The sequence below is a fragment of the Terriglobales bacterium genome, from assembly GCA_035764005.1.
Lineage (GTDB): Bacteria > Acidobacteriota > Terriglobia > Terriglobales > Acidobacteriaceae > Gp1-AA112.
The window spans coordinates 57,672-115,342 of the sequence record DASTZZ010000055.1; the positions used below are offsets into that span (position 1 = coordinate 57,672).

General features: G+C 56.0%; 53 protein-coding genes (1 of these 53 only partly in view). 28 read left to right on the forward strand and 25 right to left on the reverse strand.

Annotated elements, in window-relative coordinates; genetic code table 11:
* Positions 1-12: 12 nt before the first annotated feature.
* The 3 genes from VFU50_08300 to VFU50_08310 form a co-directional block, all read right to left on the reverse strand.
* Positions 13-2,520, reverse strand: coding sequence for an ABC transporter permease (locus VFU50_08300; protein ID HEU5232845.1), 2,508 nt, complete (start codon positions 2,518-2,520; stop codon positions 13-15).
* A 188-nt stretch (positions 2,521-2,708) separates the two neighbouring features.
* Positions 2,709-3,113, reverse strand: a complete 405-nt coding sequence (locus VFU50_08305; GenBank protein HEU5232846.1) for a GxxExxY protein — start codon at positions 3,111-3,113, stop codon at positions 2,709-2,711.
* A gap of 48 nt (positions 3,114-3,161) precedes the next feature.
* The gene (locus VFU50_08310) at positions 3,162-4,724 is read right to left on the reverse strand and encodes a UbiD family decarboxylase (protein HEU5232847.1); all 1,563 of its coding nucleotides are present in this window, start codon (positions 4,722-4,724) and stop codon (positions 3,162-3,164) included.
* Between the two features lie 206 nt (positions 4,725-4,930).
* On the opposite strand from VFU50_08310, the gene VFU50_08315 reads away from it, so the two are divergent.
* A complete protein-coding gene (locus VFU50_08315; GenBank protein ID HEU5232848.1) occupies positions 4,931-6,016 on the forward strand; it encodes a hypothetical protein in 1,086 nt (361 codons plus the stop codon).
* A 334-nt stretch (positions 6,017-6,350) separates the two neighbouring features.
* Positions 6,351-6,536, forward strand: a complete 186-nt coding sequence (locus tag VFU50_08320) for a hypothetical protein (protein ID HEU5232849.1) — start codon at positions 6,351-6,353, stop codon at positions 6,534-6,536.
* Between the two features lie 36 nt (positions 6,537-6,572).
* Here VFU50_08320 and VFU50_08325 read toward each other — a convergent pair whose 3' ends face one another.
* The gene (locus tag VFU50_08325) at positions 6,573-8,057 is read right to left on the reverse strand and encodes a UDP-glucose/GDP-mannose dehydrogenase family protein (GenBank protein ID HEU5232850.1); all 1,485 of its coding nucleotides are present in this window, start codon (positions 8,055-8,057) and stop codon (positions 6,573-6,575) included.
* A gap of 153 nt (positions 8,058-8,210) precedes the next feature.
* Here VFU50_08325 and bshA point away from each other — a divergent pair, with 153 nt between their 5' ends.
* On the forward strand, positions 8,211-9,353 hold the full coding sequence (gene bshA / locus VFU50_08330) for an N-acetyl-alpha-D-glucosaminyl L-malate synthase BshA (protein HEU5232851.1): 1,143 nt from the start codon (positions 8,211-8,213) through the stop codon (positions 9,351-9,353).
* Here bshA and VFU50_08335 read toward each other — a convergent pair.
* The gene (locus VFU50_08335) at positions 9,323-10,714 is read right to left on the reverse strand and encodes a histidine kinase (protein ID HEU5232852.1); all 1,392 of its coding nucleotides are present in this window, start codon (positions 10,712-10,714) and stop codon (positions 9,323-9,325) included. The genes bshA and VFU50_08335 overlap by 31 nt on opposite strands.
* Before the next feature lie 40 nt (positions 10,715-10,754).
* Between VFU50_08335 and ribA the strand changes: the two genes are divergently transcribed.
* Both ribA and VFU50_08345 read left to right on the forward strand, forming a co-directional pair.
* Positions 10,755-11,387: a GTP cyclohydrolase II gene (gene ribA / locus VFU50_08340; protein ID HEU5232853.1), complete on the forward strand. Its 633-nt coding sequence runs from the start codon at positions 10,755-10,757 to the stop codon at positions 11,385-11,387.
* A gap of 47 nt (positions 11,388-11,434) precedes the next feature.
* Entirely contained in the window at positions 11,435-12,337 is a 903-nt protein-coding gene (locus VFU50_08345) for a halocarboxylic acid dehydrogenase DehI family protein (GenBank protein HEU5232854.1), read from the forward strand.
* 100 nt (positions 12,338-12,437) lie between these two features.
* Here the strand turns inward: VFU50_08345 and VFU50_08350 are convergent, their stop codons facing one another.
* The 4 genes from VFU50_08350 to VFU50_08365 form a co-directional block, all read right to left on the reverse strand.
* Positions 12,438-13,013, reverse strand: coding sequence for a hypothetical protein (locus tag VFU50_08350; protein ID HEU5232855.1), 576 nt, complete (start codon positions 13,011-13,013; stop codon positions 12,438-12,440).
* A 7-nt stretch (positions 13,014-13,020) separates the two neighbouring features.
* The gene (gene lpxD, locus VFU50_08355; GenBank protein ID HEU5232856.1) at positions 13,021-14,025 is read right to left on the reverse strand and encodes a UDP-3-O-(3-hydroxymyristoyl)glucosamine N-acyltransferase; all 1,005 of its coding nucleotides are present in this window, start codon (positions 14,023-14,025) and stop codon (positions 13,021-13,023) included.
* A complete protein-coding gene (locus VFU50_08360) occupies positions 14,022-14,930 on the reverse strand; it encodes a lysophospholipid acyltransferase family protein (GenBank protein ID HEU5232857.1) in 909 nt (302 codons plus the stop codon). Before VFU50_08360 ends, lpxD begins: the two co-directional genes overlap by 4 nt.
* Before the next feature lie 126 nt (positions 14,931-15,056).
* Positions 15,057-15,776, reverse strand: coding sequence for a lipid-binding SYLF domain-containing protein (locus VFU50_08365; GenBank protein HEU5232858.1), 720 nt, complete (start codon positions 15,774-15,776; stop codon positions 15,057-15,059).
* A gap of 296 nt (positions 15,777-16,072) precedes the next feature.
* Between VFU50_08365 and VFU50_08370 the strand changes: the two genes are divergently transcribed.
* The 3 genes from VFU50_08370 to VFU50_08380 all read left to right on the forward strand — a co-directional run bounded on the left by VFU50_08370 (position 16,073) and on the right by VFU50_08380 (position 20,517).
* On the forward strand, positions 16,073-17,503 hold the full coding sequence (locus VFU50_08370; GenBank protein ID HEU5232859.1) for a TonB family protein: 1,431 nt from the start codon (positions 16,073-16,075) through the stop codon (positions 17,501-17,503).
* 60 nt (positions 17,504-17,563) lie between these two features.
* On the forward strand, positions 17,564-18,433 hold the full coding sequence (locus VFU50_08375; protein HEU5232860.1) for a UbiA-like polyprenyltransferase: 870 nt from the start codon (positions 17,564-17,566) through the stop codon (positions 18,431-18,433).
* A 74-nt stretch (positions 18,434-18,507) separates the two neighbouring features.
* Positions 18,508-20,517 carry a hydantoinase/oxoprolinase family protein gene (locus VFU50_08380; GenBank protein ID HEU5232861.1) on the forward strand — a complete coding sequence of 670 codons (2,010 nt, stop codon included), beginning with the start codon at positions 18,508-18,510 and terminating at the stop codon, positions 20,515-20,517.
* Positions 20,518-20,545: 28 nt separating this feature from the next.
* Here the strand turns inward: VFU50_08380 and VFU50_08385 are convergent, their stop codons facing one another.
* Positions 20,546-20,761 (reverse strand): CsbD family protein, encoded by a 216-nt coding sequence (locus tag VFU50_08385; GenBank protein HEU5232862.1) that lies wholly within the window; start codon positions 20,759-20,761, stop codon positions 20,546-20,548.
* A 72-nt stretch (positions 20,762-20,833) separates the two neighbouring features.
* Positions 20,834-20,986, reverse strand: a complete 153-nt coding sequence (locus tag VFU50_08390) for a lmo0937 family membrane protein (GenBank protein ID HEU5232863.1) — start codon at positions 20,984-20,986, stop codon at positions 20,834-20,836.
* 301 nt (positions 20,987-21,287) lie between these two features.
* Between VFU50_08390 and pheA the strand changes: the two genes are divergently transcribed.
* The 4 genes from pheA to VFU50_08410 all read left to right on the forward strand — a co-directional run bounded on the left by pheA (position 21,288) and on the right by VFU50_08410 (position 27,421).
* On the forward strand, positions 21,288-22,094 hold the full coding sequence (gene pheA / locus VFU50_08395) for a prephenate dehydratase (protein ID HEU5232864.1): 807 nt from the start codon (positions 21,288-21,290) through the stop codon (positions 22,092-22,094).
* A 137-nt stretch (positions 22,095-22,231) separates the two neighbouring features.
* Complete coding sequence (lon, locus tag VFU50_08400) at positions 22,232-24,670, forward strand: endopeptidase La (protein HEU5232865.1); 2,439 nt, start codon at positions 22,232-22,234, stop codon at positions 24,668-24,670.
* Between the two features lie 411 nt (positions 24,671-25,081).
* On the forward strand, positions 25,082-26,113 hold the full coding sequence (aroF, locus tag VFU50_08405) for a 3-deoxy-7-phosphoheptulonate synthase (GenBank protein HEU5232866.1): 1,032 nt from the start codon (positions 25,082-25,084) through the stop codon (positions 26,111-26,113).
* Positions 26,114-26,344: 231 nt separating this feature from the next.
* Positions 26,345-27,421, forward strand: a complete 1,077-nt coding sequence (locus VFU50_08410; protein HEU5232867.1) for a hypothetical protein — start codon at positions 26,345-26,347, stop codon at positions 27,419-27,421.
* A 49-nt stretch (positions 27,422-27,470) separates the two neighbouring features.
* Here the strand turns inward: VFU50_08410 and VFU50_08415 are convergent, their stop codons facing one another.
* The 4 genes from VFU50_08415 to mazG form a co-directional block, all read right to left on the reverse strand.
* On the reverse strand, positions 27,471-27,707 hold the full coding sequence (locus VFU50_08415; GenBank protein ID HEU5232868.1) for a type II toxin-antitoxin system prevent-host-death family antitoxin: 237 nt from the start codon (positions 27,705-27,707) through the stop codon (positions 27,471-27,473).
* Positions 27,708-27,892: 185 nt separating this feature from the next.
* Entirely contained in the window at positions 27,893-29,023 is a 1,131-nt protein-coding gene (gene menC, locus VFU50_08420) for an o-succinylbenzoate synthase (GenBank protein HEU5232869.1), read from the reverse strand.
* Entirely contained in the window at positions 29,014-29,844 is an 831-nt protein-coding gene (locus VFU50_08425; protein HEU5232870.1) for a GNAT family N-acetyltransferase, read from the reverse strand. Before VFU50_08425 ends, menC begins: the two co-directional genes overlap by 10 nt.
* On the reverse strand, positions 29,841-30,713 hold the full coding sequence (mazG, locus tag VFU50_08430) for a nucleoside triphosphate pyrophosphohydrolase (GenBank protein ID HEU5232871.1): 873 nt from the start codon (positions 30,711-30,713) through the stop codon (positions 29,841-29,843). Before mazG ends, VFU50_08425 begins: the two co-directional genes overlap by 4 nt.
* Before the next feature lie 13 nt (positions 30,714-30,726).
* Between mazG and VFU50_08435 the strand changes: the two genes are divergently transcribed.
* From VFU50_08435 to VFU50_08450, 4 genes are all read left to right on the forward strand, one after another.
* On the forward strand, positions 30,727-31,203 hold the full coding sequence (locus tag VFU50_08435; protein HEU5232872.1) for a secondary thiamine-phosphate synthase enzyme YjbQ: 477 nt from the start codon (positions 30,727-30,729) through the stop codon (positions 31,201-31,203).
* Between the two features lie 53 nt (positions 31,204-31,256).
* Positions 31,257-31,781, forward strand: a complete 525-nt coding sequence (locus VFU50_08440; protein HEU5232873.1) for a hypothetical protein — start codon at positions 31,257-31,259, stop codon at positions 31,779-31,781.
* 84 nt (positions 31,782-31,865) lie between these two features.
* Positions 31,866-32,084 carry a type II toxin-antitoxin system prevent-host-death family antitoxin gene (locus VFU50_08445; GenBank protein ID HEU5232874.1) on the forward strand — a complete coding sequence of 73 codons (219 nt, stop codon included), beginning with the start codon at positions 31,866-31,868 and terminating at the stop codon, positions 32,082-32,084.
* Positions 32,071-32,433 carry a PIN domain-containing protein gene (locus tag VFU50_08450; GenBank protein ID HEU5232875.1) on the forward strand — a complete coding sequence of 121 codons (363 nt, stop codon included), beginning with the start codon at positions 32,071-32,073 and terminating at the stop codon, positions 32,431-32,433. Before VFU50_08445 ends, VFU50_08450 begins: the two co-directional genes overlap by 14 nt.
* 41 nt (positions 32,434-32,474) lie before the next feature.
* On the opposite strand, the gene VFU50_08455 is transcribed toward VFU50_08450, so the two are convergent.
* Positions 32,475-34,658 carry a glycosyl hydrolase 115 family protein gene (locus VFU50_08455; GenBank protein ID HEU5232876.1) on the reverse strand — a complete coding sequence of 728 codons (2,184 nt, stop codon included), beginning with the start codon at positions 34,656-34,658 and terminating at the stop codon, positions 32,475-32,477.
* Between the two features lie 460 nt (positions 34,659-35,118).
* On the opposite strand from VFU50_08455, the gene VFU50_08460 reads away from it, so the two are divergent.
* The 4 genes from VFU50_08460 (at position 35,119) to VFU50_08475 (ending at position 40,367) form a co-directional block, all read left to right on the forward strand.
* Positions 35,119-36,099, forward strand: a complete 981-nt coding sequence (locus VFU50_08460; protein ID HEU5232877.1) for an LD-carboxypeptidase — start codon at positions 35,119-35,121, stop codon at positions 36,097-36,099.
* Positions 36,096-37,505, forward strand: coding sequence for a UDP-N-acetylmuramate:L-alanyl-gamma-D-glutamyl-meso-diaminopimelate ligase (gene mpl, locus VFU50_08465; GenBank protein HEU5232878.1), 1,410 nt, complete (start codon positions 36,096-36,098; stop codon positions 37,503-37,505). The genes VFU50_08460 and mpl overlap by 4 nt, the downstream gene beginning before the upstream one ends.
* Before the next feature lie 259 nt (positions 37,506-37,764).
* Positions 37,765-39,633 carry a hypothetical protein gene (locus VFU50_08470; protein HEU5232879.1) on the forward strand — a complete coding sequence of 623 codons (1,869 nt, stop codon included), beginning with the start codon at positions 37,765-37,767 and terminating at the stop codon, positions 39,631-39,633.
* Positions 39,630-40,367 carry a lysophospholipid acyltransferase family protein gene (locus VFU50_08475; protein HEU5232880.1) on the forward strand — a complete coding sequence of 246 codons (738 nt, stop codon included), beginning with the start codon at positions 39,630-39,632 and terminating at the stop codon, positions 40,365-40,367. Before VFU50_08470 ends, VFU50_08475 begins: the two co-directional genes overlap by 4 nt.
* Here VFU50_08475 and VFU50_08480 read toward each other — a convergent pair.
* The 5 genes from VFU50_08480 to VFU50_08500 all read right to left on the reverse strand — a co-directional run bounded on the left by VFU50_08480 (position 40,323) and on the right by VFU50_08500 (position 43,425).
* Entirely contained in the window at positions 40,323-41,525 is a 1,203-nt protein-coding gene (locus tag VFU50_08480) for a saccharopine dehydrogenase C-terminal domain-containing protein (GenBank protein ID HEU5232881.1), read from the reverse strand. The two genes, VFU50_08475 and VFU50_08480, sit on opposite strands and share 45 nt — an antisense overlap.
* A 97-nt stretch (positions 41,526-41,622) precedes the next feature.
* Positions 41,623-41,787 carry a hypothetical protein gene (locus VFU50_08485; GenBank protein ID HEU5232882.1) on the reverse strand — a complete coding sequence of 55 codons (165 nt, stop codon included), beginning with the start codon at positions 41,785-41,787 and terminating at the stop codon, positions 41,623-41,625.
* Between the two features lie 47 nt (positions 41,788-41,834).
* Positions 41,835-42,260 (reverse strand): cupin domain-containing protein, encoded by a 426-nt coding sequence (locus VFU50_08490; GenBank protein HEU5232883.1) that lies wholly within the window; start codon positions 42,258-42,260, stop codon positions 41,835-41,837.
* 30 nt (positions 42,261-42,290) lie between these two features.
* Positions 42,291-42,893 (reverse strand): hypothetical protein, encoded by a 603-nt coding sequence (locus tag VFU50_08495; protein ID HEU5232884.1) that lies wholly within the window; start codon positions 42,891-42,893, stop codon positions 42,291-42,293.
* Between the two features lie 169 nt (positions 42,894-43,062).
* The gene (locus tag VFU50_08500; protein HEU5232885.1) at positions 43,063-43,425 is read right to left on the reverse strand and encodes a YidB family protein; all 363 of its coding nucleotides are present in this window, start codon (positions 43,423-43,425) and stop codon (positions 43,063-43,065) included.
* 92 nt (positions 43,426-43,517) lie between these two features.
* On the opposite strand from VFU50_08500, the gene purQ reads away from it, so the two are divergent.
* Both purQ and VFU50_08510 read left to right on the forward strand, forming a co-directional pair.
* A complete protein-coding gene (gene purQ / locus VFU50_08505) occupies positions 43,518-44,213 on the forward strand; it encodes a phosphoribosylformylglycinamidine synthase subunit PurQ (GenBank protein ID HEU5232886.1) in 696 nt (231 codons plus the stop codon).
* A 3-nt stretch (positions 44,214-44,216) separates the two neighbouring features.
* Positions 44,217-44,525, forward strand: coding sequence for a tetratricopeptide repeat protein (locus VFU50_08510; protein HEU5232887.1), 309 nt, complete (start codon positions 44,217-44,219; stop codon positions 44,523-44,525).
* 293 nt (positions 44,526-44,818) lie between these two features.
* Here VFU50_08510 and VFU50_08515 read toward each other — a convergent pair whose 3' ends face one another.
* The gene (locus VFU50_08515; GenBank protein HEU5232888.1) at positions 44,819-45,652 is read right to left on the reverse strand and encodes a hypothetical protein; all 834 of its coding nucleotides are present in this window, start codon (positions 45,650-45,652) and stop codon (positions 44,819-44,821) included.
* 80 nt (positions 45,653-45,732) lie between these two features.
* On the opposite strand from VFU50_08515, the gene VFU50_08520 reads away from it, so the two are divergent.
* From VFU50_08520 to VFU50_08545, 6 genes are all read left to right on the forward strand, one after another.
* Positions 45,733-45,942 (forward strand): hypothetical protein, encoded by a 210-nt coding sequence (locus tag VFU50_08520; GenBank protein HEU5232889.1) that lies wholly within the window; start codon positions 45,733-45,735, stop codon positions 45,940-45,942.
* A 12-nt stretch (positions 45,943-45,954) separates the two neighbouring features.
* Positions 45,955-46,251 carry a hypothetical protein gene (locus VFU50_08525; protein HEU5232890.1) on the forward strand — a complete coding sequence of 99 codons (297 nt, stop codon included), beginning with the start codon at positions 45,955-45,957 and terminating at the stop codon, positions 46,249-46,251.
* A 487-nt stretch (positions 46,252-46,738) separates the two neighbouring features.
* Positions 46,739-49,711 (forward strand): POTRA domain-containing protein, encoded by a 2,973-nt coding sequence (locus VFU50_08530; protein HEU5232891.1) that lies wholly within the window; start codon positions 46,739-46,741, stop codon positions 49,709-49,711.
* A gap of 67 nt (positions 49,712-49,778) precedes the next feature.
* Positions 49,779-53,813 carry a translocation/assembly module TamB domain-containing protein gene (locus tag VFU50_08535; protein HEU5232892.1) on the forward strand — a complete coding sequence of 1,345 codons (4,035 nt, stop codon included), beginning with the start codon at positions 49,779-49,781 and terminating at the stop codon, positions 53,811-53,813.
* Positions 53,814-54,126: 313 nt separating this feature from the next.
* Positions 54,127-55,698, forward strand: coding sequence for a hypothetical protein (locus VFU50_08540; protein ID HEU5232893.1), 1,572 nt, complete (start codon positions 54,127-54,129; stop codon positions 55,696-55,698).
* Positions 55,699-55,713: 15 nt separating this feature from the next.
* Entirely contained in the window at positions 55,714-56,046 is a 333-nt protein-coding gene (locus VFU50_08545; GenBank protein ID HEU5232894.1) for a redoxin domain-containing protein, read from the forward strand.
* A gap of 186 nt (positions 56,047-56,232) precedes the next feature.
* Here VFU50_08545 and VFU50_08550 read toward each other — a convergent pair whose 3' ends face one another.
* The 3 genes from VFU50_08550 to VFU50_08560 all read right to left on the reverse strand — a co-directional run.
* Positions 56,233-57,009, reverse strand: coding sequence for a lipid-binding SYLF domain-containing protein (locus tag VFU50_08550; protein HEU5232895.1), 777 nt, complete (start codon positions 57,007-57,009; stop codon positions 56,233-56,235).
* A gap of 201 nt (positions 57,010-57,210) precedes the next feature.
* Entirely contained in the window at positions 57,211-57,549 is a 339-nt protein-coding gene (locus VFU50_08555; protein ID HEU5232896.1) for a hypothetical protein, read from the reverse strand.
* A 41-nt stretch (positions 57,550-57,590) separates the two neighbouring features.
* Positions 57,591-57,671, reverse strand: partial view of a hypothetical protein gene (locus VFU50_08560; protein ID HEU5232897.1) — the 3' end only. 348 nt of this gene lie beyond the right edge of the window; 81 of the gene's 429 nt are visible here — the last part of the coding sequence; its start codon lies beyond the right edge, outside the window; it ends in the stop codon at positions 57,591-57,593.

Here is a 57,671-nt window from a genome sequence, read left to right on the forward strand (position 1 = left end):
TCCACGCAGATCCTACTCGTACCGCAACGCCTCAATGGGATCTACCTTCATCGCTCTTCGCGCCGGCACATAGCACGCCAGAAGCGCAATTCCGCGGAGCAAGACTGAGACGCCAAGGAAGGTGATTGGATCTGTAGGCTTCACGCCGAACAACATGCTCTCCATGAAGCGCGTGAGCGCCAGTGCGGCGACGAGTCCGATGCCGATCCCGATCAATGCCATGCGTGCGCCGTCGCCCAAGATCATGCGCAGCACATCGACGCGCTGCGCGCCCAAAGCCATGCGGACTCCGATTTCTTGTGTGCGCTGCCCGACGAGGTAAGACAACACGCCATAAATCCCCACACTGGCCAACAGCAGAGCAATCCCGGCGAAACACGCGAGCAGAGTCATGGTGAAGCGCTTTTGTCCGATCGAATGAGCAACGGTCTGCTCCAGAGATTCCGGCGCATAAACAACGAGATCCCGATTCGCAGCGAGCAACTGATGACGCATCTCTTCAAACGAGGGAATATTGGGGCGCGAAGTGCGGACGTAAACGTCAGAACCCAAGCCAATGCGTTTGAGCGCGAAATCGGGAGTTTGTGCATAGGACATATACAGCTGCGCGTGCAGAGGGCTGCGCGCATCGGAATCCAGCCCCCACTGGTTCACGTGTCCCACCACGCCTACGTTCTGCAGGTAGGGAATTTTGTTCGGATCGGAAGGATCGGTATTCAGATCGATGTAATGACCGATCGGGTCTTCATTCTTGAAATATTGCTCGGCAAAGGTCTCGTCGATTACCGCTACATAGGGCGCGTGCTCGTTATCGGCTTCGGTTAAGAACCTTCCCCGCTTCAGTGGAATTTGCATCGTCTGCAGATATCCGGGTTCGACGTCATACTCCAGCGTCATCGGGAGTTCACTGCGTTTCGGCATGGGTCTGCCTACGATCCAGAAGTTATCGTCGTCGTCGCCCGCCATAGGCTGTGCGCCGAGGCTGAACGAAACTGCCTTAACACCCGGCATGGCGGCGAGTTTGTCGTGAAGTTCTCGCTGCGCTGCCCGAATGGTGTCTGGCGATCCGCCTTTGAAGGAGGGCGGGCCTGAGAACGAGAAGGTCATGACGTTGTGCGGATTGAAGCCCGGGCTCAGGCCCCAAAGCACAAAGAGTGTTCGAATCATCAGCCCTGCGCCGACCAGCAGGACGAGAGCCATCGACATTTCAAAGACGACGAATACGGATTGCGTGCGGCTGCGTGCTGCAGCTAGAGAGCGTCCACTTTCTTTGAGCGTCGCCCCGACGTTCGAACGCGTAGTCCTCAGCGCTGGAGCAAGTCCAAAAGCGATGCCCGAGACGATAGAAACGATCAGCGTGAAAAGTAAGACTCGATGGTCGAGCCCAATATCTTCAGCGCGAGGCATGGTTCGCGGCATAGCTGCTAGTGCCGCCGAAGTTCCGAATTTCGCCAGCAGCAATCCCAATCCACCGCCAATGAGTGCCAGGAGAATGCTCTCGGTAAGAAGCTGACGAACGATGCGACCCTCGCCAGCGCCGAGGGCGATACGAATTGCGAATTCCCGATTCCGGACAGTCGAACGAGCCAGCAGCAGATTGGCTACGTTCACGCAGGCAATGAGGAGCACGAACATTACGGCGACTAGCAGCACAACCAGCACAGGCCGGATGTTGTGCCCGCCGGGCGTACCGTCGGCTCCGACGATCTCGTCCTCGAAGCGCACGAGATAGGCTTGCTTCGCACCATTCACATCGGGATAAGCCGCAGCCAATTCGCGTGAGACGCGAGCCATGTCCTGTTGTGCCTGTTCGAACGTGACCCCAGGCTTCATTCGACCGATCGCGTCGAGTCCCCAGCCTGCAGCACGGTTGTCGTGAAACTGATGCTCATTCCATTCCCCAACTGGAACGTACAGTTCGTTCGGCACTTCACCACGCTGAAAGTTCTGAATATGCAGGTGGAAGCTGGAAGGCACGACGCCGATGATTGTGCGCGCAGTGCCGTTCAAATCCATGCTCTTGCCGATGATGTTAGGATCGGAGCCGTACTTCCGCTTCCATAATCCTTCAGTGATCATGGCGGTGGGAGTAGCGCCGATGTGGTCCTCGTCAACGGAGAACGTCCGTCCCAGAATGGGATTGACGCCAAGGATCTCGAAAAATCCCGCTGAGACCATCGAGCCGTGCAGCCGCTCCGGTTCACCGGCGCCAACGAGATTGAATCCGTCGGAGCGATAGGCTGCCATTGAGCTGAACGTCCGGTTCATTCGGCGCCAATCTTCAAAGTTCGGGTACGAAATGGATCCGTTCTTGAAGTTCGGCATCTGCGTGAACAGCGAGACGATCTGCTCGGAATGAGGGAACGGCAGCTTACTGAGCAACACGCCGTTTACAACCGAGAAGATGGCAGTGTTGGCGCCAATGCCTAAGGCCAGCGTGAGAATCGCGATAGCCGAAAACCCTGGCGATTTCGCCAGCATGCGAGCGCCGTAACGCAGGTCCTGTAAGAACGTTTCCATGAACACTCCAGACGGCTAAACATTGATTGAGTTAGCACCCTTTGTGCCGTGATATTGCTAGGCATTTGTTGAGCTTACGAGTTCAGCTTATTGGGGGCATGTTCGTCGTCAGCGTTAACTGTTCGGAAACGGACAGAAAAACCGCCACGGATCACACGGATTTTACGGATTAGCGGATTTGAAGTGGATTATCCAGCAGCCGCAGCTTGGCTCTGGTTGGGCTTTCTTTCATTATCGAACAACAGCCGTTTGATCTGAGCCGTTGGACCAAAATTCAGCAGCAGGCCCACTTCGACGTTCGTCGCCCGCAGGTAGTTGAGCAACTGACGTTCGTGTGCTTTCTCTAGCGCCGCAACTGCCTTCAGCTCGACAATCACCAGCGATTCGACGACCAGATCGGCGCGGAAATCACCCAAGTCAACTCCCATGTACACCACACGGATGGATTTCTGTTCCTCGAATTTCAACCCGTTCCTCGCTAAATGCAAAGTAAAAGCCTTCTGATAAATGCTCTCCAGAAAACCATGCCCAAGATCGTTATAAACGGAGTAGAAGATTCCAATCAGTTTCTCAGTCAGTGCTTCGTGCTTCATTCTGTTCTCTCCGTGTGATCCGTAAAATCCGTGAAATCCGTGGCGGTTCTATTCGATTCCAAAACTCTTCCATTTCTTATCAACGAGCGCCTTCACGACAGGATCCATCTGAATTTCATCCGGCCAGGGGCGGGAGAAGCCTTCCGTGGACCATTTTCGCGTCGCATCGATGCCCATTTTGGAACCATAGTTCGGCAATCGGGAGGAGTGATCAAGAGAGTCGATAGGGCCCAGTGTGAACTGGATGTCGCGTTCGGGATCGATGTTGTTGAAGACCTTGAGCGTGACTTCACCGATGTCGTGCACGTCCACATCTTCATCGACCACGACGATGCACTTCGTAAACATCGCCTGGCCGAGAGACCACACGGCGTTCATGACTTTGCGCGCTTGGCCGGGATATGACTTGCGGATGGAGACGATCATCAGGTTGTGAAAGACGCCTTCGACCGGGAGATTTACATCGACGATCTCGGGAATCGTCAGTTTCATCAAGGGAAGGAAGATTCGTTCGACGGCTTTGCCCATCCAGGCGTCTTCCATGGGAGGCTTGCCTACGATTGTTGTCGCATAGATAGGATCTTTACGGTGAGTGATACAGGTGACATGGAATACCGGGTAGTCGTCCTCGAGCGTGTAGAAGCCGGTGTGATCGCCAAATGGGCCTTCAGGCCGCAGCTCATCGAGCTGCACGTACCCTTCGAGAATGATTTCAGCATTTGCTGGCACTTCGAGATCGACGGTTTCGCATTTCACCAGCTCGACCGGCTGCTGGCGGAGGAAGCCGGCGATGATGAATTCCTCGACATCAGGCGGTGCGGGAACGATGGCTGAAAACGTGAGGGCAGGCTCAGTGCCGATGGCAACAGCAACTTCCATCTTTCCGGACGGGCGATCTCCTTCCGCGAGCATGCTCCCCCCGGAGGAGCGCGCCATGATATCGACTGCGCTGCTTGTTTCTGCCCCGCTCGATCCCGCGGCCGCGCCCATGCGTAGCCGTTCGCGGTAATGCTCGGCGGCGACTTTCTGCCGCTGCCAGTGCATGCCCGTGGTGCGCTCGTCGTAGATCTGCATGCGGTACATGCCGACATTGCGCTTACCGGTTCTCGGATCGCGCGTGATGACGCACGGCAGGGTGATGAAGCGCCCGCCGTCCTGAGGCCAGCATTTCAAAATGGGAAAGTCGAGCAGAGAGAACTTTTCGCGCTTAATAACTTCTTTGCATGGACCAGTGGAAAGTGTTTTTGGAAAGAACTTGCCCATCTCCGCGAGCATGGGCAGCATCTTCAATTTTTCCAGAAAGCCCTCGGGCGATTTCATGTTGAGCAGCTCGCGGATGCGTCCTGCGATTTCGTCGAGCGAGTCCACTTCGAGCGCCATCTGCATTCGCCGCTCGGAACCGAATTGGTTGATCAACAGCTTCGACCCGGGATGTCCTTTAACGTTTTCAAACAAAAGAGCAGGGCCGCCTGGTCTCGCGCCCTTGGATTTGGATACGCGGTCGGCAATTTCCGTAATTTCGAGGATCGGATCCGCTTCGACCCGAATGCGCTTCAGTTCGCCGGCACGATCAAGGGCGGAAATCCAGTCACGCAGGTCTTTGTAGGACAAAAGAAGCTCCTAAGCTGCTGAGCTCCTAAGCTGCTGAGCCTCAGCGCTGGAATGAGAAGAAGAAGCTCGATTATACGAATGAGTGCTTTCAGGCTTAGAAGCTTAGGAGCTTAGCAGCTTAGAAGCTGCCGGTTCAGCGTCCAACCACAATCCAGCAGCACACATCCTACATTTCGAAATCATTACAGCGAGGTGTTGCGCGCCCGATGTCCACGAAGATCAATCGCGAAGCAGAGTACCTGAATGCACTTTTCACCCTTACTCTGAGCCCGATTCAGGGTTCCAGGGCGACCGATCTGGTGGCATCGCTCACCCCGCAGGAGCAGGCTGAGTTTCTGTCACTGGCTGACTCGCACCACGTGATAGTGCGAGCGCTCAACACCGTCCTCGACTTCGCTACCCGCAGTGGAAACACTCGACTGGCAGGCTGGGCAGCCACCGAGTTGGAAAAGGAACACAAAAGGATTTCAACCGCGCTGGTTTACCTGCAGGAAATTTGCAATGAACTGGAAGCGGCGAATTGCCCTACGACGGTGATGAAATCGCTCGACCATTATCCCGATCTCGGCAACGATCTCGACCTGTACAGCACCGCTGATGAGAGATCGATTTGCAACGTGATGACTAGCAAATTCAATGCTCATATCGAGCCGCGAAGCTGGGGTGACCGCCTCGCCAACAAATGGAACTTCGCTGTGCCTGGGCTGAAGGAATCGGTGGAAATTCACGTCCAGCGGCTGGGACAGACAGGTGAACATACCGCGCTTGCGCGCAGGTTTGTCACGCGGCGAGTGCTAAAAGTCGTCGAAGAGAAGACCTACAACGTGCCTGCTCCGGAAGAGCGGATCGTCGTGGCGACACTGCAGCGGATGTATCGGCACTTCTACTTCCGCGTTTGCGACATTGTGAACTCGGCCGCGATCGTCGAATCGGGCGAGTTGAATTTCGACGAACTCAAGCGGTCAACGGAAGCGGCGGGTATTTGGCCCGGCGTCGCGACTTATCTTGCTATCGTTTCAGACCACGTGAAGCAATTTCGCGGAATTCCGCTGGCATTACCCAATTTCGTTGTCACAGCGGCCCGCTTTGGCGGCAATGAGATCAAGCCTCGCGCGCGGTTCTTGCGCGTTCCGGTGCTTCCCCACGGGGCGGCGTTGTACACGCATCAAGTTACGCACACCGCCATGCGCGGCGATGTCCCCGGAACTTTTCGTCTCGGACTCCTGCCGTATCTGGCCTCCGCTGCGGCGGTTGCGTTCAAGATCACCGGCAGCGATAAGGGAGTCTGGTAAGCCTAGAGCTTAGGCTCGCGATGCGGACGTGTGCGGCTCTTTCTCCGACTCGTGCTCGTCTTCCGCTCACCGCCCTTCTTGCGTGCGCTGCTATGCTTCGCCTTCTTTGTTCTTGCGCCTTTCTCTGCCGGCATTTTTGGCCTCCGGATTTCTCTTCCGATGCGCGGGACTAAGGTGGTTCTGTCTTCCACTCCTGAGTGACGTACCGTCAAGTGGTTGGGTCCAAGCTTCTGATAACAGTGCTGTTACGTGCAACTCGGGTCAGCCTGGGCGGCATCTATTGCCAATGTCGCCGGGTACTCTCCCCTAAGCTGCCACGGCCCAGGAAAAAACGATGGCCAAGAAATGGTGGAAGAATCACGAGGAACGGGAAAGAAATCCTCGTTTCTTAACCGGGAATATGCTCACCAGGGCCGAGCGCGAGAACCACGAAGGCGCTCGCATTAATCGCTGGCTGGAGCTAGCGGATAAGCTGCTGGGCAATTCTGATGACGACGATCCGGAGCCTTCAGCAGCTTAGAAAACGTGGCGTCGGGCGACCGGGCCCAAATTTAGGCTAAGCGACTCGCCTCAGACCTGCGATGGCCGTATTCACCGGCATCGCGTCCGGTCTTCCAATGCTGGAGTACATCAATCCGGCTTTGGCCATTTGCTCGGGACGGTAGAGGTTCCGTCCATCGACCACTACGGGATGACGCAGCTCTTTGTGCAGGCGTTTCAAATCGAGATTCGCGAACTCCTCCCAATCCGTGAGTATCAACACGGCATCAGCATTGTGCGCTGCATCGTAGGCGTCTTCGGAAAATCGAATTGCCGATGAGCCAAGCACCGCTTTCGCTTGTTCCATCGCTGCGGGATCAAATGCAGAGATGCGGCAGCCTTCATGCACAAGGCACTCGATAATCGCGATGGCCGGCGATTCCCGGACATCGTCAGTCCCACCCTTGAATGCCAAACCGAGGACGGCGAGGTTCTTTCCGCGCAAGTTCCACAACGCCCGCCGCACTTTCCGCAGAAAGCGCTTACGCTGCTGCTGATTGATCGCGCGTACTTCCTCAAGAAGACGGAATTCGTATCCCACTTCCGCTGCCACTGCCTGGAATGCTGAGACGTCTTTGGGGAAGCACGAACCACCATATCCGATTCCTGGACGCAGGAACCTTGCTCCAATGCGTGAGTCCGTCCCGATCCCATCGGTTACCTGCTGAACATCGGCTCCAACCTGCTCGCAAATGTTCGCGACGGCGTTCACAAATGAAATCTTCATCGCCAAAAAGGCGTTTGACGCATGCTTGATGAGCTCCGCACTCTTTGCGCTGGTCAGAATGAGTCTTGCAGGAATGTTGGCTCTCGCCGGACTCGGGATCGCGAGCTTGTCTTCGTAGTAGCGGCCGGATGTAAGAGGCTCGTAAATTCGCCGCAGCATCTGCGCCGCCCGCTCGCTATCGGCGCCGATGACGATTCGGTCTGGATATAGAAAATCCGTCACCGCAGTTCCTTCGCGCAGGAACTCCGGATTCGAAACCACGCTGAACATCTCCTCCGCGGTGCCGTTCAGCACCATTGCTCGTCGAATCCATTCGTTGGTGTACACCGGCACGGTGCTCTTCTCAACGACAACTTTGTAGCTATCAATCGCCTCGGCGATTTCACAGGCCACCTGCTCGACGTAGGAAAGATCTGCCTCGCCGTCCTCGGTTGGAGGCGTACCCACTGCGATAAAAATGGCATCAGAGGCGCGAACGGCGGAGGCCAAATCTTGAGTGAACGAGAGCCTCGTGCCGGAATGCCTGGTGATCAACTCAGGCAGGAACTCTTCGTGGATTGGAACTTTCCCATTCCGGAGCGCGGCGATTTTCTTCTCGTCGCTGTCGACCAGGATGACTCGATGTCCAATTTCGGCAAAGCAAGCGCCGGCTACCAGGCCAACGTATCCTGAGCCCACAATGGCAATATTGAGAGATTCTTTTGGTCTGTCGCTATGATTTGTGTGCACTTGTTTGTCGATGCGAAGGTAAGTAGCGTTAGTTGCACTTTTCATAGAGTGCGCGAGTGCCGAAGCGCGCCAAGGATGTGACGCAGATTTATCCCACAACAAAAAGCACGTATCGGCGACTCGAGATCCAGCTCCGACCAGATTTCCTGCAGCGTAAATCGGGCACGCACATCCAATTCCGGTATCCTGCTCCAGCAAATGAAAATAGGAATCACATGCTATCCCACTTACGGCGGCAGTGGAGTGGTCGCGACCGAGCTCGGCATCGAACTGGCGAATCGCGGGCATGAGGTTCACTTCATCTCCTACTCGCAGCCTTTTCGTCTCACGGCGCCTCACGACAATATTCGCTATCACGAGGTGACGGTCTCGCAATATCCCTTGTTTGAGTACCCTCCGTACGACTTGGCACTCGCTACTCGCATGGCGGAAGTAGCCGAGATCTATGATCTTGACCTGCTGCACGTGCACTACGCCATTCCCCATTCGGTCAGCGCAATGCTGGCGCGGCAAATGCTTGCTAAGGCAACTTTCGCTCGGCACTTGCCTTACGTCACTACTCTGCATGGGACCGACATCACGCTGGTCGGACAAGACCCTTCTTACTTGCCGGTCACGCGGTTCTCGATCGAGGAGAGCGATGGTGTTACTGCCATCTCCGACTACTTGCGCGAGAGAACGATTCAAGAGTTCGCAGTACGCAAGCCGATCGAGGTAATTCATAACTTCGTTAACTGCGATCTTTACAAGCGACCAAAAGACATCAGCGCCGAGCGATCCGTGTTTGCCGAACCTGAGGAGAAGCTGCTCGTCCATCTCTCGAATTTTCGCCCGGTAAAGCGAATTGGAGATGTAATCGAAATCTTTCATCGCGTGCAGGAGAAGGTTCCCTCACGGCTAATCATGATTGGCGATGGTCCCGAGCGCTCGGCGGCGGAATGGCAGGTCCGGCGTCTCGGACTGTTGAATCGCGTGTACTTTTTAGGAAAGCAGGGCAATGTCCACGAGAAGCTTGCCATCTCGGATTTGATGCTTCTCCCGAGTCAGCTCGAGTCCTTCGGTCTGGCTGCTCTCGAAGCCATGGCATGCGAAGTACCAACCATCGGCACCAACGAAGGCGGAATGCCGGAGGTAGTCGAGCACGGCAAGAACGGATTTCTTGCTCCTGTCGGAGACGTGGAGCAGATGGCCGCGTATGCAATTGAAGTTCTTTCCGACGAGAAGCGCTTGCACGAAATGGGCAAGCTGGCGCGATTCGAGGCGCAATCGCGCTTCTGCGCCTCCAGGATTATTCCCGAGTATGAAAAGTTCTATCGACTAGTGCTGGAACGCGCCTCGTAAATTGCCGAAGCGGCAGAGAACTCTCGCTCCGTCTGAAGTAATGGAACTTCGATTGAAATCCGGGTTCCTATTCCGGGACTGCTCTGGACGGTCATGTGAGCGTTCGCTCCGTACAGCACGCGCAGACGCTCGGCGACGTTGTACATTCCTATACCCTCGACGTGAGCCTCAGTCTCGTCGCCGTCACGGGCAAATCTTCTTCTCTCGCCAAACTTGCCGTTGCTCGTAGTCATGCCAACGCCGTTGTCTTCAATGTCGATGCGCAAACGATGTTCCGGCTGAAAACGGCTGCGCAGGACGATGCTGCCACCGTCGATCTTCGGCGCCAATCCGTGCTTGATCGCGTTCTCGATAATTGGCTGCAGCATCATGCTGGGGACGATTACATCGAGCGTCTGCGGCTCAAGATCTTTAATCACGCGCAGCTTCTCTGAGCCGAAACGCGCAACTTCGATGTCGAGATAGTTGTCGATGAAGTCGATCTCATCCCGCAATAGCACAAAAGCATCGTGCTTCTTGAGAAGAGAGCGAAGAATATTCGCCAGCTTCACAATCAACTCGCGTGCCTGCTCCGGCCTCACTCGCACCAGAGAAGAGATGGAATTCAGCGTATTAAAAAGAAAGTGCGGGTTGATCTGACTCTGCAGGGCATCGAGTCGAGCCTGCAGCAGAAGACGTTCCTGCTCTTCAAGCTTCAATTCGATGCGAGTTGCGTTCCAGACCTTTATGGGAATAGCGACTGCGGCAATGGTTCCCGCATAGATGGCCACTTCCACCCACAGATTGTTGCTGCTCAGGAAAAAGACGTGATTGGGAAAGGCGCGCCCAACTTGCTCCCGCAGAAATTGCAGCAGCAGAATTCCTACAAAGAACGCAACCTGCCAGTCATGGCGCGGACGTGGAAAGTTTCGTCGAACCCAGCGATAGATGCTGAGATCAACCATTGGAGAAAACGACCAGATGTCCTCACGGTTCGCGGCGAACTCTCGAAAAGCTCCGGCGACGTACCCAGCTAGAGCGTTCATAGGAAAGGAAAGAAACTCATGCACCCACAACTCTGGAACGGCACATAGTGCTGCAAGTCCTACCCCCGCCAACCGCCCGCCCATCACCCCCACGATGATCGCGCTCTCAAACGCCACATCGGCAGCGGAGAAGTTCGGGACCATCGCGCGCACCCATACGCCTAAGGCAACTGGTACGCCAACGAAGAGGACGATGTTGATCTGCTGGCGCGCGCTGCGCACCTCATTGCGAAATAAAACCGACTTGAAGTAGCGAGACCGCACCACGGCGCTGGCGATGGCCGCGACTACGCCAAGCCGAATCAGCAGCGTAATGAGGATCAGCTTCTCATCCACGCCCTAAGCCTAGCAGGAATCGATCGCTATAATTCGAGAGATGGGCACCTCTCCTACTCGAATTCAGGCGACCAAGCGCGCTGAAGCTGACTTTCCCACTCAGTTCGGCAACTTCCGCATTCTGGGATTCGAGGGGAGCCAGCGCGATCCTGAGACCTGCCGCCCGGAAGCCGCTGTGGCGGTCGTGATGGGAGACATTCAATCTGCGCCTCCTCTCGTGCGCATTCACTCGCAATGTCTGACTGGAGACGTGTTCCACTCTCTCCGCTGTGACTGTCGGCAACAACTTGAACTCGCTCTGCGGATGATCGCCGATGCTGGAGCAGGAATTCTGCTTTATGAACAGAAGGAAGGCCGGGGCATCGGACTCATCGCTAAGCTGCAGGCATACGAGCTTCAGGACCAGGGACTCGATACCGTCGAAGCCAACGAGAAACTCGGCTTCAAAGCCGATCATCGCGAGTTCGAACTGCCTGCGGCTATTCTCAGGGCAATGGATGTGAGTGAAATAAGACTAATTTCCAACAATCCTCAGAAGGTATCCGCACTTGAAGCTGCCGGCGTGCATGTAATCGAGCGGGTTCCCTGCGAGCCGGAGACGAGCGCACATTCTGCCGCATATCTGAGAACAAAACGAGAGAAGCTGGGTCATTTACTCGGAAGCAGTGAGTAAATGCTTGTGATGACATCTGTGCGCCACAGTGCGTCATCACACCATCCATGCCTTTGAGCCGCAAACGGCGCCTGACTCTTGTGCGTGAGGCGGAAGCCTCGGGCCGCACTCTGGAAATCTACCAGGAGATCAAGGCTGCGCTCGGCGTTCCTCATGTGAACGTCATCTTTCAGGCGTATGGCGCCTATCCCGCAGCTCTGGATGCGATCTGGAACGCTTTGCGTCCGTGCCTCGAAACGCAAGAATTCTTTCGTTGCGCAGAGCGACTGCGGGGTGAGGCGTACACCCGGACACACAATTACTTCACGGTACCTGACCTTTGCGCGAGCATCCAGCAAGTACATTTTTCAACCGGGGCTCAGCACGAACTCACCGACTTGGTCGAGCTGTTGCACTACAACAACCCTCTCCTGCTTTTGATTGCCGCCGCTCAGTTGCAAGCATTCGAGGATGGACCGCCAATGGCGAAAACTGCAGAGCGCAATGCGGAGCATCCCGTCTTCACTCACAAGCCGATCAAGATTTCGGAAGAAGAGGCGTCGGCGCCAATCCGAAAGATTTTTGACGATATCAAACGCACGCTGGGAGTCACAGTCGTGAACACCGACTACCAGGCTTTCGCGCGCTTTCCCGATTTCCTCAACATGTATTGGGGTGCGCTCAAACCGACAGTCTCGTCCCCACTCTACAGCGAAAATCGACGTGCGCTGCACGACTCGGCTCTAACGCTTGCGGGCGATCTTCCGAATGCTCCGCAACTCACAGTCGAGCGCATGCAGGAATCAGGCCTCAGCGCCGAGGAGATTAGCGCCGCCATTCACATCACCGAAGAATTTCTCGATCTCCTGTCCGGTCTTGTCCTGAACATCGCCTTTGCCAAGATCTCCCTGGAGGGCGGCAACACCGGGAAGACAGGCCCGCAAACAGAGTTCCCAAAACGGGCAGCTTGAGGCGGTGTTGAATCGTCAAGGCACTCACCTCACGCAATCCGTTTGAAGCGGCCGGGTCTCCATGTACCAGCCCGAAGGACGGAATGTCTTAGCTCAGAAGCTACGTTTTTCTCAACAGCTCACCGATCATCTTTGCTAAACCAACATCGATTCCGTTTCTGACCCTGGAAAATGCATGAATGTGCTTTGGACACTTAACAGCGCTGCTCGAGCGCGCCTCCGCACTCACGAGCAGCGCGTTGGCTCGCGCGAGTTGTTCGCTGGCCGCAGCCTTGATTTCGTCGCTGCCGGGATCCATAACCAGCAAGAATAGATCTGGCGCGAGCAGTTCCGCACCGGCGGTTGATTCTACAATCGCATTGTCATTTGCGGAGAATTCCGCTTTTAAGGCGACGCAAGCCGCGGCCAGACTTTCTGATTCAGTCGAGACCAACATGGATCGCACGGCTCCGGCTTCCAAATATCGCGCTGTATCCACGTGTGAATCGCTGGCGCTCTGCTCCCAGATTGTCCAGCCCGATTCGGACGCAATTGAGAGGCATTCTTGCGGTTGGTGAGAATGTGAGGTGATCTTCGCTGCCGTCCAGTGGGCACTGACAAAATGGCGGATGATCTCGCAGACCAGCGTCGTCTTTCCCACATGCTTTGCCTGGCCGCCAACTACGATCAGCGCCATGAAGCAGCTACTTTGTTCCTTTGCGGGACAGACGCGCGAGCGTGGCAAGCTCCTTCAGATATTCCTTCAGCGGACGCGCTGGCGTGCCCCAAAAGACGATTCCCTTCCCGCGTAACACTTTGCCGTTCAGAACGCCGCTTTGCCCGCCCAGAATCGTTCCACCTTCGACTTCAGCATGCTCGCCTATGCCTACCTGACCTCCGATCATTGCTCCAGGACCAATTCGGGAACTTCCGGAAATTCCAGTCTGCGCAGCAATGACAGCATTCTCGCCAATCTCGACGTTGTGCCCTAAGTGAACCATGTTGTCGATCTTGGCGCCACGGCGGATCACCGTCTGATCGAGCGAGCCGCGATCTATGGTGCAGTTCGCGCCAATCTCGACGTCATCTTCGATCAACAGTCCTCCGATTTGGGGAAACAGTTGATGTCGGCCATGCTCATCCTGAACGTAGCCGAAGCCCGTCGATCCAAGCACAGTACCGGCTTGTATGATGACGCGATCACCTAACCTGGCGTGAGCATAAATCGTCACGTTAGGGTCAATGCGGCAGTGACTCCCAATGTGCGCATTTTTCCCAATCACGGAATTTGCGCCGACGGTCGTGTAGTCGCCGACGCGAGCGCCTTCTTCAATCACCGCTCCAGGACCAATAAACGTGTGCTCGCCAATCTGCGCGGCCACATGAATTTGGGCGCTCTCATCGTGACCTTCCACCGCGGCCTGGTGGTAAAGCTCGGCGGCGATACGCGCAAATAGAAGCTTGGGATTGTCGGCAATCAGGAATGGCTTGTCGCGGCGCGGCGTGTTCGCAAACCGACCCGTGACGACCGCCGTCGCGTGCGAGTCCAGCGCCTGCTCAAATTTATCCTCATCATAAGCAAAGACGAGATCGCCCTCGCGAGCCGCGCTGATGCTCGCGAGACCGCTAACCAGAGTTGTGGCATCGCCTTGCAACTGTGCGCCAAAGCGTGCGGCGAGATCTCCAATCTTGTAGCTGTGGCCCTTCATGAAGCCTTATAAATTGGAGGCTCGCCCGGTGGCCGTGTTTTCCAGCGGCGATGCACCCACAACCATTGCTCCGGATATTTTGCGGCGTACTCCTCGATCACCCGCGTAAATAGTGCGGTATTTGCTACTGCATCCGCATCGTCGTCGCCGGTGGAAACGAGCGTTAACGCCGGATCGAAGCGCACGCGATATTTCCTCAACTGCCTATCCCAAATCGTGAATGCCGGAACCACGGCAGCACCAGACCGCAACGCTACTCGCGCCATTCCCGAAGCGGTACAGGCTGGCACACCGAAGAAATCGACGAAGACTCCTTGGGGAGGAGTAATGTTGGTGTCCATTAAGATACCAACCGTCTCGCCCGCTTTCATGGCTGCCAGAAGCCCGCGCGCGAAGTCCTCTTTTGCGAAGGTCTCATTGCCGTGGAGCGTTCGATATTGATCGACGAGCGCATCCACTTTGCGGTTGTCCAGCCGGCGCACGACGATCTTGATGGGATTCCCGAAAATGGAGTGAACGAAGGACCCGATTTCCCATCCTCCAATGTGCGCGGTGAGCAGGAGCACTCCGCAGCCGCCAGCTCGCGCAGCTTCGTAGTTTTCGAAGCCATCATACGTGGCCACCTTGCGCGCGTTCTCTGATGTATATCGCGGAAACATGCAGAACTCGGCGAGCTGTCGTCCTAAGCCTTGAAAGAGCTGGAAGACGATTCGCCTTCGCTGCTTCTCGGTCATTTGCGGAAATGCGATCTGAAGATTGCGAAGTCCGACTTTTCGCAGCCTGGACATTACCGCATACGCGAGGAATCCAAGGAATTTGCCGACTCCGATGGCGATCGGGCTCGGCAGCGCGCCGACGGTGTGAACAAATGCCCAGACCAGTACGTATTCGAGGTTCTCCCGCATGCGAATCGCGACGCTATCATTCGACTGCGAAGACTTGCAACGTACTGCAGAACCCGCTGCGGTAGCGGCGGGCGCTCTTCTCTTACGCCGAGGACACAGCCTGTTCCATTCTAGATAATCGCTAAATTAACGCGATGCTTTAGCCTCGCCGAAGTCCTTTCGTACAGCGGATAGGAATCCTTCAGAACCCGCCGGGGGACGCACAGTTCCGCCTAGGATGGTGCGGAAGTTCATGTCGCGTCCATAGAAAGTCCGTGTGTCACCGCCGTTCTGCTCAATCCATGCACCCTTCAGTGAGATTCCCGCGAAGATGCCTCTGGAGCGAGAGTAAGTAAGAATCTCGGTTTGCAGCGCGATGTTCGTTTCCGCGGCGGCGGTACGTCCTACTGGACCAGCTGATGCCGAGGCGTCGGCGCCAATCTTCACTTTATGCGCCAGCAAAGAATGCACCCCGTTCTCGTTCATGAAAAGCATCACCAGATCGACTGCCTCGCCGCCGATTTGCAGTCCAAAGCTCCCACCGCCGAGGCGATAAAAAGCCGGAGCGCTCCACCCGTGCGCGGTGCGACACGTCACCACCCCCTGGCCGTACTCGCCGCCGAACCCAAAACCCGCCTTCATCAGCGACGGAATCACGCCGACACATTCAGCATGCGCCAATATCTCCTGCGGAATGCCTTTGTCCGGAGCCGCGGTTACCTGGTTCAAAATCGTTCCCGCTTTATCCAGACGCTCCTGCAGCTTGGCCCGGTCGCCTTCGTCTTTGGCATAGCTAAGGCCAGGGAAACAGAAAACTACTAACAACAGAGCCGTAGATGTAAGGAGGAGTTTTTTGATCAAGTTCATTCCTTTGCTTGCAATGTCGGTTTCTGTGCGTACCTCCGCAGTGGTGGTTGGGTCAATTCTCGAATCCATCCGCTACCGCCGACGGTACTGACATGCTTCCAGACCGAGGCGTGGACCACAAGCACCACAGGTTCTGATCCGCTACGCAACGGTACTAGTCCGATAGTAACGCGAGTAGGTAATGCACGAAAGTGCTATGCCGAGTTCGTCCTGCTGTTGGGCCTTTCGTGATATGCCTTACAAGGTAAATAAGGTGTGTAATCGAGGCACCGAATCTCAATTCGGGAAGAGGCAAGATGACGCAGCGAAGCGATTTTTCAGCACTCGAGGCCGATCAGCCGATCGGCGGTGTCTCCGATAGCGCTGCGTTAGCCCATGCTACGCGCAGCAAGCGGGTGGTCCGCATTGCCGTTTCACTGCCTGTAGAGATACGCGATCAGTTTGGTGGAAAAGACCAGCCGCGCACCCAGTTCGTCACGCTCCGCGGTTGCGTGTTGAGCACCACGCTATCAATGCGTGCCGGCAACAAGCTGACTCTCCAGAATCTGAAGAATGGCCGCACGGCAGAATGCCACGCGATTGGAGTGGAGCCGGGGTTGAACGGCACGCACCAGGTTGAAATCGAATTCACCAGTGCTCAGCCGGAATTCTGGCCGGTGCAGTTTCCCTCAGAAGACCCGAAGCCTTCAGTCGCGAGTACCGCGCCGCAAATCAGCAATCCCAATTCACAGTCGCGCCAGGCGAGTGCAGTTTCGGATAAGGACATCCTCGTCCTTGCAGATTCCGTCGCACGAGATTTCAATGGGGGACGCGCCCATTCTCCCGAACGAATCGCAACAAAAGTCGCGACGGCCGATTCCGTCGCGCAATTCCGTGCAGCCAATCGCGCTGCTCATAAGCGTGAGCAGCGCAAGAAGGCTGTCTACTCAGCAATATTTTTCGCCGCAGTCTCCGGAGCCGCTGTAGGCGCGCGCTACTGGTTTGCAAATAAGCCACAGCTGCTTGAGGCTACACCTGCCCCGGAAGTTCGCAAGATCGCGCAGAAGATCGCTCGGGCGATACCGGCAAAGCAATCGAATGTCACCCAGGCAAGCGCGGTAGACGCGACGGATGCACCGGAATCTGTATCTTCCGACGCTTCGGTTTCAGCTCGGCCTGGCGTGGCAGGCTCCAGTGCGTCCGACGTAAATGCCCAATTGCCCCAAGTCCCTGCCCAGCCCGCCGCTGAATCAATACAAACTGAAGCTGTAGGCGTGGCGCCTGAAACGCCAGTGGCAGTGCGACATGGTTCTTCCTACGCAGCGGCCCGCAAAAGCAAAGTCGAAGATGCAAGCGATGAGCCGATTGCTCTGCCTCTGCGCGTAACCGAAAGCGCCAGCGTCGCCAAACCGGAAGCGCTGAAAGACGTGGTCGCCGACGTGCCGGCTCATGCCGCAGTTTTGGCCGCAGAAGTTCCGAAGAAGGCCGTTCCCGCGCACTTGATCCGTTCCGTTCCGGCACAGTACCCCTCAATGGCCCGCCAGCTCCATGTGGAAGGCGAGGTTCTGCTTAATGTGAACGTCGATCCCACGGGCGCAGTCAGCAACATCACAGTTGTTTCAGGACCGCCGTTACTTCGAGCTGCCGCAACCGACTGTGTGAAACGCTGGAAATATCAGCCGGCGATGCTGGGCGACAAGCCGGTTGCCAGCACGGAAATCGTGAAACTGGACTTTCACTGGCGCTAGAGTCTGCGCAATTTCTCCACAAATCTTTCTTGACCTCTCCAATGGTTAAAATGGATGCGCATGTCCACGCTGCACAACGTGCGTGTCTCGCTGGAGATGATCAAATGGGAGCACTCGATCTTTGCGCTTCCCTTCGCCCTCTGCAGCGCGATGCTGGCCAGCAATGGATGGCCGCCTGTGTGGCAGCTTCTGTGGATCATCGTCGCGATGGTCGCTGCGCGTTCGGCCGCGATGGCTTTTAATCGCTATGCCGATACAGAGATTGACGGCGCAAATCCGCGAACCAGCCAACGCGCTCTGCCGGCAGGAATTCTGAATAAAAACTTCGTCGCGGCGTTTGTTGTGATTGCCAGTGCCGTTTTTGTCCTTTCAGCGGCAATGCTCAATCGTCTAACGCTGATTCTTTCTCCAGTGGCGTTGGCGATTGTTTTCCTCTACTCGTATACGAAGCGATTCACGAGATGGTCACACCTGGTATTGGGATTCGCTCTGGGCATCGCTCCCGCCGCTGCATGGATTGCGATTCGCGGCTCGCTTGATCCGCGCATCCTTCTGCTCACGGGAGCAGTGATGTTCTGGGTGGGCGGCTTCGATGTGCTTTATGCATGTCAGGACTGTGAGTTCGACACCAGCTTTGGGCTGCACTCGGTGCCGCGCCATTATGGAATCGCGAATGCGCTTCTGCTGGCGCGAATGATGCATGCGATCATGCTCGCGTTCCTATTCGCGGTAGTTTTTGTCTTTGGGCTGGGCAAGCTGGCTATCGCCGGAGTAATAGTCGTTGCCCTTCTGATTGGGTACGAGCACTCGCTTGTCTCGGCAAAAGATCTCTCGAAACTGAACGCCGCATTCTTCACCATGAACGGCATCATCTCTGTCGTGCTGTTTCTTTTCGTTGCTGCCGACCTGCTTCTTCCACGCTTTCGGTAAAATCCGTTTTCGGAATTGCGGAGATCAGCCTGGCTTCCTCTCGAAACAAGCAAGCTTCGCCGGTACGCATCGCCGTGGATACGGGCGGCACTTTTACCGATTGCGTCTGGATCGAAAATGGCCGCCTCAGAATCCTGAAAGTGTTTTCCACGCCTCACGATCCATCCGAGGCCATCGCAGCGGCAGTAGAGAAAATCGCAGACGGTTGCGAATGTGAGGTCGTCCTGCTCCACGGTACAACGGTAGGAACCAACGCGCTGCTGCAACGGAAAGGCGCACGAACTGCGTTGATAACGACGGCTGGATTTGAAGATGCGATCGAAATTGGGCGGCAGGCTCGTCCCAAACTCTACGATCTAAACGTCACAAGGATTGAGCCTCTGGTCGCTCGCGAGCTGCGCTTCGGCGTTCAAGAACGCACCCGGCCCGATGGGACAGCGGAGCGCGCTCCGTCATCGGGCGAACTGACTACGCTTTTGCGAACCATTCGAGAGCGCAGTCCTGAGTCAGTCGCTGTATGTCTGCTGTTCTCGTTTGCGAATCCCGAAAATGAACTCGCGGTCGCGCGCCAGCTGCGGCAACTTACGATGCCGCTTTCGCTGTCGCACGAGATCCTTCCCGAATTTCGCGAGTACGAGCGCATGAGCACCGTAACGGTAAACGCCTACTTGCAGCCGCTCATGCAGCGTTATTTGGAGAGTCTGCAGTCGCGCCTCTCCACGGAACGAGAGACACGGATATTCGTGATGCAATCCAGTGGAGGGATTACCGCGCTACGCACCGCCGCGGCGCAGCCGGTGCGAACTGTCCTCTCCGGTCCTGCGGGAGGGGCCGTCGGAGCGCTGGAAATGGGACGAGCCGCAGGATTCGAAAACATCGTTTCGTTCGATATGGGAGGCACTTCCACCGACGTTGCTCTGCTTGCGGGCAAACTCAATCTCACTTCAGAGGCCGAAGTTGCCGGCCTCCCTGTCCGCGTGCCCATGCTCAACATCCACACTGTCGGCGCGGGAGGTGGATCGCTGGCGCGCGTTGATGCCGGCGGCGCGCTGCGGGTAGGTCCGGAATCGGCCGGAGCCGATCCTGGCCCGATCTGCTACGGCAAAGGCACACAACCAACCGTCACCGACGCCAACCTGTTGCTGGGCCGCTTGCGTGCAGAAAACTTTCTCGGCGGAGAGTTTCGTCTCGATGTCAAGCGTACGCGCGCTTTATTCACAAAATGGATTTCCCAGAATGGTCTCGAATGGTCTCCGGAGCAATTGGCCTCTGGCATCATTCGCGTGGTTAACGCCACCATGGAAAAAGCCATTCGCGTGGTTTCCATCGAACAGGGTTATGATCCGCGCGAATTCTCGCTGCTCGCCTTCGGAGGTGCAGGCGCCCTTCATGCATGCGAGCTGGCGGCGGCGCTATCGATGCCGCGCGTCATCGTTCCGCCGGCGCCGGGAGCCCTTTCCGCTTATGGAATTCTGGTCAGTGATGTCGTCAAAGACTTTTCCCGCACTGCCCCCATGCTGCTTAGCGTGGGCGAGTTTCAGAGCTCTGCGAAGGAAATCGGCGAAATCTTCAACGAGCTAAAACGAGCCGCGCTGCGAGAGTACTCACATGAGGAATGGAAGGGCCCTCCGCGTCTGGAATACTCCATTGATATGCGCTACCAAGGCCAGGGATACGAATTGCAGATTCCATGGAAGAAATCTGCTTCGCTGCTCGAGGACTTCCATCAAGCGCATCAGCGCCGATTTGGATATCACCATCCAGCAAAGAAAATAGAAGCGGTTACGCTTCGCCTCCGCGCCACGGTCGCGCAAAGTTCACCTACCCTGATGCGTTCGGAAACGGGAAAGCAGAGGAAGAAAGAAGGGCGTGCTTCAGTGATGTTTGCAGGGAAAGCCTTTAAAGCAAGAGTGCTCACCCGCGAGCACCTGAAAACGGGATTCACTTCTTCAGGACCATTGATTGTGGCGGAGTACACGGCTACTACGGTCGTACCACCGGGTTGGAAACTATCAATTCATCGTTCCGGTGCGCTCGTACTTGAACTTGTAACGCGCACAAAAAGAAAAAGACGCTCAAATTGAGCGTCTTTTTGTATTGGCGAACTCCGACTCAGGCAGCGTTCCGCTCTCTGTCCTTTTTGTCCATGTCGTCCTTCACATTGCGGGCGCTGTCTTTTACTTTGCCCCATGCGTTCTCGGCGCGGCCTTTGATTTCGTCAACAGTGCCTTGGCCTTGAGCCTGCGTGTCGCCGGTCCATTCGCCGGCCTGACGTTTTGCGCGTCCTGCGATCTCGTCCATCTTGCCTTTGATTCGGTTCTTGTCCACGATTGCCTCCTCGCTTCTGTTGGAACTCTTTTGTTGGATTGCAGTTTTTCAGCTATCCGGGTTCGTACCGTCCTAAAGTGCGGTTCGTCGTCCGGTGAGCAACTGGAAAATCAGTGCGATCACCGCCAGCACGAGCAGCAGATGAATGAATCCGCCGAGCGTGTAGCTGCTGACAACTCCGATCAACCAGAGCACTAGCAGAATGACAAATAGGGTCCAGAGCATGGGCCCACCTCCCAAAGAGTGTTGCGACTAACTCTGCCAAATATGACGGTCAATGGCAGGGGATGGTTGTAGAGGATCGAGAGCGGCTGGACTGTGGCTGCCGGCTTTCGGCCACCGGCTTCTGGCTAGGTCATTGGATCTGCAGCGATTTCTTCTCGCAATCTGAATTCCCGGAGTAGAACCAGAGCTGCCGCTCGCGTGTCCGACAGCTCTCTGGAATAGAAGGCTCCGTTATCATTGTGAACTGTCGTGAGCAGCCGAAAATGAAGCCGAAAGCCGGTAGCCGGTAGCCGGAAGCCCAATGAAAATAGCCATTCAAGGTGAGCGAGGTTCATTCAGTCACGAAGCGGCGCTGCGGATGGCGCCCTCGTGCACTGTGGCGCCATGCGCGCGTTCTGCGGAAGTTTTCGACTCCGTGCTCAAGAAGCGCGCCAACGCTGCTGTAATTCCGATCGAGAACACGCTTGCCGGACCTGTCACTGAGCACTTCGACCTGCTGCTTGAGCATCCATTGTTCATCCACGCCGAGCATCGGCTGCGCATCCGCCACAACGTGATTGCTGCGCCTGGAGTGAAGCTTTCACAGCTTCGCCGCGTCCTCTCTCATCCAGTCGCTCTCGACCAGTGCCGCGGATTCTTCCGCGCGCACCCTGAAGTTCAGCAAATCCCGTTCTATGACACTGCTGGAAGTGTGAAGCACGTGATTGCCGAAAACGCGAAAGATGCTGCGGGAATCGCGAGTCGCCAGGCAGCTGTCGAGTACAAGGGCAAAATTCTCAAAGCAGGAATCGAAGACGATCCGAAAAACTTCACGCGTTTTCTGCTGATCGTTCCGAAAGAGCGCTGGGAACAGAATGCCAACAAAACTTCCATTGCGTTTTCTGTCCCGGACCAGCCCGGAGCGCTGTTTAAAGCCCTCGCCGTCTTCGCGCTTCGCGACATCTCACTGAGCAAGATCGAGTCACGGCCGGTCAAAGGACATCCATGGCAGTACGTCTTCTACGCCGATCTGAAGTGCGGACAGACTCAAGCTTCTCAGAACGCTTTGCGCCACCTGCGAGAGATCTGCCCCATGGTGAAGGTTTTAGGCGTCTACCGCGCCGGCTGAGCCTTGGTCCACAAGCTTGCCGGAGCAAACCTGAGCAATTCCACCGCAAACCTGCAAGACGCTTGAGTAGTACAATTCCACGCTCGAATCCTTTTCAGAGTTGAGTCATCTATTATCAAGATTTATAAGGCACTCATATGGCAGAACGTAAGACTGAGCCGACTCCGCAAGCACAGCCGGCTGAACAGAAAGTAGAAATAAGCGAACGCAGTCTCCCAGTACTCCCGGTGCGTGACACCGTGCTGTTTCCGCACGCTGTGTTGCCTCTCACAGTGGGGAGGGAGAGTTCTGTTCAACTCATCAACCAACTCGGGGAAGAAAAAAACATCGTGGTAGTCGCGCAGCGCGAAGCGCGCGTCGATTCGCCACAGCCAACCGACCTCTACACCGTAGGCACGCTCGCCACCGTTCACAAAGTGGTGAAGATGCCCAACCAGAGCTTGTTCGTCTTTACTGAAGGCGTGGAGCGGATTCACGTTCGCGAATACCAGCAACTGACGCCATTCATGCGCGCAATTGTCGATCCTATCGCCGAAGGCAAGAGCGAAGGCGGACCAGAGATCGAGGCACTGCAGCGCAACGTCCTCACATTGTTCCAGCAGATCGTAACCGGCTCGCCAACGCTCTCAGACGAACTGCAGACCGTCGCGATCAACATCGAAGAGCCCGGACGATTAGTGGACTTCATCGCCTCTTCCTTGCCCTCCCTCTCTACGACGGACAAGCAGGAGATCCTCGAGATTACCGACGTCAAGTCGCGGCTGCAGAAGATCAACAAGCATCTGGCGAAGGAACTCGAGGTTCAGCAGTTGCGCAACAAGATCCAGACAGAAGTCCAGGATCAGGTGCAGCAGTCGCAGCGCGAGTACTACCTGCGCGAGCAACTGAAGGCCATTCAGAAAGAACTCGGCGAGCAGGACGAAACGCAGCGCGACACCGAAGAGCTGAAGAAGAAGATCGAAGATGCCGGCATGCCGGAGGATGTGAAAAAAGAAGCGATGAAGGAGCTGACCCGCTTGGGTCGCATGTCCCCCATGGCCGCCGACTATTCGGTTACGCGCAGCTACATCGAGTGGCTTGCGGTACTGCCCTGGGGCAAGTCCTCGGGTAGCGACGTTGACATTGCGAAGGCCAAAGAAATCCTCGACGAAGATCACTACGATCTGCAGAAGGTGAAGGACCGTATTCTCGATTATCTGTCGGTCCGTCGGCTCAAACCCGGAATGAAGGGGCCGATCCTCTGCTTCGTCGGACCTCCGGGAGTAGGAAAAACTTCTCTCGGACGCAGCATTGCGCGTTCGCTCGGACGCAAGTTCGCGCGTATCTCGCTGGGCGGCATGCATGACGAAGCCGAGCTTCGCGGACATCGCCGGACTTATATCGGCGCGCTACCTGGACAAATCATTCAGAACCTACGGCGCGTCGAGACCAATGATCCCGTCTTCATGATGGACGAGGTAGACAAGCTCGGACGTGACTTCCGCGGCGATCCGGCATCGGCGCTGCTCGAAGTGCTCGATCCCGAGCAGAACGCCACGTTCCGTGACAACTACCTCGATGTGCCGTTCGACTTGTCGAAGGTGCTGTTCATCTGCACAGCGAACATGCTTGATCCCATTCCGGAACCGCTGCGCGACCGCATGGAAATCATCGAGCTGCAGGGGTACATCGAAGACGAGAAGGTACACATCGCCTATCGTTATCTGATCCCGCGGCAGATCGAAGAGAACGGCATTAAACCCGACCAGATCGAGTTCTCCGAAGAAGTTGTGCGCTACATCATCCGGCACTACACGCGCGAAGCCGGCGTGCGCAACCTGGAGCGCAACATTGGAACGATGTGCCGTAAACAAGCGCGCCGTATCGCTGAAGGTAAGACCGAGAAGCTAGTATTGACGAAAGACATCGTTCAGGAATTCCTGGGCGGTATCAAGGTTCGTGTCGATACAGAAATTGCCGAGCGCACCAAGCGTGCGGGAGTCGCAGTGGGACTCGCATGGACTCCGGCCGGTGGCGACGTGCTCTTCATCGAAGCCAACAAGATGAAGGGCAAAGGCAGCTTCAGCATGACTGGCCAGCTTGGCCAGGTGATGCAGGAGTCAATGCAGGCCGCACTCACTTGGGTACGCTCGAACGCCAAGCATCTGGGCCTGGATGAAGAATTCCTCAAAGAACTTGACATCCACATCCACGTGCCCGCAGGCGCTGTTCCCAAAGACGGACCTTCAGCAGGTGTGACGATGGCCACGGCTCTTGTCTCGCTGCTGACTGGCACGCAGGTGCGTCCACTAACGGCGATGACAGGAGAGATCACGCTGAGCGGCAACGTGCTTCCCGTGGGCGGAATCAAGGAGAAGGTTCTCGCAGCGAAGCGCGCCGGGGTTCGCGATGTAATTCTACCGGCCGAAAACCGGCAGAACGTCGAAGAGGACCTCACGCCTCAACAACTCGAAGGCGTGCAGATTCACTATGTCAACAGCATCGACGAAGCTCTCAGCATCGCGCTGCCGCACGATGAAACCGAAGCCAAGCACGACGCTGAAGAACGTGAGCAAGTGCTGCAACACGTCGGATAAATCACTAATGCAGTTTCTAAGCCGGCCCGGTGGTCGGCTTTCTGTACTATGCACATCGAATTGCCACCTTAACGAATGGGCGCATTACGCTAGTCCGAAAGATTGAATGTTTTAGTCCACACGTTCAAACCGTGGGGTTTGGGTTAACTCTCCCGGGGCTGTTCACTGATCGGGAACAAAATTGACATTTCCGCCCCAATTCACCTATAGTTTTGACACCGCGATGCAAGAGAATCGATTTACGAGCTTCTTTACCTACCGCTACTGGTACTTTACGAGTAGCGGCAGCGGGGAAGCGCGTGCATGCGGACGAAATTCATAACGTAATCGTTTAGCAATCACAGAAGCACCCGAAGCCGCGACTCACAAAGTCGCGGCTTTTGCTTTCTGCGATCCCAAAGGAGACCGAAAGTGATCATCAACATGGTAGAAGGCGCAACCGAAGTCGAGATTCAGCACATTATCGACAGTGTGGTGCTGTGCGGCTATCAGCCGCACGTAATTCGCGGAACAGAGCGCACCATCGTCGCCGCCGTAGGCAGCGGCGGCAATCGTGCTCAACTCGAGGCGCTGAAGAGCGCGCCGGGCGTGGAAGATGCAATTGCGATCGCGCATCCATTTAAGCTCGTGAGCCGGCAAGTGAGGAAGGAATCGAGTGTGGTGGATGTCGCGGGTGTGAAGGTAGGCGGCGAGCACATTGTGATCATCGCTGGGCCATGTTCAGTCGAGTCGCGCGAGCAGATGTTGGAAACCGCGGTAGGTGTGAAAAAGGCCGGCGCTCGGATGCTGCGCGGCGGAGCATATAAGCCGCGTACGTCTCCTTACGACTTCCAGGGACTCGGCGTAGAAGCGCTGAAGATCCTTGCCGAGGCGCGCAAAGTAACCGGCCTTCCCATCGTCACCGAAGTGATGAGCACCGAAGATGTTGACCTCATCTCGGAGTACGCCGATGTCCTGCAGGTGGGTGCCCGCAATATGCAAAATTTTGCACTACTACGCCGCTTGGCCAAAGCAGAACGGCCCATCCTGTTGAAGCGTGGGCCTTCCGCCACAGTGAAAGAATGGCTACTCGCTGCAGAATATCTGCTGGCTGGTGGAAACTCGCAGGTAATCCTCTGCGAGCGTGGCATCAAGACTTTCGAAACCGAACTGCGCAATACCTTCGATCTGGCAGCGATCGCGTTGGCGAAAGAACTGTCGCATCTGCCGGTAATCGCCGATCCATCGCACGGAACCGGGCGCCGCAGCTTAGTGTGCGCGACATCAAAGGCGGCAATCGCCGTTGGGGCAGATGGCCTGATTGTGGAGGTCCATCCCTGCCCTGAGCGAGCGCTCTCTGACGGACCACAATCGCTCACGTTGGCAGGATTCTCTGCGATGATCGAAAGCCTGTCGCAACCGCTACGCCGAGTGGCAGAGTTGGAAATGGCAGCTACGGCTTAGATATCCCGTAACATCACGGCGGTTACGCGGAGACTCTGCGGGTTCAGATCTCTTGGCCCGCACTCCGCGTTAAGGCCGCGATGCGTCGCGTAGGGTTTTGCGCACGGCCAGTAACTATCAAATGGCCCGCCGAACGAGAAATTCACTTGCTTTCGGCGGTTCAGCTACTTACTATGTTGAGGCCCACTTCCCCCCGTCGAAGCCCTTTTCAAAGTCACTACAGGTACGTCTATGCGCATCCATCAGCTTGGGTGTCGGTACGTTTGCACGCAATCTCCCGACGGGGAGCTTCGGTATCTGCGCGCAACGCGACTCTCTTCTCTTCGTCTGTTCTGGATCTTCCGCAATTTCGCTGATCTGCATCAGCACGTCCTAAGTCCGCGTCAACTTCAGCTGATTCTGAATTGCCAAGCACTGGACAACAATACCAGCATTAGTCCCGAAGAGTTGATCGGAACGATTGAACTTTCGGCAGGACCAACGAAGGGATTCGAAACGAAATCGCGTCCGCCGATTAGAGCGATGCAACCAGTAGCTCACGCGCCCATACGAAGCCGATCATTTGCGATTAGCGCAATTGCCACCGCAGCCGCAATCATCTTTGCAGCCGTGACGTTCTCAGTTGCTCAGGCGCACTGGAACGGCGATCTTGGCGAGATGGGTTCCAGATCGAAACAGATCGCCAAGTCCCTCCTCCCGCGAGTACATGGTGCGCTGAGATTTCGAATCGTAGAACCTGAACAGGCCAAAGCACAGAAGCCGTTCTCGAACACAGAACAGGTCGGCTCCTTGCCCTCTCCCAATGCCGTGTGGGCAAAAGGCGAAACCCAAGTGGGCGTGATGGATGGAAAAGCGCTAACGCCTGGCGGAGCCACTCTTCAATCCGCCGCTTACAAATACAGTTCGGCAAGCGAGTCCGCAGTGACTCCGGATGTTGGGGCCACTTTCCCGCACTCTTTACCGAAACACAGTTCCGCCTGGGTACATCATTCCGATCCAGTTCCTCAGATCCTTCCGCCGGCGGGACCGCCTGAAAGCCATCCCGTGCTGGATGACTTCTCCTCGGTTGTGCGGGACACAGAAGTACTCCTCCGCGCGATCGTTTCGCCCGAAGGACGAGTCAAGGAAGTAAAGCTGCTACACGGCGACGCAACGCTCGGGCGCGAGGCTGCCCGGATTGTGAGATCCTGGCGCTACGCTTCCCGAACCGGGAACACAGACTGTGAGAGCAGAGTTCGTTTCAAATTCACGAGCGATGTGACGACCGTGTCGTTTCTCGATTCCGGGTTGCCAGTCCAGAACCGGTAGACTGTACACTAACAACCATCAGGAGAGAACAGCTGTAGCCCGGGGAACGTCAATCCTTCTCCCACTCCTCCAGCGGAATCGCCGGAGTAATGATGTCTCCAATGATTTTTACTTTTCCTCGCATGAATCCAAATATGTCATCGGGTCGTGAGTTGATGGGTACGAGCTTTGCTAGAGGCTTTCCGCGTTTGGTGATAATTACAGGCTCGCATTTCGAATGCACCTCATCTATCACGGCGAGGCACTTAGTCTTAAAGACTCTCGCAGGCATTGTTCTTGTCTTCATCAGTTCACCGCGGCAGTATGACCATACCTGAGAACAATTGAAAGCACGTTCTCGCTACTGTAGAGCGATTTGGAAATACGCGCACGCTTTTTCGCGCAGTCATCTCTGGGCGCAACGATGAAGTGTCGATTTTGCACGCTCTTGGGCTGCGCTCTGCCTAGTAGAGCAAGTACCAGAATGGCCCTTCAATGGGTCCGAGCGGCAGCCGCCTGCCGAATAGTCTTTTTTCGAACGGTCAATCGCTCTATTAGGTCAGTCTTTACGTCATATCCGCGTCCAGGTTTGTCGGAGATCGTAATAGTGCCTTTTGCAGACACGACTACTTCGGGATCAATGATGTCTTCTTTCCAGTATCGCTTTGAAGCCGACACATCTCCGGGCAAAGAGAAGTTTGGCAGGGTGGACAGCGCGACGTTATGCGAGCGGCCGATACCGCTCTCCAGCATGCCACCGCACCAAACTGGAATGTTGTTTATCTGCGCGACATCCTGAACGGCAATCGCTTCGCTGAATCCGCCAACTCGTCCGACTTTGATGTTGATGATCCCGCAGGAACCCAGTTCGATTGCAGCGCGCGCGCTGCGCGCGTGATGGATTGCTTCATCAAGACAGATTCGCGTTTTCAGTGCTTTCTGCAGGCGAGCGTGGAAGTAAAAATCATCGTTCCACAACGGCTGCTCGATCATCAGCAGATTGAAGCGATCGAACTGTTTCAGGTGGTCAAGATCTTCGAGCGTGTAAGCCGAGTTGGCATCGCAACTAAGCAGGATCTGCGGCCAGCGCTCGCGAACACGCTCGAAGATCTTGATGTCCCATCCGGGCTTGCATTTCACTTTGATCCGCTGATAGCCGGATGCCAGTTCGGACTCAATCTTGTCCATAAGCTGCTCGTGCGTATCCTGAATTCCCAGCGACACGCCGCAGGCAATCTCTTTTCGAGTCCCGCCGAGCAATTTCCATAATGGGACATTCTTGATCTGCGCCTCTGCATCCCATACCGCGTTTTCAAGCGCTGCCTTGGCCATGCGATGGCCGCGCACTCGTCGAAGCAGCGCAGGGACATCGCGTCCGGACGCGATCTCGCGATTCAGCAGTGCAGGAGCCAATTCTTCTGAAATCGCATACCACGCAGTTCCAATGGACTCTTCGCTGTAAAAGGGATGCTCACCGGCAACGCATTCGCCCCACGCCGTAATGCCGTCGAGCTGCAGCTCAACCAGCATCACGCGCCGTTCCGTAGTGCGGCCGAAGCTGGTCTCGAAGAAATGCACCAGCGGCATGTGCAGCTCGCGAATCGTGATGCTTTCTATCTGCATGACGGCTCCGCTTCCCGTTCCGGGGCCGTACTGAATTCAAATTTCTCCCGCGGCTGAGCGAGTAAGAAGGTTCCATTCCCCACCGGATCGCGGCGGTAGCCAAGAACAGCCAGCCCGCTGGAAAACGCATTGAGAAATTGCTGTCGATTCGCGAGCTGTACCTCGCGTGCTCGATCGCGATTCGCCGGATCGGCTTTCCATGCATAAATCTCCGCGGGTACAGTGATGGTCTTTTCTGGATCGACTTGGAGACGAATTCCATCCTCCAGAAGGTCACTCACTCGCTTCGACTTGAGCCACCACTCGGCAACGCAACGGTCCGTCGGCAATCCGCCTTGAAGCGGAGAAGACGAAGTTCCATATTGGTTGAGCGTGTACCGCCGCACGACAGCGCCCAGCTTCTCGATGTTCAGATAAGCATTCTTGATTTCCAGCGGATCGAAGGTCCACTCCATCAACTCGAAGCCTCGCGTGATCGCTTCATCGCGCTGCGCCAGCTTGAGACGCCGTCCCAGTCCGAGATTGCGATACTGCTCCCGCACGGCCAGCATGTGCGAATGGAGATAGGCATTCCCGTTTCGCGCCCCGGGAATTGAAAGCGCGAATCCAACCAGAGTGGAATTGTCGAAAGCTCCGATGATTTGCCCGCCAATCTTGCCGGCCACGACAAACATCCGTACCGGAATCAGATCGGCATCGGAAAAGCTCCAAACTTCCTTTTGCAAATTGACGCACGCCTGAAATTCGGCGATCTCCCTGCAGTGGCGCAGCTCGATCGAATCTGCGGACTGAGGATTGGGCGCGGAAGCAGTTTTGCTCACTGCTTCACCTCCTCGCCAATCTTCGAGTTCTGCCACAGCTCTTCCATTTGTTCGATGTTCATTTCTTCCAATTTTTTCCCTTGAGATTTTGCCGCTGATTCCATCGCCTCAAAGCGTCGCCGAAATTTGCGTATAGTTCGCCGCAATGCCGATTCCGGATCCACGTCAAGAAATCGTGCCAGGTTGACAAGCACGAAAAACAAGTCCCCCAGCTCTCCTTCGACGTATTCGTGCAACGCCGGCGCAATCGGAGTCGCTCGCGATCCGGCATCGCCACCACCTGGCCGAATCGGCTCTGGGATTTGATCGACGTTCTCCTTTAGCTCGGCAACTTCTTCCTGCAGCTTATCGAAGATGCCGGAAATATCCGGCCAGTCAAAGCCCACCGATGCCGCCTTGCGGCTGATCTTGCCCGCTTCAAGCAGCGCCGGCATCGAGCGCGAAACGCTGCTCAAAAGAGGTTTATCGTCCGGCTCTTCTGTTGCCTTCGCGGCCTTCTCAGCTTTCTTTAGCGCTTCCCAATTTCGAACAACTTCCTTCGCTGTTTCGGCCTTCACGTCCCCAAAAACATGCGGATGTCGGTCCACTAATTTATTTGAAAGCCGATCGAGAACATCGTTGATGGAAAAATGGCCGGCTTCCCGCGCCATCTCTGAGTAGAAGAGAACCTGTAAAAGAAGATCGCCTAATTCACCCGGCAGCTCCTGCCAGTCGCGATTCTCAATGGCCTCAAACACCTCATACGTCTCTTCGAGCGTGTAGGGCTTGATCGAATCGAAGGTCTGCTCGCGGTCCCACGGGCAGCCTCCCGGCGCGCGCAGACGAGCCATGATGTTCACGGCTCGCTCAAACTTCTCACCAGTGGACATGAAGCTAATCTAAATGACGCGCCTGCGATTGTCAGCGTTACTGCCGGTGCGCTCGCGACTCGCTATGCTGTTGGCCGTGAAGGCACACACGGAATATCTGAAGTTCAACACCAAGAAGCATCGCGACTACATTCACATCACACCACAGGTCGAAGCGGCAGTACGCAAAAGCGGCGTGCAGGAAGGACTGGCGTTCGTCTCGGCAATGCACATCACCGCTGCCGTTTATGTGAATGACAACGAGTCCGGGCTCATCCAGGACATCGATGAGTGGCTGGAGAAGCTTGCCCCTTTTCGCCAGAACTACCGTCACCATCAGACAGGCGAGGACAACGGCGACTCACATCTCAAGAGCCTTCTTCTGCATCAGTCTGTGACGCTTCCGATCACCAAAGGCAAACTTGATCTCGGAACATGGCAGCGGGTCTTCTACGCAGAGTTCGACGGACAGCGCGAAAAGCGGGTGATCGTGAAGATCATCGGTGAATGAATTCCGTGCCGGATTCGGATTACAATTCGCTGTCTAACACGCCGGCAAGGCAAATGATTTCTTCAACTTTCGCGCGCGCTTGCTGGTGGCTCCCGATCGCGCTGCTAGCTGCAACAGCTCTAAGCGCACAACAGAATCCACCCGCTTCACGGAACTTCTCGGAGCGATTGGCCTTTGGAAAATCGATGTACGTGAAGAACGCGCACGGCGGAAATATCGCCTTCGAGGCGATCAGCACGGATTTGCAAAACTGGGGCAGATTCACAATTACGGATGCTCCCGACAGAGCCGACTTCGTGGCGGAAGTCACATGCTACGAGTCCGGCTCGGTAAGCCTCGGCGGCAACACATCAGCTCCATACGACCGGTCGGCCCAATCAGGTGTACGCAAAGATTTCTCTTCATCATCAGTGACCCTGAAGGTATACGAGACAAAGACGAATCGAGAACTTTGGACAGGATCGGAAAAGATCAAGTCAGCCTTCAAGAAAAAGACCGAGCAGGACAACGTGGTCGCTGCGGCCGAGAAGTTATTTGTACGCTTTCATGATGCAGTCGAGCCGACAGACACACCCTGACTTTTCAAATATTCCCAAGCGTTTTTCATAAATAGACATTTTTATTGACCAGTCATAAAATATAGTCAATAATGAAACCTATCTATGAAAACCATGAATGCCTCCAAATTCAAGGAACAATGCCTGGCGGTTTTAGAAAACCTTGATCCGGATGGAGTCGTCATCACAAAACATGGAAAACCGGTCGCGAGGGTGATCCCGGAAAGTTCAAATTGTGCTGATTTGATCGGCAGCATGAAAGGAAAAATAAAGATTCATGGCGACATCTTCTCGACCAGTCTCAATTGGGATGCTGAGTCTTGACACTCACGTCCTTGTCCATGCGCTCGATGGAATGCTCAATGCCGCCGAACGCAAGTTGCTTTCCCGCAATGCTTGGACAATTTCAGTTATCGTTCTTTGGGAAATCACAAAGTTGGCGCAACTCGGAAAAATCACTCTCGATCCGGCTTCACCCGAATTTACGCGCGCTCTAGCGCGCATCCACGTATGGCCTCTTGATTTAACCATTTGTCGAAAGAGTACCGAGCTCGATTTTCGCAGCGATGCGGCAGATGAAATCATTGCTGCTACGAGCATCGTTCACCAGGTTCCGTTGGTCACGAGAGATTCCCGTATTCGGAAGTCTAAGCTAGTGCCGCTGGCAATCTAATTCCAGAACTCTCATCACTCACCTTTCCACCGCAATGCGAGTCACCTCACGTCCGCAGAGCGATCTCCTTCGTAGTGCATGATGTGGTAGTAAGCCTCCCAGCCGTCCCAAAGAATCGGAGGCGAGATGTGCGTCTCTGGATCGGCGAGAAAATTGGCGAACGTCTGGACCATCTGGTGCGTGCGGTAGATTCCTGTGAGCCAGTCTCCGCGATACCAATTTTTCCACTTTCCGTATTCGCCAGCAGCTTCTGCGCGTTCAAGTTCGTCAAACGCGGCGAGCGCCTGCTTTACGTCTTCTTGAGCCTCTTGCCTGCGTCCAGCATCGGCTTCCTGGATGGATTTTGAGATAAGCAGCATGATGCGATTGCTCTGCCGATTGATCATAATCATCGCCAGCACCTCGCTCTGGTAGAAGTCGCGCCGATCTGGCGCGACCAGTGGCTCAGTCGCTAGTGCCTTCTTCCAAACCGCGTCCCACCGAGGCTGGGCATCGCCGCATTGCTGAAGTCCTCGGGCAACGGCCTGCTTCAACCATTCTTTTGGAGGTGTGGGGTTGGGACCAAATCCGAATCCGGCGCTCATGACACGCGGTGGTTCCCATTTCGGAGCTTGGCTCGGAATCGCGTAGAGCGGCGAGTCGATCATGTACGTCAGCAGCATGCGGCGGACCTCGGTGTGATAAAGCTGATCGCCGTACTCGCGGGCGGGCTCGCCAAAATGCGCGGGAGCTTTGAAATACTCCTTGTAGAGCTCAGCTAACTGCGGGGCAGCGCGCTTTCCGAACTCTTCCTCGGACCAGCTCTTATAGAAATTGTCGCTCGCCGAAGCGCTGTCGCTCGGCAGTCCCTTCCATACCGCGTCCATCACGGCGCGTATTGACATCGTGACCGGGCGAATATCGCTGGTGTTTACCAGGTAATAGTGTGTCGCACCGGCTTTGATGTAGCGTCCCAATTCGGAAAAGCTGCGCTCGATGGGAACCATCTCTGTGAGCTGATTGGCGCGGCCGTTCATCATGGCGACGTGATCGTAAATTCCCTGCCCTGAGGCCACCTCACCTTTGTCCTGGATGTATCCATAGCCGTCGTCGGCCCAGACCGTGGAGACTTCCGGCGGAATCTTCAGATCGCCGGATTGCACCAGACGCGCGCCCTCCTGCCAGAGATTGGTCACGAATTCCGCATTGGGGCGGGCCTCGCGCACAATGCGCATCTGGGCAGCGATGGCTTTGCTGATCAGCGCTCCCAAAGCCTTGTTGTTGTCGCGCACGCTGGGATCCATCGACGCATAAGTGACGTCGGACAATCCGCGCAAACCTACCGACCAGAGGACCTCTTGATTCGGCTCGTACAAATTCACCGCGTCCTTCCACGCGCGTTCGAGAATTTCGGGATGCTCCGTGTAGTTGTACGGAACGTCTTTGGGCCAGCGAGCAACGTTGAGCCCAAGTGGAATCGCGTGATGCTGAGTGACGATCAATCCGCGCGCGCCGGCGGCCCTTACCTGCGGATCGTCAGGAAAGATCCACGTGCCGGGCGCAACCATGTTGCCTTTGAGGCGAAGAGTCGTCTCAAAGATCTTGTCCCAAACCTCGAGCGAGATGCCCGTCTTGTCCTTCTTCTCTCCCGGAGCCCAGCCGGTTAGCAGGTCTTCATCGTTGATGAAGAAGCCGCGGTATTTGAATTTCGGCGCGGCGAATTTTTCGTTCAACGTGGAAGGGATTGTAATCGACGCGCGGCGCGTGGGCTCATGATCGGTCCAGTAATAAAGAGGATCCACGCCAAGATACTTTTGCGAAAACTCATACACGGCATAGATGGTGCCGCGCATATCAGCGCCGGCAAGCACGATTGCATGTGACTTTCGACTGTTCCAATTCGGATTCGCGACCGAAATAGAAAACGATTCTGCCCCGCTCAACGCCTCGGGCCGAACTGCCTCGGGAAGGTCGTTGATTGAACCGATGACGATCGTCGCCGGACCAGCTAGTTCCGTCTTGGAGACGATCCTGGGCTTCTTGCCAAAGACTTTGGCGAAATCGGACCGGAGATCTTCAGTCGCCTTCTGCAGCGGACCGGGACTGTTTTCAGAGAGCAGGATCACGGCGGAACTGTCTACCCGAAGTGTGTTGGCTGCGGTCGCGCGACCCGCGGAGTTGGTCGTTTTTTGCGCTGTGCCGAAGACTGAAATTACGCAGAACGGAACCAGGACTGCAGTTCGCACGACTTTTGGAAACGGCGCTCGCGAAAAAGTGCAACCTCTTGCGCTCATTTATGAGTCCTCGCGTGTAGCTGGGTGTGGTACGTAGAAAACAGCGAATTAGTTTAGCACTCGAACAAAATCTTTTTGTTTTTCAGCATTTCAGAGCAGCACTATTCAGGTTGTTTTTCGGAATTTTCTCAATCTGCTGTCATCCTGAGCCCCTCTTTTGGGCGAAGGATCTCCCGCGATGCTTGCAGTAGAAAAGCATGAGCGAGGCTCTCGGCCCACACGCTCAGGGATCGGTGGTCGAAGAGCCATACCGGCTGCATTGGACTCCGACAGATCGCCGGAGATCCTTCGCCCAAAGGCGGGGCTCAGGATGACAGGTATCAAGGGGTCGCGATAGATGGGAGTTCACTCGCGTCCAGATGTGCTCAACTTCCCTGCATGAGAGTCGACATCGGCTAAGATTGAGAATTCTGTGACTGCTGCGCGCAAATCATTATTGCGTCCACCCACTCTGAGCTCTGGAGACACGATCGGCATCATCGCTCCTGCCGGAGCGGTGGATCGTGCGGAATTTGCGGCGGGAGAAGCTCGCCTTCGGGAGCTTGGGTTCAAACTGGTCTACTCGGAAGCAATTTTTCAGCGCGACATGTACTTTGCAGGAGACGCGCGGCGACGCGTGGATGAACTGCACGAGATGTTTCGCGCGCCGGAAGTGAAGGCCATCCTCTGCGCTCGCGGCGGCTATGGCACCAATCACCTATTGCCGCATCTGGATTTTGAGTTGATCGCGAGCCATTCGAAAATATTCTGCGGCTATAGCGACGTAACTACGCTCACGGCTCTGTTTTTTCAGCGCATAGGGTTAATCGGCTTTCACGGTCCGATGTTGGCAAAAGATTTCGCCAAGGCCAATGGAGTGCATATTCAATCCTTTCTCCGTGCCGTTTCCGGAACCCAGCCGTGGAGTCTCGACGCCGCCGACTCCCCGGCATTGCAACCGCTCCGTCCCGGCACTGCAGAGGGACGCCTCTATGGCGGCTGTCTCTCTCTTCTCGTTGCTTCGCTGGGCACACCGTATGAGATCGAAACCGACGACGCAATCCTGTTCATCGAGGACGTCGGCGAGTGGCCCTATCGCATCGACCGCATGTTGATGCATCTTAAGTGCGCGGGCAAACTGGATGGCGTACGCGGAATTGTGTTTGGCGAAATGAAGGATTGTGAACCGCCCGCAGGCGCCGATTACACGCTTCAGCAGGTGATCACGAGAGTTCTCGACGACATGAACATTCCTATTGCTTTCGGCCTGCGCTCCGGACACGTGAGCGCGGGAAACATCACCCTGCCCGTCGGCGTGCGCGCACGACTGACTGTGAGTGATGCAGTGCAACTCGACATTCTCGAATCGGCAACTACGCCACAGGCAGTCGAAAGCAAGGCAGGCAGGAATTGAGCGAGCATCAGCGCGTCCATCTGATCGGCATCTGCGGCACGGCGATGGCCGCGCTTGCCGGCCTGCTGAAGCAAAGAGGATTTCACGTAACCGGCTCCGATGCGGCGGCGTATCCGCCCATGTCGGACCTGCTGCGCAGCATGAACATTTCGGTTTCCGAGCCTTACTCAGAGGCGAATCTCAAGCCGCGTCCCGATCTGGTAATCGTCGGCAATGCGATTTCGCGCGGCAATGTTGAACTAGAGCACGTACTCGACCACCACATTCCGTTTCGATCTCTGCCGCAAATTTTGCATGAAAGCTTTCTCCGCGGACGTGAACCGATCGTGGTCGCCGGCACCCACGGCAAAACCACGACCACATCGATGCTGTCGTGGATCTTTCAGACTGCTGGGCTGAATCCTTCATTCCTAATTGGCGGTGTGGCGGAAAATTTCGGCACCAGCTTTGCCCTGCGCCAGAGCAAGCACTTCATTCTTGAAGGCGACGAGTACGACACGGCATTCTTCGACAAGGGGCCGAAATTCCTGCACTATTTTCCTGACGCCGTGATCCTTACTTCGGTCGAATTCGATCACGCAGACATTTACAAGGACCTCGACGCGGTAAAAACATCGTTCAAACGCCTCGTGAATCTGATCCCGCGTAGCGGCTACCTGGTCGCGTATGACGAGTCGGCGAATGTGGACGACTGCATCGCTCGCGCCTTCTGCAAAGTCGAGCGCTACGGAAAAAAGCAGGGATCCGCCTGGTGCATTCGGGAAGTGAAATTCTCTCCGACCGAAACTACCTGGACGGTCGAGCGCGAAGGCCAACCATGGGCCGAGCTGCGCATGACACTCGCTGGCGAGTACAACATCCTCAATGCGACGGCAGCGGCGGCCATGGCGGCGCGATATGAAATTCCCATTCTGGCAATTCAGGAAGCGCTCGCCACGTTCAAGAGCGTGAAACGCAGACTGGAAGTTAAGGCGGAGGTGGCGGGAGTGACCATTATCGACGATTTCGCGCATCATCCCACGGCCATCGCGGAAACCCTCAAGGCATTGCGCACGCGCTACAAAGGTCGGCGCCTTTGGGCCATTCTCGAGCCGCGCTCCAACACGCTTCGCCGCAACATATTCTTCAAAGAACTCGTGAGCAGCTTGAGCAAGGCCGATGAAATCGTGATAGCAAGTGTTTTCAAAGCCGAAGCTATTCCCGAAGGTGAGCGCCTCTCGAGTTCAGCGCTGGTGAAGGAGCTGAAGCGCCAGGGCCACTCAGCGCGCGAATGCAAAGATGCCGACGCAATCGTGGAATCGATCAGTCCTGAGCTGCGCGAGGGCGATGTTGTCGCCATTCTCTCCAACGGCGGCTTTGGTGGAATTTATGAGAAACTTCCTGCGCGCATCGCCACGTCCGCATGAAGATGAACAGCAATTGCGATTCAATTGAGCTATTGTCATCCCTCGCTCCGCCACCGCGCTCTCTCCTCTTGAAGAAATTGGTTTTGCGGAGCGGGGGATCTGCTTTTTCCCAATGCAGTACAGCAGATCCCCCGCGCAGCAAAACAAACTATCAAAGCCCCCAGCACATTCGCAGCTGCGCGAGGGATGACAATTCTATAAAGGGGCGTTCGCTAACCCGACGCCAGCAAAACTCGCCTATCGCCCGCAGAGTCCCAAGATGGGCCTCAACCGCTTGAAAGCAATGGTTCATCGCATATCTCATTTCCTTCGGCAATCTTCTCTCCTGAGCATTCTGGTCTTAACCTTGCTCTCGCCTGCCTTATGCCAGAACGAATCCAAACTCGACTACACAGTCACCTTTGCAGACGCGGTCCATCATCGTGTGCACGTCAGCATGACCTTCGATCCTGAAGGCGCAGGCGATGCCATTCAACTTCCAGTTTGGAACGCGCTGTACCAGGTACGCGACTTTGCGAAAGACGTGATCTCAGTAAAGGCTTCGACGCAATCCGGGGAGACGCTTCCTCTTCATCAGGTCGATAAAACCACTTGGGAGTTTCGTCCGAAGCCAGGATGGGTTGTGATCGATTACGACATCGTGCTCGACGAGGCTGGTCCGTTCGGCGCCCAGTTCAACCAGCATCACGCTTTTCTGAACTTTGCCGAGTTGCTGATGTATCCAACAAACGGTCGCGAACTTCCCATTTCGGTTCGCCTGCAGCAAATTCCAGCGCAATGGAAGCTCGCGACGCCGCTGCCGTGGGATGAGCTGCCTGCCGGACCTGGCATTCCATCCGGCTACTTACTACGTGCCGCTAATTACGATCGATTAGTGGATAGTCCTGCAGAGTTGAGCAACTTTGCAGAGAGCGATTTCACGCAGGATGGGGCAAAGTACCGCGTCGTCATCGACGCCGATCCGGCTGATTACACCATGCTTCCGATTGTGAATTTTCTAAAAAAGATCACCGCGGCCGAGACCTGGTGGATGAACGATCGGCCATTCGACACCTACACCTTCATCTATCACTTCCCGCATGGACCTGCCGGCGGCGGCATGGAGCACGCGTACGGTACCGCCATCGACCACTCAGCAAACGATCTCCAGGACTTGAAAAGTCTCGAATCGACCAGTGCGCATGAATTCTTTCATCTCTGGAATGTGAAGCGGATCCGTCCACAATCGCTCGAGCCGATCGATTACACGCGCGAGAACTATACCCGCGCGCTGTGGTTCAGCGAAGGGGTCACAAGTACCGTGGGCGATCTCGCATTACTCAAGGCAGGCCTGCTCGATTCGACCGAGTATTTGCGTCGCCTGGCCAGAGGAATCACCGTCCTACAGTCTCGGCCGGCGCACCTAACGCAGTCGGCAGAGCAGTCGAGTCTGGATACCTGGCTGGATAAATATCCGGACTACCGCACGCCGGAGCGCAGCATCAGCTACTACAACAAAGGAGAGCTTCTGGGTGTGCTGCTCGATCTGAAGATTCGCGAGGACTCGCATGGCGCGCATTCACTGCGCGATCTTTTTCAGGGGATGAATCGCGATTATGCGAAGCAAGGCAAGTTCTTTCCCGATTCGGAAGGAGTGCGTGCTGAAGCGGAAAAACTCACCGGAAGCGATCTGCGCGAATTCTTCGAACAATACGTGGCGGGCACGACCGAACTGCCGTATGAGGATCTATTCAAGACAGTCGGGTTTGTCCTCGCCAAACAAAACCAAACCGTTGCCGATCCCGGCTTCACGGCGAATCGCAACTTTCGCGGGCCGCTGGTGATCGAAGAGGTTTATGGCGACGAAGCACGAAAAGCCGGGCTGCAAGAGAGTGATGAAATCGTCAGCATCGATGGGCGCACGCCCCTGCGAGGACTCGACCAGCAATTCGAAAATTCCAAACCCGGAGCCACGGCGCGAATCGTCGTAATGCATCATGGAGGGCGAAGAGAAGTTTCACTGGTTTTGATCCAGCGGCAGATCGAAGCGTACGTTTTCCGTGATCTGCCGGGCGCGACTGCCGCGCAGTTCGCGCGCCGCGATGCCTGGTTGCATTCCGAAGATCAGCCCGCCCGCTCTGCTCCATGATCGCACTGATCCGCACGATTGCCGCTGTGCTCTTCACCTGCGTTTTCACATTTCTTGGAGCGCTGATCGGCTTCCCGGCAACATGGCTCACCGGCAGTGCCGACACGCTCTTCGCGATCGCCATGTGGATCACGCGCACCGGCCTGAGCATCGCCGGAGTACGGATTGCGGTCGAAGGTCTGGAGCAGATCGATGCCGACGCAACTTACATCTTCATGTGCAATCACGTTTCGAATCTCGATCCTCCGATTCTCATTCCGAAGCTGCCGCGCCGAACCTCAGTATTGGTAAAGCAAGAACTGTTTAAAATCCCCATTCTTGGACGAGCCATGCTCATGGCCGACCTGGTTCCGGTGGACCGGCGCAATCGTGAGGCTGCGGTGAACAGCATGAGAGAGGCTGAGCAGGTGATGGCTCGCGGTTTGAACATGACAGTGTTTCCGGAGGGAACGCGCTCGCGCGACGGCCGCCTGCTGCCGTTCAAGAAAGGCCCGTTCTATCTTGCAATGGACAGCGGCGTTCCTATCGTTCCCGTAACGATACTCGGCTCTGAATTGCTCATGCCGAAAGGAAGCAGCACAATCCATCCTGGATTGGTGAGCTTGAAATTCCATTCTCCGATTTCCCCGAGGCAGTTCGCAGAAAAAGAAGAATTGATAGCCGCAGTAAGGCGAGGGATCGCGTCGGGACTACCTCCCGCTTTGCGCGAAGCGGATCTTGATACTTCTGCGTAACATCTCGCGCAAGAAAATGTCTGCTGGAACGTCTATCTCCTGCCGAATCCCGCCGCGCTTCCCGATCACGCCGCTCACCATCATCTGCAGCACTATCGAGGCCGGCCATGCTGTGGTGCGCATCATCGAGGTCAGCCCGCTCCGGCGATCATATTCATCGACCATGGTGTAGGAGAGCACCCGTTTCCCTACATGAGCTTCAATGCGCATGATCGTGACGTCCGGCTCTTCGCCTGAAAGTTTTTCGAGAAACAGATGAGAAGTCAGCTCGCGCGGAGTCACTTCGCCCGAGTCGAGCCTGCGCTTTTCGCCGGAGAAAAATCCAAAGTCGTAAAGACCGCGAATCAGTTTGTAGTGGTCGGGATACCGTAGCGTCTTCTCGAAGCACTCACCGACTTCGCCCTGGAAGGTCTCCGGCATCGTGGAAGTTCCACCGGAGGTGTGAAATGCGACCAGCGGCTGAAAGCCCCGCAGGCGAAACTCCTCCGGCTCAGTCAACGGCTCGATCTCTACGATTTTGCCTTTCTTCAGCACGCGGGCCGGCTCAACATATTCATTGATTAAGCCTTCGACCGAGAACACAAGCTGATATTGAAATGGAGGTCGAGGAGTCTTGGGCAGTCCTCCGACATAGAGCTTCAACGCATCGATTGTCGGGGGCTTCCCCCGCCGCGCGCTGCTGCGATCGGGCTTCTGCTCGATGCGCAGACGCCGCACCAGATCGCCTGCCAGAATGCTGGCCATGCCTGGCGAGAGACCGCAATCAGGAGCGAGTCCGATACCATTTTTTTCCGCTTCAGCACTCATCATTAACGTTTTGCGGACAACGGTGTTGTTGCCACCCAGATCCGCGAAGTGACAGCCTGCTCCAACGGCAGCGCGAGCAAGTGCAATATTGAAAAAGTACGGAACAGCCGAGAGAGCGCCGTCGTGGCCGCGCATCAGAGCCGCAGCAACGCTCTCGTCGGCAGCATCGATTGCGACTGGCCGAACCGCAGCGCCTTTTTTCCCATGCGTCTTTGCGATGAACTTCGCCGCCTCCTGAGCTTTTTCCAGATCGGCATCCGCCAACGTGACGAGTTCGACTTCGTGCGAACGCGCCATGTCGAAGGCCGCCGCCGATCCCATCATTCCAGCCCCGATTACCAGTAGCTTCATCCGATGTTCGCTCCCGAACTGAACCGGTTATATGAATTCTTGGCAGAAGAAACTACGGAGTGTAAACGAGGAGGGGCTTACTGCAAAGTCTTGTGATTCAGCCGATGCCAAGCTCGTCGGCAGCTTCGAGAGGCGTGCCACAGCGGCGGCAGATGACTGCCGAGCAATCTCCACAGGTAAGCGGATCGGTAACTTCGACGGCACACTGTGGACAGTACAGAACGTGCTTGCCGTTCGACGACGCTGGAGGTGTAGCGGACACGTCCAGCAGCGTATCACACGAAGAAATGAGCGCGGCGGTGCGGATGGCTACTCGTCGCCGGTCGGAATGATTCCAGCATTCTCGACCATCAGAATCACGGTTCGCTGCGGAGCGCGAGTGCGGTGCAGCACCCCTTTGGGAACAACAAAGCCCTGTCCAGGGGAGAGCTCGACATCGCGTGCTTCGAGATCGATCAGCAACTTGCCATCGACAACATAAAAGAATTCATCATCGTCGTCGTGCTTGTGCCAGTGATACTCGCCTTCGATTACTCCCAGGCGCACCACCGAAGCATTCACTGCACACAAGGTTTGGTTGTACCACTTGTGCGGCGCGTTTGCGGCAAGTGAATTGATGTCGATTACTTCGAGGGCTTCGTACAGGACATTCAGACGGGTGTCGTAGGGAAACTGCCGCGCGGTGCTCATGAGTGAAATGATATGCGCACTCTCAACGAGCAGCGATTTATTCATCCCAGCTCACAAGCCCGACAGAACTTGAACCTACTTCTCGACGATGACCAACTGTCCGTTTTCCACCCTGAGATCACTCACAAACTCGGGCAGCTTAAGTTGCTCGTGCGTGGCCGGATCGGAAAGCTTCTTTTGAACCTGCTCTTGAACTATGGATATCGGAACAGGCATGCTCCCGATCTCGAAGCTTGTAGGAATAAAATCAACGTACCCGTCTTTGCTGCCTATGCGTCCGCTCAAGGTGACGACGACATCCTTCCCCGCGACTTGCGTTGTGAACTGGCTCTTGACCTGATCGCCATCGAATACAACCTGCTGATCTTTCAGCGGCACCTGATCGGTCGAGATTCCCGCTTGGGACCTCAGCGCGGCTGTCTGTGCGGGCTGCGGATTCGAAGCGGCGAATGCTGCGGAGACTTCGTCGGAAGTAATTCGCGTCTCCACACCAGTCTGCCCGCTCTGGTGCGCTTGCTCGAGATCGCTCAGCTTACTTTGGAACGAGTTCGCATTCGCGATGACTTGTGCAGCGGGGGCTTGGCGTGACACCAGTCGTTTCGGATGTTGCAGCATGAGGCCGATGGTAATCACGGCTGCAGCGAGAATGAACCAGCGAACAACCCGGTAGATCTTCAAACGAGGCTCCAGGCAAAACTGTGGAGCCTACAACATCACAGAACGGACCGAGCGAGTAGATTACCTTCGGGCAGTTCAGTTATAGAGCAGATACAGGGCCTGCAAATGAGTTCCAAGCGACCGCGCACTTACTTGAAAACAGAGCGCCGCCACAGATGCTGGCCGCCGGCTATGCGGCCTGCGGCAATTTCCCTTCCGGCGTGAGCTTATCCACGAGCGCAGGAAGAATGTGCGCAAGAGCAACGCTGGCGATTGCAGGAGGAATGCCGACGCGATTGGCGATGTCCTGGAGCCGGTCCTGTCCAATCAATCCCTGAACCTGCTGCGGAGCGATCGGCTGGTTCGGCCCACTTCCAATCCAGGACTGCACAATTCCACCCAGCCCTTGTGAGTGCGCGTTGTTCAGCATTGAGGAGAGTCCCGCATGATTGGCAAACATGTCCATCGCGGTCTGCACCAGGCTCGCGTGCTGCTGCTGGTTGACCTCGGAGTGCTGCTCGACTGCTCCCATTACCGCGTCGAAGATGCTCATGTGTTCGCTCCTCCTGCTTGGAATTCAGATGGAGAGATGGACTGCAAATCATCGCCGGTTGTCCCGCCTGCACTGCTAAACTGGATTTACCCATGAAATTCGGCGTACTCGTCTTCCCCGGATCGAACTGCGATCACGACGCCTACTACTCGATCGAATCGGCTGCTAAGCAGCCAGTCACATTCTTGTGGCACGCCAGCCATGATCTTGAGAACTGCGACGCCATCATCGTGCCTGGCGGTTTTGCCTACGGTGACTACCTGCGTACGGGCGCCATTGCGAAGTTTGCTCCCATCATGCAAGAAGTGAGCCGCTTCGCTGCGAGTGGCGGACTCGTGCTCGGCATCTGCAATGGCTTCCAGATTCTCTGCGAAGCTGGAATGCTGCCGGGGGCGCTGCTGCGCAATGCAGAACTCAAATACATCTGCAAGCCGGTGAACCTTCGCGTGGAAAACGCTGACACGCCTTTCACCAACACCTGCCGCGAAGGCGAGGTGCTGGAAATCCCCATCGGCCACATGGAAGGCAATTATTTTTGCGATGCGGAAACCCTGGCTCAGCTCAAGCGCGATCGCCGAGTCATTTTCCGTTACTCCACCGCCGATGGAAAAATTACGCCGGAAGCCAATCCCAACGGCTCACTCGATAATATCGCCGGCATCTGCAACGTAGGACGCAATGTGCTCGGCATGATGCCCCATCCAGACCGCAGCGCCGATCCCATTCTGGGAATGAGCGACGGCGTGCGCATCTTCCAGTCGATGGTCGGCGCTCTCGCGCACAGATAACCTATGGACCGCGTTGCCATGCTGCAGGAAGTCCTTGCGCACAATCCGAAAGACACGTTCGCGCGTTATGGGCTGGCGATGGAGTACGTCAATCTAGGAGACACATCGACTGCTCTGGCGGAATTCCGAACCCTTCTCGAAGCCAATCCCGACTACGCCGCCGGCTATCAAATGGCGGCACAAACCTTGATGAAAGCCGGTCGCGATGAGGAAGCGCGGAAGATGCTTGAGGACGGCATCGCCTGCGCCATCCGCATCCGGAACCAGCACGCACGGTCGGAGATGGAAGCGATGCTGGATGAGCTGCGCTGATCGAGCGCATGCATTATCTGCGTTTCGACCGCACTCCGCCTGCATTTATTCACGTCGATCCTACGATGCTCTCTAGGTCTGTCATCCTGAGGCCCTGTTTTGGCCGAAGGATCTCCCGCAATGCTTCAAACTTGAATGCTGTCGCGTGGCTCTGACCACAATCATGAGTTCTAGGTGGAGGAGCCTGGCGAGGGCATTTCAGTCTGAGACATTGCGGGAGATCCTTCGCGCGAAAGAGGCGCTCAGGATGACAGGAGCTGAGAACATCGCGAAATATCGTGAAGAGTGCAGCCTTAAGGCTGAATTCGCGCTAATTCTTTTCGATAGAGTTCGTTCTGCGGAAATTCCTGAGAGAGTCCGGCCAGGAGCTGGCGAGCAGTGTTTCGATCTTTGTCGCGCAACGCCGCAACAGCGAGCAGCAGGCGTGCGTAAGGGGCGAGATAGTGCCCTTTTGTAGCCGTCAGCCGAAGTTTCTGCAATCCCTCTTCCCTATCCGTCTGCGCGCCGCCGAGTCGAAGAATCCAGCGGACCGGCGCCGAATTCAGACTTAGCAAATAGTTCTCAACGCCGACGGCCAAATACGCGTCGTAGCATGAGGGATCGGCTGCCAGAAGGCGTTCCGCAATGGAACGCGAACTCTTCATGTAGCTCAGTGCGGAGAGATTCTTCTTGTCGATGAGCGCGACGTAGTCGCCTTCCAGCCCATTCGACATCACCAAAGCGAGCAAAGCGCGAGAATCCTGCGGCTTTGCCGCCAGAGTCCTATTCGCAACTTCCCTCGCCTTGGTCAGTTCCGCCTGGAACGCAACCCGGATGGCGGGATCTGGCGAGAGCTTTGGACGCTTCTCGAATTTCTGATCGTCGATGAACAGATCCGATTCGAGAATCTTCAGCCGATTGAACTCAGAAAAAAGATATGCAGCTGCATTGGACGCGTGGCCGAGTGGATCATCCGGATAACTCTGTTCCCACTCTGAAAACGTGTGGTGAGCGCCTGCGAAATCCAGGTTGTACATCTGTTGGAATCCGCTGTTCAGATCGGACGGAATGTCGGTCGCGAATAACGAACAGCCTAAGAGCAGATAACAGAGAGCGGCTGCGAGTTTCCATTTCGAAGAGGCGATCATTACGGTGTTCGCGCCTTAGAAGGCTAACGTGAACTTATGCCCGATTACCACAGTGTGAACCACCGAAGACAAAGAAAGTTGTGCTGAAGCGGTCAGAAGGTTGGGAGCGGTGGGGCATCGCCGCCCCACCTCACTCATTACTCTCGCGTGGAGTTTATCGGGGCGTAGTCGAACTCGTCCCGCTAGGACAGTTGGTCGAAGTGGCTCCAGCCGTGGTCGAAGTCGTTCCGGCCGATGAAGTCGTTCCATTTTGGGTATTCGTCGTCGTGCCGCTGGTCGCAGGAGTCTGAGCACAATTCGTCGTGGTTCCTGCTGCGCCCGGTGTTCCGGTTGAGCCCATCGTTGATCCGGTGGTGCTGGTCGTGCCCGTGCTGCCGGTCGCGCCTACCGAGCTGCCGGTAGATCCCGTTGTTCCAGTCGTGCCCATAGTGCCGGTCGAGCCTGCGCTCGCGCCGGTCGATCCCGTAGTGCCAGTCGTCGAATTCGGTGTGGTCGCTGCGCCCGAGCTGGGTAAATTTGCAGCCCCGGAGCTCGGAAGATTTGCGGCTCCTGAACTGGGCAGAGAAGCTGCTCCCGAGCTTCCTGTGGTCGTGCTCTGAGTAGTGCCGATTCCGCTTGAATTAGTCGTTGAAGTTGTACTCGGGTTAGTAGTCGTCGATCGTCCTACCGTGCTACCCGGAGTTGTCCCGGCTGTCGTACCCGTCGTACCGACGGTTCCTCCCACTTGAGTATTTTGCGAATTCATTGTGCCGGTTGCGTTTGCTGTTGTTCCCGCGCCTGTGTTGGTGCTGCTGCCGCCGATACCAGAGCCTGTGGAGCCGGCTGTTTGCGCGCCGGCCCAGGCAAAGGCTGCCAGCATAGTTGGAGCTAGAAGCCATGTTCGTTTCATTCTTGATCCCTCTGCGTTTTGAATTCGGCATCTCTGCCGTGTGAAGGAAAAGTTCTATCGTTCGGTTCGATTCCCGGCCTTTCGCGCACGATGCTTCCGGGTGAGCTCACAACGGCAGCCCGAGCCAGAGCTGCGCCGCAGCAGCGAATACTCTGGGCCAAGACAAACACTGCGCTTCTCTCTTCATCAGAGATGTTGTGTCTACCATTGGCCTCTCAGGTTGGCCGTATCGCTGCGCCGCTCTCTTCGACGTGGTGCTCTGTGCCACCTTTCTCTTTCCCCAATCTGGGCCGACCGCGACTCCAGCTCAACAGCCCAAGACCTCACCGCAGGTTCAGGAGATTCTGCCTTCGTATGAAGGACAACAGGTCTCGTCAGTAGAACTCGCCGGCCATCCCGAAATCGACATGGGACCATTCCTTCCGCTGCTCGTGCAAAAACAGGACGAGCCCTTCTCGAAGGAAAAAGTCGATGCCACGGTCGCTGCGATCAAGAGCACGCATCGCTTTGACAATGTTCAGGTGCAGGTGCGGCCAGAGCCGGAAGGCATTCGCGTGCTGTTCATCCTCGAGCCGGCCGTGTACTTCGGAATCTATGAATTCCCAGGAGCACAACGAGTGTTTCCCTATGCGCGTTTGCTGCAGATTTCCGACTATCCGCCGCGCGGTCCGTACACTCCCGTCGACGTCGTCAATGCACAGCACGCGCTCCAACGTTTCCTGCAGAGGGAGGGCTACTTCCGCGCGCAGATCAAGCCGCGGATTCAGACTGATAAAACACATGGTCTCGCGAACGTCTATTTCGATACCACACTGGGGAAGAAAGCGAAGTTCGGTTCGGTCACTCTAAAAGGAGCGACTCCGGAAGACGACGCCAAACTCAAAGGTGCAATCCATTCCCTGTGGTCGCGGCTGTGGAACCGAGCGATTCGTCCCGGAAAAACCTACTCGCTCAAAACGTTGCAGAACGCCACCAATTACATGCAGACGAAGTTGATGAAAGACGATCATCTCGATGCGAAGGTGAAGCTCATCTCTGCTAACTACAATCCTGAAACTAACCGCGCGGATTTGACTTTCAATGTACAGGCTGGGCCGTTCTATCACGTGAAGGTCCAGGGTGCACACATCTGGAGCTGGACCAAAAAGAACCTGCTGCCTGTGTATCAGGAAGTAGGAATCGATCCCGAGATCATCCAGGAAGGACGCACGAATCTCGTCTCGTACTTCCAGTCGAAGGGTTACTTTGACGCGAAGGTCAACGTCAACACGCAGCAGCAGGCGAACGGTGAGACGATTGTTTACGCCATCCAAAAGGGACCGCGGCACAAGGTTGCCGATGTAGACATCGCCGGCAACACCACGATTGATGAAGATCAACTCGTACCACATTTAGCCGTAAAGAAAGCTCACTTCCTGTCGCACGGCAAATATAGCGAGAACCTGGTCCATACCAGCGTCAAGAATCTGGAGCGCCTCTATCAGGCGGATGGCTTTAGCGACGTGAAGGTCACGCCGGAAGTGCATAACCAAAATGGGAATATTGACGTCACCTTCCGCGTCGTCGAAGGTGAGCGCGACATCGTCGAAGCCATGCACATTCAAGGCAACGACAGCCAGCCGGTCTCGAATCTCGCGCCGAAGGGACTGAACCTCGGTCCGGGCAAACCATATTCGCAAAAGCTGGTGCAGGAAGACCGCAACACGATGATGGCCTCGTATCTGAAGCTCGGATACCTGAATGCCACCTTTCGGCAAACCGCTAAGCCGGTCGATAAAGACAAGCATCACCTCGAAGTCACCTACCTGATCGAAGAAGGTCCGCAAGTCCGCACGGCAACGATCGTGACACTCGGACGCGGCGAGACGCGGCAGTCGCTCATCAGTCGTGTAGCTCCGCTCTCCAAGGGCGCTCCGCTGCGCGAGGACCAGATGCTCGCTAACGAAAGCCAACTTTATAACCTCGGCGTGTTTGATTGGGCCGAAATCGACCCTCGTCGGCGCATCACTACGCAGACACAGGAAGACGTGCTGGTGAAAGTGCACGAAGCCAAGAAGAACGATCTGACATACGGTTTCGGCTTTGACGTGATCAATCGTGGCGGCAGCATTCCCAGCGGTACAGTTGCGGTTCCTGGTCTTCCCGCAGTGGGACTGAGCAAGAACTTCAAAACCAGCCAGAAGACGTACTATGGACCACGCGCTCTGGTTGAGTACACCCGCAAAGATCTCTGGGGACGCGCTGAGACACTGAGCTTCACCGCTCTGGGAGCGCGCCTCGATCAACGCGGGCAAATTACGTTCACCGATCCCTACTTCAAGGGTACAAATTGGTCGGCGAGCGCAAACATCGGCGGCGAGCACGACGCGCAGAATCCCATCTTCACATCCGTGATCGGAAACTTCGGATTGCAACTACAGCGCGCGCTCAACGAAGACAAAACCATGAACATGTTCCTGCGCTACAACTACTCGCAGACCGGCATCACCGATCTGGTCATTCCCGGATTGGTACCGCCGGAGGACATGCACGTTCGCCTTTCCACCCTGTCCGCAACTTTCGTCCGCGATACGCGCGATTTTCAGCTCGATGCCCACAAAGGCATCTACGAGACGTTTGAAGCCGATTTCAATCCTTCAGCACTAGGTTCGAACTTTAATTTCGGACGCTTCCTTGCCCAGACTGCCTACTACAAGAAGATTCCGGATAACATCGTCTGGGCAAACAGTGTCCGCGTCGGGTTCGCAACTGCATTCAGCGGCCACGTACCACTAAGCCAATCGTTCTTCAGTGGCGGCGCGAATACGCTGCGTGGATTCCCCCTGAACGGCGCCGGGCCGCAGCGCTACATTCCGGTTTGCTCGGTCGGCGAAACCAGCGGCTGCCCGCAAATTGCGGTTCCAAACGGCGGCAATCAACTTTTTCTAGTCAATTCGGAATTTCGCATTCCGGTTCCGCTCAAGCAGGGACTCGGCGTGGTTCCCTTCTATGACGGCGGAAACGTCTTTCGCACGATCGGATTCCATGGCCAATACACGAACACAGTTGGCCTGGGCTTCCGCTATGCAACCCCAGTGGGTCCGGTGCGTATCGACTTTGGCTACAACTTGAATGCTCCTCAAGGACTCAAACCATTCCAGTACTTCATCACGATCGGACAGGCGTTCTGAGGAGCTTTGCGGTGGCGTGCCGCGACACGCACGAGCACGTCTTCGAAAGTATTTAGGAGCTTAGGCTGTGAGCGCAGCACCGAATTTACCTCCGTATTACAACGAACCTCCTGAGGAGCCACGCCAGTTCGAAGAGCCAGCTCCACGTCGGCACGGACGATGGAAGAAAATCGTGGGCTGGGTAATTGGCATCATCCTTCTTCTGATCATTGCTGCGGGTGTCACGATTTATGTCCTGCTGCACAATGAATCATTCCATCAGTACGTACTGAAGAAAGCCGAGGCGCAAGCGGCTGCTGCGTTGGGATCACAGGTCCATGCGAAGGATTTCGCTCTGCACTTCCACGGGATTTCGCCCAGCCTGGATCTTTACAACGTCGTAGTAGACGGAGCGAATCCATATCCGACGCCGCCGCTGCTCACCGTCGATCACATTCATCTCGGTGTCCGCGTCGTCTCTATTCTCAGCAAGACCTGGTACATGGACGATGTGACGATCAACCATCCGGTGGTCCGCGTCTTCATCGACGCGCACGGCACAGACAATCTGCCGCAGACCAAGAGCAACAGCCAGAAGAAGAGCAACACCAACATCTTCGATCTCGGAGTGCGTCATGCGCTCTTAGATAACGGCGAGATCTACTACAACAATCGTAAGAGCGTGATGAACGCCGACTTGCACGATCTCACGTTCCAATCTGGATTCGATCCGTCGCAGAAGCGCTACTCAGGAAACATCAGCTACAAAGACGGACACCTTAAGCTCGAAAACTTCAATCCGATTCCACACGATCTAAGCGCGAAATTCGACCTCACGCCGCAAGCGTTCAAACTCACAGACGCCACTCTCACCAGCGGTGATTCGCATTTCATCCTCAATGCGACGCTCACCGACTTTGCCCATCCGCACGTGAATGCGACCTATCAGGCCGTCCTCGACTCCGGCCAATTCCGCCGGACGTTGAAGAACGCGTCCCTTCCGATCGGCGTTCTGAGCGCAAATGGATCGCTGGAATATCAGGCAAAACCTGATACGCCGATGCTCGCCGTGATCGTGGTTGATGGAGGCCTGAACAGCCGCGAACTCCAGATCGTTACGCCGACCATGCGCACCAACATCCGCGACCTCGGCGCGCGGTATACGCTGCGCAACGGCAACCTCGAAGTAAAAGACATGCGCGCCGGCCTGCTCGGCGGAGAACTCACGGGCAATCTGGTCATGCGCGATCTCACCGGCAAGTCGCAGTCGCATCTGGTCGCTGCACTGCACGGAATCTCCGTTGCGGATTTGAAGACGATGATGAACTCTCCATCGCTGCGCCAGGTAAAGATGAATGGCAAAGTCGACGCTAACGCCGACGCGACCTGGGGACGCACCTTCAACGAGATGAAGGCCAAAGCCGACGCCACCGTGAACGCGAGCCTTGCGCCCGCAAAGGGAAACGGCGCGGCGGTTCCATTGAATGGCGCCATTCACGGCGCGTATTCAAATGCAACCAAGATCCTCGCACTCTCGAACAGCTTCATCCGCCTTCCGCAAACATCGGTGAACCTGAACGGAACGGTGAGCAACCGATCGGCGCTGCAAATCCATTTGCAATCGAATGATCTGCATGAACTGGAGAATATCGCCGACGAATTTCGTGCGCCAGGTTCGCAGGCCTTCGGCCTATATGGCACGGCCAACTTCAATGGTACGGTCAGCGGCTCGACGGCAGCACCGCATATTGCCGGCCAATTCAACGCCAACAACCTTCGCGTGCACGGCACGCAATGGAAGCTGCTGCGCACCAGGATCAATGCCAGCCCCTCCGGCGCGAGTCTTACCAACGGCGAGCTTGATTCTGCCGATCGCGGCCGCATTACTTTCAACCTAAGCACCGGGCTGCGCAAATGGGCTTTCACGAATACCAGTCCCATTCAGGTGGGACTCAACGCCAACAATCTGAATGTCGGCGAGCTGGCCAAAGCCGGAGGCGTGACTACGCCGATCAAAGGAACACTGGCAGCAAATGTAAATGTGCATGGCACGGAGCTGAACCCGATTGGACAAGGCGCAGTCAGCTTGACCAACGCTCAAATTTCCGGCGAGCCGATCAACGCATTGAACCTGAACTTCAACGGCACAGGCGAGGTCGTGAATGCCAAGTTGAGTGCTCGCATTCCCGCCGGTTCTGCGAACGGCAACCTTGTCTATTATCCGAAGTCACAGAACTATGACTTCCAACTCCAGGCGCCCGGAATTCAGCTCGCCCAATTGCAGACAGTGAAGCAGCGCGGCATGAATCTGACAGGCGTGTTGAGCCTGATCGCCAGCGGACGCGGTACGGTTCAGAATCCACAGCTTACAGCTTCTCTGCATATTCCCAAGTTGGTCATCGATAAACAGGCGATCAACGGCATCGCGCTGAACGCGAACGTCGCCAATCACGTTGGCGCCTTCGATCTGAGCTCGCAGGTTCTCAACACGTCCATTCGCGGACGCGGCACGGTTAACCTCACCGGCGACTACTACGCGAATGCCACGCTCGATACCCAAGCCATTCCCTTGGGCGCTATCGTCGCGGCCTACGCGCCGGCGCAGGCAGGCAAAATCAACGGCCAAACCGAACTCCACGCAACACTGAAGGGACCTCTGAAGGACAAAGCTCGCGTCGAGGCTCATGCGACCATTCCCATTCTGAACGTGAACTACGCCAATACAGTGCAGATCGGTGCGGCGAGTCCCATCCATGTTGATTATGTCAATGGCGTGCTTGCCCTTCAGCGCGTTCAGCTACGCGGGACAGATACCAACCTGCAGTTCCAGGCGACGGTGCCGGTCATCGAACGCAATGCTCCCGTGTCGCTGCTCGCACTGGGCACCATCGATTTGAAGCTGATTCAGCTGTTTGACCCTGATCTCGTCACCTCCGGGCAGCTTCGCCTGAACGTCAATTCCTATGGCCAGCGCGCCAATCCCAATGTTCAAGGGCAGATCGAAGTGATCAATGCCGGATTCGCCAGCGGAGATCTGCCACTAGGGTTGGAGAATGGAAACGGCGTATTGACGTTGACGAAAGATCGCCTGAACATAACCAGCTTCAAAGGTGAAGTCGGCGGTGGCCAGGTCACCGCGAGTGGTGGAGTTGTCTACCGGCCATCGCTCGCTTTTAATCTAGCGCTGGGCGGGCGCGGAATTCGCCTGCTGTATCCCCAGGGAGTTCGTACCAGACTGGGAATGAACCTCGCGCTTACCGGGAACCTCGACTCCGCGCTGCTTAACGGAGACGTGCGCATCAACCAGCTTTCGTTTGCGCCCGATTTCGATCTGATGACCTTCATCGGTCAATTCTCCGGAGATACAGTTCCGGCTCCCTCGCAAGGGTTCGCCGACAAGTTGAAGCTCAACCTTGCCGTGAACGCCACGAACGGCATCAGTCTCGTCAGTCGGACGCTCAGCCTCGATGGAACCGCGAACCTGGAAGTAAATGGCACCGCTGCGAATCCGGTGATTCTTGGGCGGGTGGTGCTCTCAGGCGGCGATCTCATTTTTCAAGGGAATCGTTACCTGCTCCAGAATGGGACAATTGATTTCGTGAATCCCTACGAGACGCAGCCGGTCGTCAACGTCGCCGTAAACACGACAATCCAGGAATACAACATCATGATGCACTTCGATGGCCCTGTGGACCGCTTGCACACGAATTACACTTCTGTGCCCTCGCTGCCGCCATCGGACATCATCAACCTGATCGCTTTTGGCAAAACCACAGAAGCTTCGGCGGCCAATCCAACTCCGCCCGGAAGCATGGGCGCCGAGTCGCTGGTCGCGTCTCAAGTCGCAAGCCAGGTGACCAGCCGGCTGCAAAAAATCGCCGGCATTTCGCAACTTTCCATTGATCCCGAATTGGGAGGCAATCAGCAGAACCCCGGCGCACGGGTGGCCATTCAGCAGCGCGTTACCGGCAATTTGTTTGTCACGTTTGCAACCGATGTCACGCAGACGCAAAACACGACCATCAAGCTCGAATACCACATCAGCCCGAGGGTCTCGTTCAGCGGAACCCGTGATGAGAACGGCGGATTCGGTTTCGATACCAAGTTCCACAAGAGCTGGTGAGAGCCGTGTGGTACCAAGCAGGATGTCCCGCGGTTTCACCTCAGCAGAGCGCTTCTGCTAGATTCTTGAGGCGAAATTTTCGCCGGAGAACGACTTGAACAGGGCGCCCCTTCCTGCAGACTGCATTCTGCGTAAACCATCTCGCGCCAAAACGCTTTGCATTCTGATCGCAGCTTTCACAGCTGCTTGTGGCGGGGGAAGCAGCTCCAGCACCAACAATCCTCCTCCACCTCCTTCTCAGAACATCACGGTTTCGATATCTCCGCCCGGAGCCACAGTCGCCCCGGGTGGATCGGTACAATTCACAGCCACAGTGACCGGCACAACCAATACCGCCGTCAGTTGGAGCGCAGGAGGAATTGAGGGGGGAAACGGCACGATCGGAACGATCAGTGCCTCCGGTGTGTACACTGCTCCAAATACCGTGCCAAACCCCTCCGCAGTAAACATTACTGCGGTTTCTGTCGCCGACAGCACTAAATCGGCGAGCGCGACTGCCAATATCCTGGTGCATCACATCAATCAGGATTTTCAGAACCCGCCGATTAAGCTCGGGACGAGCGGCGGCAACGCGACCGACAAAACCACGACCACGGACAAGAGCACCGGAAAAACAGAAGTCTTCTGCTGCTCCGGAACGCTCGGCTCATTGGTTTCGCGAGGCGGAGATTTCTTTCTTTTGAGTAACAATCACGTTCTCGACAAATCAGATCAGGGCTCTCCTGGTGATCCGATCTCCCAGCCAGGGCTGGCAGATACCAATTGCGGGCAGAAGCAGAACACGATCGTCGGCAATCTGACCCAGGCAGCGCCTCTTAAGACCAGCAACATCGATGCAGCGATTGGGCAAGTGGTTACGAACGAGGTGGATCAATCCGGAGCGATTCTCGACCTGCTGGGAGCAGGCCAACCTGCTCCCCCGTCCAAGACAATCGCCACGCCAGCGGTAGGGCAACCGGTCGCAAAGAGTGGCGATGCCACTGGCGTGACTTGCTCGAGCGTTAACGCAGTCTCTTTGAACGTGCGAGTGGATTATTCGACTCAGTGCCAGGGTGGCTCGACTTTCAACGTCACGTTTACAAACCAGATCGGGATCCAAGGTAGCACCTTCAGCAATAGCGGCGATTCCGGATCCCTTGTCATCACCTCTGACAAGGCTCAACCAGTGGGACTCCTCTATGCGGGAAGTAGTACCGGCACAGTTGCAAACCCCATCAATGACGTTCTCGCAGCTTTCAAGGATTCAGCCGGCAATGCGCCGCAAATTGTTGGTGGATCAGATCACCCGGTGTCCTGCCCTGCTTCGCCGCAAGCTGAGGTACTCGCGACTGAGAAGGCCCTTTATCAAACTAATGTTCCGAACTCGCAGCTCGCCAGAGCTTCTGCAGCAACGGAACGTCACGCACTTGAACTCATGCAGGATCCTGCGGTTGTTGACGTCGGGGTAGGCCAGAGCGAGGACGCCTCGAAGGAGCCAGCCGTAGTGGTCTTTGTAAAAGGTCGGCCGGGCATTCCCGTTCCGGCACAGCTTGACGGAATACGTACAAAACTTATCTACACGGCTGACTTCAGTGCGCAACAATCCAGAACTGTGCAGAGGCTCAATGCGCTACCCGAACTCTCAGCCGACGAAGTACTTCGTGCCAAAACAGTGAAAGACCGACACGCCGACAGCATGATGTCTAATCCTGCGATTCTCGGTGTAGGAGTAGGAGCAAGCCAGGACAGCCCGGGAGAATCAGCCATTGTTGTATTCGTGGAGCAAGGCAAGCACGTCACCGTGCCGGTGGAAATCGACGGAGTGCGCACTCGCATCATAGAAACCGATCGCTTCCGCACCTTCAATTGGGGCAAGCGGACGCGGAATTCCTGTTCGAGAAGATAATCGCCGCAGGTCGTTATGTCACAAGCTGAAATTGCCGGTGGGAGAGTCAGCCCCAAGGCCGAGGTCCCTCGAATCGGGTACCGGCTCCGCGATTTTATGCTCAGGAGCACTGCAGGAGCGGAGGTTCGTCTTTCCGACTATCGCGCTCGTTCGAACCTCATCCTGATTTTTGGGATGATTGCAGCGCAGCATTCCGCTCTGATTCGCGATGTTGCTGCTCAGTATCAACGAATTCGCGAGCAACAAGCTGAAGTTCTCTTGATTAGTCCCACCATGGTCGAGGAACCGCAGCGCCCAGTTCAGCTTCCCTTCCCTGTTCTGCTGGACGCCGCGACAGATCTATGCTGAATACGGTTTTCTTGTAGACGATGATCCCATTTCCGGAATTTTTATCGCGGACAGTTTCGGGGAAATTGCAGCCTCTTACGTGGCATCTGAGACTGCAAATGCCACGTCGGCTTCGATTCTGAAGTGGCTGGAGTTCATCAACAGCCAGTGCCCGGAATGTGAGCCTCCGGAGTGGCCCTTGGAAGATTAAGGTTCCGTCGAGCCGGGCGCCCTCGGCCGGGTGTTGCGCCGTTTGGTGATGGCGTGATTTCGCATTTCGCGATTGGTAGCTGCTTGCGGCGAATACTTGTTCAACAGGCCAATCATGTGGGCGGCGCCGTCAGGCATAGCTACCTTCGAATTTACGAGGATGTCGGCGGCTTTGATCTCGCGGCCGTAGAGGTCCCTGTTCACTTCGGGGTCCTGGTACAGGCGAGCGCCATCGAGCGCGATGTCTGTAAACGTTCCGCGCGAGCGCGCGTAGGAGTAGATCTCAGAATGCAGCGCGCTTGTGCGTGGCGAGCCTGTATCCCCGAGAGGTCCGGCAGATACGGAAGTATCTGCACCGAGGGAGAACTGATCGGCCAGCAGCTTCTCAGTTCCGCGCTGATGGACAAACAAGAGGACTACATCGACGGACTCCGAACCTATGTGGAAGCCCGAGTTCCCGCCTGCGATTTTGAATGAAGAGACGGGTCCCCACGAGCCTTTCATACTCCGGCGGCAGGTTACAAACCCATATCCGAAACGGCCACCGAAGCCGAACGCGCCTTTCTTCAAAGACGGAACCACGGCGATGCAACGCGCATGGTCGAGCATGCCTTTGGGGATTCCCTTATCTGACGCGTTGAGCATGTCCTGCAGCACCTGGCCGGAGCGCTCAAAACGATCCATCTCTTTCGACGACACGCCGGCAAACGCAGACGCAGTCCAAAGTGCGACCAACGCGACAGCAGCAGCAACGCTGATGGAATGCAGCTTCATCGGTAGTTCCCCAGAGGGCGCAGGTATCGATTAGAAGCAGCTTCCCCTGAAGAGCCCAGGCAGGCAAGGGTACTGAAGGCCAAGACCAACAGAACCAGCGGGGTAGCCGCTGGGTCGGAGGTGGCGAATAGCCACCTCCGAGCACGGCCATAAAGGTGAGAACACGACCCGCAGTTGCGAGCGATGATACTATCCAGCGGCTTACAACAGTTTGATCAACTTGACCTTCAGCGTGTCACCGTTAACGTCGCCGGTCACATCCACGCGCAAATGATCATTCTTGCTGGATGATTTGAGCTGCTCGACAACTTGCTTATTGCCGACCGAGTCGAGCTTCAGCACTTTCTGGTCGGGCGTCACGATAGCGAATCCACCGCTCTGGCATTGCAGGGCGCAGCCTTTGGTGTGCGAGTCCGGATTTGCTGCGAGCTTCTTGGCGCACATCGTGTCGAGAATTGGGGCGTCTTTGAACGTTTGTTCCGCGCAGACCGCCGGAAGCGTAAACATCGCCAGTACTGCCAGGAATGCTAGTCTTCGCATTTAAGCTTTCTCCACTCCAGTTTGGGATTATTTCAAAAGTCTCAGGCCGTGGCCGCATAGCGGTCGTTGGCGTTGCCTGATTTTAGAGCATCCTCTCGCGCCGCCGAAATCTGTGCGAGGGC

Bases quoted from the DNA above. Each gene is read 5' to 3' on its own strand.
- VFU50_08475 (HEU5232880.1), top strand. From the start codon at position 39,630: ATGATCGCACTGATCCGCACGATTGCCGCTGTGCTCTTCACCTGCGTT.
- VFU50_08550 (HEU5232895.1), bottom strand. From the start codon at position 57,009: ATGAAGCTGCATTCCATCAGCGTTGCTGCTGCTGTCGCGTTGGTCGCA.
- VFU50_08390 (HEU5232863.1), bottom strand. From the start codon at position 20,986: ATGCTCTGGACCCTATTTGTCATTCTGCTAGTGCTCTGGTTGATCGGA.
- VFU50_08510 (HEU5232887.1), top strand. From the start codon at position 44,217: ATGGACCGCGTTGCCATGCTGCAGGAAGTCCTTGCGCACAATCCGAAA.
- mazG (HEU5232871.1), bottom strand. From the start codon at position 30,713: ATGTCCACTGGTGAGAAGTTTGAGCGAGCCGTGAACATCATGGCTCGT.
- menC (HEU5232869.1), bottom strand. From the start codon at position 29,023: ATGCAGATAGAAAGCATCACGATTCGCGAGCTGCACATGCCGCTGGTG.
- VFU50_08515 (HEU5232888.1), bottom strand. From the start codon at position 45,652: ATGATCGCCTCTTCGAAATGGAAACTCGCAGCCGCTCTCTGTTATCTG.
- VFU50_08555 (HEU5232896.1), bottom strand. From the start codon at position 57,549: ATGCGAAGACTAGCATTCCTGGCAGTACTGGCGATGTTTACGCTTCCG.
- purQ (HEU5232886.1), top strand. From the start codon at position 43,518: ATGAAATTCGGCGTACTCGTCTTCCCCGGATCGAACTGCGATCACGAC.
- lon (HEU5232865.1), top strand. From the start codon at position 22,232: ATGGCAGAACGTAAGACTGAGCCGACTCCGCAAGCACAGCCGGCTGAA.
- lpxD (HEU5232856.1), bottom strand. From the start codon at position 14,025: ATGAAGGGCCACAGCTACAAGATTGGAGATCTCGCCGCACGCTTTGGC.
- VFU50_08480 (HEU5232881.1), bottom strand. From the start codon at position 41,525: ATGAAGCTACTGGTAATCGGGGCTGGAATGATGGGATCGGCGGCGGCC.
- VFU50_08325 (HEU5232850.1), bottom strand. From the start codon at position 8,057: ATGAAAAGTGCAACTAACGCTACTTACCTTCGCATCGACAAACAAGTG.
- VFU50_08450 (HEU5232875.1), top strand. From the start codon at position 32,071: ATGCTGAGTCTTGACACTCACGTCCTTGTCCATGCGCTCGATGGAATG.
- VFU50_08370 (HEU5232859.1), top strand. From the start codon at position 16,073: ATGACGCAGCGAAGCGATTTTTCAGCACTCGAGGCCGATCAGCCGATC.
- VFU50_08345 (HEU5232854.1), top strand. From the start codon at position 11,435: ATGCCTTTGAGCCGCAAACGGCGCCTGACTCTTGTGCGTGAGGCGGAA.
- VFU50_08365 (HEU5232858.1), bottom strand. From the start codon at position 15,776: ATGAACTTGATCAAAAAACTCCTCCTTACATCTACGGCTCTGTTGTTA.
- VFU50_08545 (HEU5232894.1), top strand. From the start codon at position 55,714: ATGTCACAAGCTGAAATTGCCGGTGGGAGAGTCAGCCCCAAGGCCGAG.
- bshA (HEU5232851.1), top strand. From the start codon at position 8,211: ATGAAAATAGGAATCACATGCTATCCCACTTACGGCGGCAGTGGAGTG.
- VFU50_08470 (HEU5232879.1), top strand. From the start codon at position 37,765: ATGGGCCTCAACCGCTTGAAAGCAATGGTTCATCGCATATCTCATTTC.
- VFU50_08375 (HEU5232860.1), top strand. From the start codon at position 17,564: ATGTCCACGCTGCACAACGTGCGTGTCTCGCTGGAGATGATCAAATGG.
- VFU50_08300 (HEU5232845.1), bottom strand. From the start codon at position 2,520: ATGGAAACGTTCTTACAGGACCTGCGTTACGGCGCTCGCATGCTGGCG.
- ribA (HEU5232853.1), top strand. From the start codon at position 10,755: ATGGGCACCTCTCCTACTCGAATTCAGGCGACCAAGCGCGCTGAAGCT.
- VFU50_08320 (HEU5232849.1), top strand. From the start codon at position 6,351: ATGGCCAAGAAATGGTGGAAGAATCACGAGGAACGGGAAAGAAATCCT.
- VFU50_08490 (HEU5232883.1), bottom strand. From the start codon at position 42,260: ATGAATAAATCGCTGCTCGTTGAGAGTGCGCATATCATTTCACTCATG.
- pheA (HEU5232864.1), top strand. From the start codon at position 21,288: ATGAAAATAGCCATTCAAGGTGAGCGAGGTTCATTCAGTCACGAAGCG.
- VFU50_08435 (HEU5232872.1), top strand. From the start codon at position 30,727: ATGACGCGCCTGCGATTGTCAGCGTTACTGCCGGTGCGCTCGCGACTC.
- VFU50_08445 (HEU5232874.1), top strand. From the start codon at position 31,866: ATGAAAACCATGAATGCCTCCAAATTCAAGGAACAATGCCTGGCGGTT.
- VFU50_08360 (HEU5232857.1), bottom strand. From the start codon at position 14,930: ATGCGGGAGAACCTCGAATACGTACTGGTCTGGGCATTTGTTCACACC.
- VFU50_08315 (HEU5232848.1), top strand. From the start codon at position 4,931: ATGTCCACGAAGATCAATCGCGAAGCAGAGTACCTGAATGCACTTTTC.
- VFU50_08415 (HEU5232868.1), bottom strand. From the start codon at position 27,707: ATGAAGACAAGAACAATGCCTGCGAGAGTCTTTAAGACTAAGTGCCTC.
- VFU50_08305 (HEU5232846.1), bottom strand. From the start codon at position 3,113: ATGAAGCACGAAGCACTGACTGAGAAACTGATTGGAATCTTCTACTCC.
- VFU50_08410 (HEU5232867.1), top strand. From the start codon at position 26,345: ATGCGCATCCATCAGCTTGGGTGTCGGTACGTTTGCACGCAATCTCCC.
- VFU50_08350 (HEU5232855.1), bottom strand. From the start codon at position 13,013: ATGGCGCTGATCGTAGTTGGCGGCCAGGCAAAGCATGTGGGAAAGACG.
- VFU50_08500 (HEU5232885.1), bottom strand. From the start codon at position 43,425: ATGAGCATCTTCGACGCGGTAATGGGAGCAGTCGAGCAGCACTCCGAG.
- VFU50_08440 (HEU5232873.1), top strand. From the start codon at position 31,257: ATGATTTCTTCAACTTTCGCGCGCGCTTGCTGGTGGCTCCCGATCGCG.